General features: G+C 51.9%; 52 protein-coding genes, 1 tRNA gene and 1 pseudogene (1 of these 54 only partly in view). 32 read left to right on the plus strand and 22 right to left on the minus strand.

The window, feature by feature from the left end:
• The first annotated feature begins 149 nt into the window (after positions 1–149).
• Positions 150–764 (plus strand): TIGR04211 family SH3 domain-containing protein, encoded by a 615-nt coding sequence (locus tag AC3G3F_RS08165; protein WP_001125344.1) that lies wholly within the window; start codon positions 150–152, stop codon positions 762–764.
• A gap of 62 nt (positions 765–826) precedes the next feature.
• Positions 827–2,068, plus strand: coding sequence for a multifunctional CCA addition/repair protein (locus AC3G3F_RS08170; RefSeq protein WP_063390835.1), 1,242 nt, complete (start codon positions 827–829; stop codon positions 2,066–2,068).
• Between the two features lie 104 nt (positions 2,069–2,172).
• Here AC3G3F_RS08170 and bacA read toward each other — a convergent pair whose 3' ends face one another.
• Positions 2,173–2,994 carry an undecaprenyl-diphosphate phosphatase gene (gene bacA / locus AC3G3F_RS08175; RefSeq protein WP_001281933.1) on the minus strand — a complete coding sequence of 274 codons (822 nt, stop codon included), beginning with the start codon at positions 2,992–2,994 and terminating at the stop codon, positions 2,173–2,175.
• A 95-nt stretch (positions 2,995–3,089) separates the two neighbouring features.
• Positions 3,090–3,449 (minus strand): bifunctional dihydroneopterin aldolase/7,8-dihydroneopterin epimerase, encoded by a 360-nt coding sequence (gene folB, locus AC3G3F_RS08180; protein WP_023248585.1) that lies wholly within the window; start codon positions 3,447–3,449, stop codon positions 3,090–3,092.
• A 106-nt stretch (positions 3,450–3,555) separates the two neighbouring features.
• Here folB and plsY point away from each other — a divergent pair, with 106 nt between their 5' ends.
• Positions 3,556–4,173: a glycerol-3-phosphate 1-O-acyltransferase PlsY gene (gene plsY, locus AC3G3F_RS08185; RefSeq protein WP_001272785.1), complete on the plus strand. Its 618-nt coding sequence runs from the start codon at positions 3,556–3,558 to the stop codon at positions 4,171–4,173.
• A gap of 52 nt (positions 4,174–4,225) precedes the next feature.
• Here the strand turns inward: plsY and ttdR are convergent, their stop codons facing one another.
• Positions 4,226–5,167: an L-tartrate utilization transcriptional activator TtdR gene (ttdR, locus tag AC3G3F_RS08190; protein WP_488394779.1), complete on the minus strand. Its 942-nt coding sequence runs from the start codon at positions 5,165–5,167 to the stop codon at positions 4,226–4,228.
• A 209-nt stretch (positions 5,168–5,376) separates the two neighbouring features.
• Between ttdR and ttdA the strand changes: the two genes are divergently transcribed.
• The 3 genes from ttdA to AC3G3F_RS08205 are packed head-to-tail and all read left to right on the plus strand — an operon-like array spanning position 5,377 to position 8,402.
• Entirely contained in the window at positions 5,377–6,288 is a 912-nt protein-coding gene (ttdA, locus tag AC3G3F_RS08195; protein WP_024149712.1) for a L(+)-tartrate dehydratase subunit alpha, read from the plus strand.
• A complete protein-coding gene (ttdB, locus tag AC3G3F_RS08200; protein ID WP_023248588.1) occupies positions 6,285–6,890 on the plus strand; it encodes a L(+)-tartrate dehydratase subunit beta in 606 nt (201 codons plus the stop codon). Before ttdA ends, ttdB begins: the two co-directional genes overlap by 4 nt.
• A 48-nt stretch (positions 6,891–6,938) precedes the next feature.
• Complete coding sequence (locus AC3G3F_RS08205; RefSeq protein ID WP_070803598.1) at positions 6,939–8,402, plus strand: anion permease; 1,464 nt, start codon at positions 6,939–6,941, stop codon at positions 8,400–8,402.
• A 40-nt stretch (positions 8,403–8,442) separates the two neighbouring features.
• On the opposite strand, the gene tsaD is transcribed toward AC3G3F_RS08205, so the two are convergent.
• Positions 8,443–9,456: a tRNA (adenosine(37)-N6)-threonylcarbamoyltransferase complex transferase subunit TsaD gene (tsaD, locus tag AC3G3F_RS08210; protein WP_053508232.1), complete on the minus strand. Its 1,014-nt coding sequence runs from the start codon at positions 9,454–9,456 to the stop codon at positions 8,443–8,445.
• 227 nt (positions 9,457–9,683) lie between these two features.
• On the opposite strand from tsaD, the gene rpsU reads away from it, so the two are divergent.
• The 5 genes and pseudogenes from rpsU to AC3G3F_RS08235 all read left to right on the plus strand — a co-directional run.
• Positions 9,684–9,899 (plus strand): 30S ribosomal protein S21, encoded by a 216-nt coding sequence (gene rpsU / locus AC3G3F_RS08215; protein ID WP_001144069.1) that lies wholly within the window; start codon positions 9,684–9,686, stop codon positions 9,897–9,899.
• Between the two features lie 235 nt (positions 9,900–10,134).
• Positions 10,135–11,880, plus strand: coding sequence for a DNA primase (gene dnaG / locus AC3G3F_RS08220; RefSeq protein ID WP_079836344.1), 1,746 nt, complete (start codon positions 10,135–10,137; stop codon positions 11,878–11,880).
• 14 nt (positions 11,881–11,894) lie between these two features.
• Positions 11,895–13,877, plus strand: coding sequence for an RNA polymerase sigma factor RpoD (rpoD, locus tag AC3G3F_RS08225; RefSeq protein WP_071790791.1), 1,983 nt, complete (start codon positions 11,895–11,897; stop codon positions 13,875–13,877).
• A gap of 118 nt (positions 13,878–13,995) precedes the next feature.
• On the plus strand, positions 13,996–14,118 hold the full coding sequence (locus tag AC3G3F_RS08230) for a transposase domain-containing protein (protein WP_023248593.1): 123 nt from the start codon (positions 13,996–13,998) through the stop codon (positions 14,116–14,118).
• A gap of 19 nt (positions 14,119–14,137) precedes the next feature.
• Positions 14,138–14,280: pseudogene (locus AC3G3F_RS08235) on the plus strand (IS4 family transposase); the annotation flags it as partial.
• A 113-nt stretch (positions 14,281–14,393) separates the two neighbouring features.
• Here the strand turns inward: AC3G3F_RS08235 and mug are convergent.
• Positions 14,394–14,900, minus strand: a complete 507-nt coding sequence (gene mug / locus AC3G3F_RS08240; RefSeq protein WP_070801640.1) for a G/U mismatch-specific DNA glycosylase — start codon at positions 14,898–14,900, stop codon at positions 14,394–14,396.
• Positions 14,901–15,025: 125 nt separating this feature from the next.
• Here mug and AC3G3F_RS08245 point away from each other — a divergent pair.
• Positions 15,026–15,101, plus strand: a tRNA-Ile gene (locus AC3G3F_RS08245).
• Positions 15,102–15,431: 330 nt separating this feature from the next.
• On the opposite strand, the gene AC3G3F_RS08250 is transcribed toward AC3G3F_RS08245, so the two are convergent.
• Entirely contained in the window at positions 15,432–16,199 is a 768-nt protein-coding gene (locus tag AC3G3F_RS08250; RefSeq protein ID WP_023246582.1) for a siderophore-interacting protein, read from the minus strand.
• A 231-nt stretch (positions 16,200–16,430) separates the two neighbouring features.
• On the opposite strand from AC3G3F_RS08250, the gene AC3G3F_RS08255 reads away from it, so the two are divergent.
• Positions 16,431–17,078: a PadR family transcriptional regulator gene (locus tag AC3G3F_RS08255; RefSeq protein WP_088733696.1), complete on the plus strand. Its 648-nt coding sequence runs from the start codon at positions 16,431–16,433 to the stop codon at positions 17,076–17,078.
• Here AC3G3F_RS08255 and AC3G3F_RS08260 read toward each other — a convergent pair.
• Both AC3G3F_RS08260 and AC3G3F_RS08265 read right to left on the minus strand, forming a co-directional pair.
• Positions 17,075–18,640, minus strand: coding sequence for a methyl-accepting chemotaxis protein (locus tag AC3G3F_RS08260; RefSeq protein ID WP_023246584.1), 1,566 nt, complete (start codon positions 18,638–18,640; stop codon positions 17,075–17,077). The two genes, AC3G3F_RS08255 and AC3G3F_RS08260, sit on opposite strands and share 4 nt — an antisense overlap.
• Before the next feature lie 403 nt (positions 18,641–19,043).
• Positions 19,044–20,564: a methyl-accepting chemotaxis protein gene (locus AC3G3F_RS08265; RefSeq protein ID WP_023246585.1), complete on the minus strand. Its 1,521-nt coding sequence runs from the start codon at positions 20,562–20,564 to the stop codon at positions 19,044–19,046.
• A gap of 429 nt (positions 20,565–20,993) precedes the next feature.
• On the opposite strand from AC3G3F_RS08265, the gene ygjG reads away from it, so the two are divergent.
• On the plus strand, positions 20,994–22,373 hold the full coding sequence (gene ygjG, locus AC3G3F_RS08270; protein WP_077918405.1) for a putrescine aminotransferase: 1,380 nt from the start codon (positions 20,994–20,996) through the stop codon (positions 22,371–22,373).
• 170 nt (positions 22,374–22,543) lie between these two features.
• Positions 22,544–24,562 carry an oxidoreductase gene (locus AC3G3F_RS08275; protein WP_053508241.1) on the plus strand — a complete coding sequence of 673 codons (2,019 nt, stop codon included), beginning with the start codon at positions 22,544–22,546 and terminating at the stop codon, positions 24,560–24,562.
• 81 nt (positions 24,563–24,643) lie between these two features.
• On the opposite strand, the gene rlmG is transcribed toward AC3G3F_RS08275, so the two are convergent.
• Positions 24,644–25,780, minus strand: coding sequence for a 23S rRNA (guanine(1835)-N(2))-methyltransferase RlmG (rlmG, locus tag AC3G3F_RS08280; RefSeq protein WP_023246589.1), 1,137 nt, complete (start codon positions 25,778–25,780; stop codon positions 24,644–24,646).
• Between the two features lie 85 nt (positions 25,781–25,865).
• Here rlmG and AC3G3F_RS08285 point away from each other — a divergent pair, with 85 nt between their 5' ends.
• The 4 genes from AC3G3F_RS08285 to sstT all read left to right on the plus strand — a co-directional run bounded on the left by AC3G3F_RS08285 (position 25,866) and on the right by sstT (position 30,222).
• Entirely contained in the window at positions 25,866–26,357 is a 492-nt protein-coding gene (locus AC3G3F_RS08285) for a M48 metallopeptidase family protein (RefSeq protein ID WP_023246590.1), read from the plus strand.
• A gap of 131 nt (positions 26,358–26,488) precedes the next feature.
• The gene (locus AC3G3F_RS08290) at positions 26,489–27,487 is read left to right on the plus strand and encodes a Gfo/Idh/MocA family protein (protein ID WP_079796086.1); all 999 of its coding nucleotides are present in this window, start codon (positions 26,489–26,491) and stop codon (positions 27,485–27,487) included.
• A gap of 268 nt (positions 27,488–27,755) precedes the next feature.
• Positions 27,756–28,724, plus strand: coding sequence for a TerC family protein (locus tag AC3G3F_RS08295; protein WP_001098835.1), 969 nt, complete (start codon positions 27,756–27,758; stop codon positions 28,722–28,724).
• A 253-nt stretch (positions 28,725–28,977) separates the two neighbouring features.
• Positions 28,978–30,222 carry a serine/threonine transporter SstT gene (gene sstT / locus AC3G3F_RS08300; RefSeq protein WP_023246592.1) on the plus strand — a complete coding sequence of 415 codons (1,245 nt, stop codon included), beginning with the start codon at positions 28,978–28,980 and terminating at the stop codon, positions 30,220–30,222.
• A 98-nt stretch (positions 30,223–30,320) separates the two neighbouring features.
• On the opposite strand, the gene AC3G3F_RS08305 is transcribed toward sstT, so the two are convergent.
• Both AC3G3F_RS08305 and uxaC read right to left on the minus strand, forming a co-directional pair.
• Entirely contained in the window at positions 30,321–31,808 is a 1,488-nt protein-coding gene (locus tag AC3G3F_RS08305) for a UxaA family hydrolase (protein ID WP_023246593.1), read from the minus strand.
• A gap of 14 nt (positions 31,809–31,822) precedes the next feature.
• On the minus strand, positions 31,823–33,235 hold the full coding sequence (gene uxaC, locus AC3G3F_RS08310) for a glucuronate isomerase (RefSeq protein ID WP_488394786.1): 1,413 nt from the start codon (positions 33,233–33,235) through the stop codon (positions 31,823–31,825).
• A 474-nt stretch (positions 33,236–33,709) separates the two neighbouring features.
• Between uxaC and AC3G3F_RS08315 the strand changes: the two genes are divergently transcribed.
• From AC3G3F_RS08315 to AC3G3F_RS08365, 11 genes are all read left to right on the plus strand, one after another.
• On the plus strand, positions 33,710–35,008 hold the full coding sequence (locus AC3G3F_RS08315) for an MFS transporter (RefSeq protein WP_063390842.1): 1,299 nt from the start codon (positions 33,710–33,712) through the stop codon (positions 35,006–35,008).
• 193 nt (positions 35,009–35,201) lie between these two features.
• Entirely contained in the window at positions 35,202–35,978 is a 777-nt protein-coding gene (gene exuR / locus AC3G3F_RS08320) for a transcriptional regulator ExuR (protein ID WP_023246597.1), read from the plus strand.
• 347 nt (positions 35,979–36,325) lie between these two features.
• Positions 36,326–36,988 carry a DedA family general envelope maintenance protein YqjA gene (yqjA, locus tag AC3G3F_RS08325; RefSeq protein WP_023246598.1) on the plus strand — a complete coding sequence of 221 codons (663 nt, stop codon included), beginning with the start codon at positions 36,326–36,328 and terminating at the stop codon, positions 36,986–36,988.
• A gap of 3 nt (positions 36,989–36,991) precedes the next feature.
• The gene (gene mzrA, locus AC3G3F_RS08330) at positions 36,992–37,375 is read left to right on the plus strand and encodes an EnvZ/OmpR regulon moderator MzrA (RefSeq protein WP_023246599.1); all 384 of its coding nucleotides are present in this window, start codon (positions 36,992–36,994) and stop codon (positions 37,373–37,375) included.
• A 144-nt stretch (positions 37,376–37,519) separates the two neighbouring features.
• Entirely contained in the window at positions 37,520–37,888 is a 369-nt protein-coding gene (locus AC3G3F_RS08335; RefSeq protein WP_023246600.1) for a DUF1090 domain-containing protein, read from the plus strand.
• Between the two features lie 41 nt (positions 37,889–37,929).
• On the plus strand, positions 37,930–38,235 hold the full coding sequence (locus AC3G3F_RS08340) for an ElaB/YgaM/YqjD family protein (protein ID WP_000031219.1): 306 nt from the start codon (positions 37,930–37,932) through the stop codon (positions 38,233–38,235).
• Positions 38,236–38,237: 2 nt separating this feature from the next.
• The gene (locus tag AC3G3F_RS08345; RefSeq protein ID WP_000785626.1) at positions 38,238–38,636 is read left to right on the plus strand and encodes a phage holin family protein; all 399 of its coding nucleotides are present in this window, start codon (positions 38,238–38,240) and stop codon (positions 38,634–38,636) included.
• Positions 38,633–38,932 carry a YqjK-like family protein gene (locus AC3G3F_RS08350; protein ID WP_000095498.1) on the plus strand — a complete coding sequence of 100 codons (300 nt, stop codon included), beginning with the start codon at positions 38,633–38,635 and terminating at the stop codon, positions 38,930–38,932. The genes AC3G3F_RS08345 and AC3G3F_RS08350 overlap by 4 nt, the downstream gene beginning before the upstream one ends.
• 247 nt (positions 38,933–39,179) lie before the next feature.
• The gene (locus AC3G3F_RS08355; RefSeq protein WP_023246601.1) at positions 39,180–39,572 is read left to right on the plus strand and encodes a DoxX family protein; all 393 of its coding nucleotides are present in this window, start codon (positions 39,180–39,182) and stop codon (positions 39,570–39,572) included.
• Between the two features lie 67 nt (positions 39,573–39,639).
• Positions 39,640–40,626: a glutathione S-transferase family protein gene (locus AC3G3F_RS08360; RefSeq protein ID WP_430717513.1), complete on the plus strand. Its 987-nt coding sequence runs from the start codon at positions 39,640–39,642 to the stop codon at positions 40,624–40,626.
• Between the two features lie 123 nt (positions 40,627–40,749).
• Entirely contained in the window at positions 40,750–41,115 is a 366-nt protein-coding gene (locus AC3G3F_RS08365; RefSeq protein WP_023246603.1) for a DUF805 domain-containing protein, read from the plus strand.
• A gap of 38 nt (positions 41,116–41,153) precedes the next feature.
• Here the strand turns inward: AC3G3F_RS08365 and yhaJ are convergent, their stop codons facing one another.
• Positions 41,154–42,050: a DNA-binding transcriptional regulator YhaJ gene (gene yhaJ / locus AC3G3F_RS08370; RefSeq protein ID WP_079813170.1), complete on the minus strand. Its 897-nt coding sequence runs from the start codon at positions 42,048–42,050 to the stop codon at positions 41,154–41,156.
• 104 nt (positions 42,051–42,154) lie between these two features.
• On the opposite strand from yhaJ, the gene AC3G3F_RS08375 reads away from it, so the two are divergent.
• Complete coding sequence (locus tag AC3G3F_RS08375) at positions 42,155–42,856, plus strand: pirin family protein (RefSeq protein WP_023246605.1); 702 nt, start codon at positions 42,155–42,157, stop codon at positions 42,854–42,856.
• Positions 42,857–42,879: 23 nt separating this feature from the next.
• Positions 42,880–43,044 (plus strand): hypothetical protein, encoded by a 165-nt coding sequence (locus tag AC3G3F_RS08380; RefSeq protein ID WP_023246606.1) that lies wholly within the window; start codon positions 42,880–42,882, stop codon positions 43,042–43,044.
• Positions 43,045–43,156: 112 nt separating this feature from the next.
• Here the strand turns inward: AC3G3F_RS08380 and AC3G3F_RS08385 are convergent, their stop codons facing one another.
• The 10 genes from AC3G3F_RS08385 to AC3G3F_RS08430 all read right to left on the minus strand — a co-directional run.
• Positions 43,157–44,467, minus strand: coding sequence for an L-cysteine desulfidase family protein (locus AC3G3F_RS08385; protein WP_070801686.1), 1,311 nt, complete (start codon positions 44,465–44,467; stop codon positions 43,157–43,159).
• A gap of 25 nt (positions 44,468–44,492) precedes the next feature.
• A complete protein-coding gene (locus tag AC3G3F_RS08390) occupies positions 44,493–45,824 on the minus strand; it encodes an SLC5/6 family protein (RefSeq protein WP_023246607.1) in 1,332 nt (443 codons plus the stop codon).
• A 316-nt stretch (positions 45,825–46,140) separates the two neighbouring features.
• On the minus strand, positions 46,141–47,505 hold the full coding sequence (tdcG, locus tag AC3G3F_RS08395; protein WP_053529413.1) for an L-serine ammonia-lyase: 1,365 nt from the start codon (positions 47,503–47,505) through the stop codon (positions 46,141–46,143).
• A gap of 69 nt (positions 47,506–47,574) precedes the next feature.
• Entirely contained in the window at positions 47,575–49,869 is a 2,295-nt protein-coding gene (gene pflB, locus AC3G3F_RS08400; protein ID WP_023246609.1) for a formate C-acetyltransferase, read from the minus strand.
• 33 nt (positions 49,870–49,902) lie between these two features.
• Positions 49,903–51,111 (minus strand): propionate kinase, encoded by a 1,209-nt coding sequence (gene tdcD / locus AC3G3F_RS08405; RefSeq protein ID WP_053529415.1) that lies wholly within the window; start codon positions 51,109–51,111, stop codon positions 49,903–49,905.
• A gap of 66 nt (positions 51,112–51,177) precedes the next feature.
• Positions 51,178–52,509, minus strand: coding sequence for a threonine/serine transporter TdcC (gene tdcC / locus AC3G3F_RS08410; protein ID WP_488394790.1), 1,332 nt, complete (start codon positions 52,507–52,509; stop codon positions 51,178–51,180).
• 20 nt (positions 52,510–52,529) lie between these two features.
• Entirely contained in the window at positions 52,530–53,519 is a 990-nt protein-coding gene (gene tdcB, locus AC3G3F_RS08415) for a bifunctional threonine ammonia-lyase/L-serine ammonia-lyase TdcB (RefSeq protein WP_000548368.1), read from the minus strand.
• A 97-nt stretch (positions 53,520–53,616) separates the two neighbouring features.
• Positions 53,617–54,555: a transcriptional regulator TdcA gene (tdcA, locus tag AC3G3F_RS08420; RefSeq protein ID WP_023246612.1), complete on the minus strand. Its 939-nt coding sequence runs from the start codon at positions 54,553–54,555 to the stop codon at positions 53,617–53,619.
• A 783-nt stretch (positions 54,556–55,338) separates the two neighbouring features.
• Complete coding sequence (locus tag AC3G3F_RS08425; protein ID WP_023246613.1) at positions 55,339–56,544, minus strand: fimbrial protein; 1,206 nt, start codon at positions 56,542–56,544, stop codon at positions 55,339–55,341.
• Between the two features lie 76 nt (positions 56,545–56,620).
• A protein-coding gene (locus AC3G3F_RS08430; protein WP_232471732.1) for a fimbria/pilus outer membrane usher protein crosses the window boundary here: on the minus strand, positions 56,621–57,671 show its 3' end. It continues 1,511 nt past the right edge of the window; only the last 1,051 of its 2,562 coding nucleotides appear in the window; the start codon falls outside the window, past its right edge — the gene reads right to left on this strand; it ends in the stop codon at positions 56,621–56,623.

The raw sequence follows: 57,671 nt of genomic DNA on the forward strand, positions 1-57,671 counted from the left end.
TTGCCATGCAACGAGCAATTTGACGGGCGTAAAAGTTTGACGTAGCGGCAAAGGCGACACAGATGATTCCGATTGATGTCGACTGCTTTGCGTAGCGACACTGATGCCGTTACTATCGTTCCACTTTCTCTGACAATAACGACAGCCTGATGCCAAAATTACGCCTGATTGGACTAACTTTACTTGCGCTTAGCGCCACCGCCGTCTCTCATGCTGAAGAGACGCGTTACGTTTCTGATGAACTGAATACCTGGGTCCGCAGCGGTCCGGGAGATAATTATCGCCTCGTGGGTACCGTCAACGCCGGCGAGGAAGTCACGCTCTTACAGAGCGATGCCAACTATGGTCAAATCAAAGACAGTTCTGGTCGTACTGCCTGGATACCGTTAAAAGAACTGAATACCACGCCAAGCCTGCGTACCCGCGTGCCGGATCTGGAGAATCAGGTCAAAACGTTGACCGATAAACTCAACAATATTGATACCACGTGGAATCAGCGCACCGCCGACATGCAGCAGAAAGTGGCGCAAAGCGACAGCGTCATCAACGGGCTAAAAGAAGAGAACCAGAAGCTGAAAAACGAGCTGATTGTGGCGCAGAAAAAAGTTAGCGCCGCGAATCTGCAACTGGATGACAAACAGCGCACCATTATTATGCAGTGGTTTATGTATGGCGGCGGCGTGTTGGGCATTGGCTTGCTGTTAGGGCTGGTGCTGCCGCATATGATCCCAAGTCGTAAACGCAAAGACCGCTGGATGAACTAAATCGCCTTCTCCGCCGCACTGTCTTATCATTAGGAAATGATCGTTTTTAAAAGGAAAATGGCGTGAAGATTTATCTGGTCGGTGGTGCGGTTCGGGATGCGTTGTTAGGGCTACCGGTTAAAGATAAAGATTGGGTCGTTGTCGGCGCCACGCCGCAGGAGATGCTCGATGCGGGCTACCAGCAGGTAGGCCGTGATTTTCCCGTGTTTCTCCATCCGCAAACTCACGAAGAATACGCGCTGGCGCGTACCGAGCGTAAATCCGGCTCCGGCTACACGGGCTTCACCTGCTATGCCGCGCCGGACGTTACCCTGGAAGCCGATCTCCAGCGCCGCGATCTGACCATTAACGCTCTGGCGCGCGACGATGACGGCCAGATTATCGACCCTTACCACGGGCGCCGGGATCTGGAGACGCGTCTACTGCGCCATGTCTCTCCCGCGTTTGGCGAAGATCCCTTGCGCGTATTGCGCGTGGCGCGTTTTGCCGCCCGTTACGCCCATCTTAGTTTCCGTATCGCCGATGAAACACTGGCGTTAATGCGCGAAATGACCGCGGCAGGCGAGCTGGAACATCTGACGCCGGAACGGGTATGGAAAGAGACGGAAAATGCGCTTACCACCCGCAATCCGCAAATTTACTTCCAGGTATTACGCGACTGCGGCGCCCTGCGCGTCCTGTTTCCGGAAATCGACGCCCTGTTTGGCGTGCCCGCGCCGGCAAAGTGGCATCCGGAAATTGATACCGGAGTTCATACGTTGATGACGCTGTCGATGGCCGCCATGCTCAGTCCGCAGCTTGATGTCCGTTTCGCCACGCTTTGTCATGATCTGGGCAAAGGCTTAACGCCGAAAAATCTCTGGCCACGCCATCACGGCCACGGCCCGGCGGGCGTGAAGCTGGTCGAACAGTTATGCCAGCGTTTGCGCGTCCCCAATGACCTGCGTGATTTAGCTAAACTGGTCGCCGAGTACCACGATCTGATCCACACCTTTCCAATACTCCAGCCGAAAACAATCGTTAAGCTGTTTGACGCCATTGATGCATGGCGTAAACCGCAGCGCGTCGAGCAGATTGCGCTGACCAGCGAGGCCGACGTCCGTGGGCGTACCGGCTTTGAAGCGTCGGATTACCCGCAGGGGCGCTGGCTGCGCGAAGCCTGGCAGGTAGCGCAGGCGGTACCGACTAAAGGGGTGGTGGAGGCCGGATTTAAGGGCATCGAGATTCGCGAGGAGCTGACTAAGCGACGAATTGCAGCGGTTACCAGTTGGAAAGAGAAGCGCTGCCCGAAACCCGCCAGCTAAACGCCATCCGGCACGCTAAATTGCCTGATGGCGCTGCGCTTATCAGGCCGACAAAACAGTTAGGCCGGACAAGGCGGTACGCCGCCATCCGGCACGGTCAATCATCAGAAGAAGACGACGTAAACGGCAGCCGCCACCACAAAGCGGTAAATCGCAAACGGAATAAACGAGATACGCTTAATCAGTTGCAGGAAGGTTTTGATGGCGATCAGCGCGACCACAAACGCCGTCACAAAGCCCACCGCAAACATCGGAATATCCGCTGCGGTCAGGAATGACCAACTTTTGTAGAGATCCAGAACCGTTGCGCCCATCATCATCGGCACAGCCAGTAAGAACGAGAACTCAGAGGCGGCGTAACGGCTGACGCCCATCAGCATCCCACCGGAAATGGTCGCTCCGGAACGCGAGAAACCCGGCCACAGCGCCAGACACTGGAAACAGCCAATCATAAACGCCTGACGATACGTCATATCATCCAGCCCCGGCGCGCGCGGCTCTTTCGGCTTCAGGCACTCGGCAGCAATCAGCAACAGGCCGCCCACCACCAGCGCGTACATCACATTAATCGGGTTAAATAGCGACTTGATCGTGTCATGAAAGACTAACCCGAGCACCACCGCCGGAATCATGCCCAGCAGGATGTGAATCAACGTTAATCGGCCTTTACTTTCACCTTCACGCTGTAGCGGGCGACCAAAGTGAATACCGATTAGGCCAAACAACCGCCGCCAGAACATCACCACGACCGCCAGAATAGATCCAAGTTGAATCACCACTTCAAACGTCTTGGCCGTATCGCCTTCAAACCCCAGCAGATGACCCACAATAATCATATGGCCCGTGCTGGATACCGGCAAAAACTCCGTCAATCCTTCGACCACACCCAAAATTGCCGCAATCAGCAGCGAGTGCATATCGCTCATCAATAAACCCCTAAAATGAAAAACACTGCAAAATGGATCTCGCATTAAGACCCATATATAACCGTTTGGTTTAAAAAATATAAAATTATTTATTTTTATTTCAGATTATTGCCACGCTCAATAATTACCCCCACGTTCGCCGCACGCGCGACGGCGCCTGGCTTGCTCAGCTTAATGCGCACCCACGGGGAGTTGAATCGGCTAAGCAGTAGATCCGCCACCTCTTCCGCTACGCGCTCGACCAGCGCAAAACGCCCGCCTTCAACATGGCTAATCACCGTATCGGCAATATCCGCGTAACTGAGACAATCTGCGACATCATCGCTTTTCGCCGACTTGCGGTTATCCCATGCCATTTCGATATCGAACACCAGTTTCTGTTCGATAGTCTGTTCCCAGTCGTAAACACCGATAGTGGTGATTACCGAAAGTTGCTCTATAAATACAATATCCATCACGACCTGCCTGCTTTTTAGCTAAGCCGGATACCACTTCCGGCGAAATGTGCGTATTATCCACAGAAATAGTAAATAAAACGACACTTTCAAAACGGAACAGCTTATGAGTGCAATCGCGCCTGGAATGATCCTCTTCGCGTACCTCTGCGGCTCAATTTCCAGTGCCATTCTGGTTTGCCGCATCGCTGGGCTGCCCGATCCGCGTGAAAGCGGCTCTGGCAACCCGGGCGCGACAAACGTATTACGAATCGGTGGCAAGGGAGCGGCTGTCGCGGTACTTATTTTTGACATCCTTAAAGGCATGTTGCCCGTCTGGGGCGCGTATGCGTTAGGCGTTACCCCTTTCTGGCTTGGGCTTATCGCCATCGCCGCCTGTCTGGGACATATCTGGCCGGTCTTTTTTGGCTTTAAAGGCGGAAAAGGCGTAGCAACCGCATTTGGTGCCATTGCGCCCATCGGCTGGGATTTAACCGGCGTCATGGCAGGCACCTGGCTGCTGACGGTCCTGTTAAGCGGTTATTCATCGTTAGGGGCGATTGTCAGCGCCTTGATTGCGCCGTTTTACGTCTGGTGGTTTAAACCGCAGTTTACCTTCCCGGTGTCGATGCTGTCATGCCTCATTTTGCTGCGCCATCATGACAACATCCAGCGTCTGTGGCGTCGCCAGGAGACGAAAATCTGGACGAAGCTGAAAAAGAAACGCCAGAAAGATTCGGAGTAGTTTTTTGCGCTATGCCGTGCCTACGCATCGCCGGATGGCGATGTAAAGTGTCTTATCCGGCCTGAAAGACCTGATATCCCTCATCGGGTTTGCCGAGCCGCTGCTGGCACCATGCGGCTAAAAACTCGACGCAGACCCGGAGTTTCACGCTGCGATAAAGCGGTTCCCGGTAGACCGCCCAGATATTAGCGCTTTGCGCATAGTCAGGTAATACGCGGACTAACTCCCCACTCTGTAAAAACGGCTGCACATCCCACTCAGAACGCAGCATGATGCCTTTGCCTTCCAGCGCCCACTGCAACACAATTTCACCGCTGTTGGAAGAAAGATGCCCTGTGACCTTTACCGACCTTTTTTCCTGACCGTTACCCAATTCCCATATACCGTGGGTCATATCCCGTTCTTTCGTCACCAGGCAGTCGTGACGGCTTAATTCCCGCAACGTTTCCGGCGCGGCATATTTTTGTAAATAAGCCGGCGCAGCACAGAGTATTCTTTTATTTTTCGTTAACAAATGGGCAATATAATAGTCAGGGATATCATCATTAATACGAATATCCAAATCGATATTATCCTGCACCAGATCAATTTGCCGATCGAAAAGTTCGAAATGTACCTGTAATTCCGGATAGCTGCGCATTAATTCGGTAATCGCCGGCGCAATATGGCTGCGGCCAAAGCCGAAGCTACAGCCAATACGGATCATCCCGGCAGGGCGCGTTTTTATTTGCGTCACCTCGTCCACCAGCCGCTGATATTGCGTGAGGATCGCCATCGCATGCTCATAACAACGCTGCCCGCTTTCCGTCAGCGCTACGCCTCTTGCCGAGCGGTTCAGTAGCGTACTGGCGAGAGTCGTCTCCAGAATCTGGATACGTTTAGTCACAAATGCCGGCGTCTGCCCTAACGCGGCGGCGGCGGCGCTAAAACTTCCGGCATGAACAATTTCAACCAGTACCTGTAAATCTTTGGCTAAGGGAAATGTATTAAGCATTGTCGGATTATCCGTGGTGTTGAGCGTTATAGTGTACTTCCAGCCGGCTTTTTAATTCCTGCCCTGGCGCAATTTTCGTCTCTTTTTTAGCTGTGATTCACGAACTGTTAATTACATATACACACCGCCAATAAATATAAAACCCTGCTTTTAGTGGTAGTTTATGCCGAAACATTTATTTCCAGATAAATAAAAGTCCTGGAGTTGACATAATGAGCAATGAAAATAAGCAAAAAGCGATAAATACGCTGACAGAAATTGTCGCTCAGTTTACCGCCATGATATCCACCCGGATGCCCGATGACGTGGTAGATAAATTAAAGCAGCTACGCGACGCTGAAACGTCATCGATGGGGAAAATCATCTACCACACGATGTTCGACAACATGCAAAAAGCGATCGATCTGAATCGACCGGCGTGTCAGGACACCGGTGAAATCATGTTCTTCGTGAAGGTCGGTTCCCGTTTCCCGTTGCTGGGCGAGCTGCAAGACATTCTGAAGCAGGCGGTGGAAGATGCCACCGTCAAAGCACCGTTGCGCCATAACGCGGTAGAAATTTTCGACGAAGTAAACACCGGCAAAAATACCGGTAGCGGCGTACCGTGGGTCACCTGGGACATTATTCCGGACGGCGACGACGCGGAAATCGAAGTCTACATGGCGGGCGGCGGCTGCACATTGCCGGGGCGCTCCAAAGTGCTGATGCCCTCTGAAGGCTACGAAGGCGTGGTGAAATTCGTTTTTGAAAATATCTCTACACTGGCGGTTAACGCCTGCCCGCCGGTGCTGGTCGGCGTCGGGATCGCGACTTCCGTTGAAACTGCCGCCGTGCTGTCACGTAAAGCGATATTACGTCCGATCGGCACTCGCCATCCTAATCCGAAGGCGGCTGAGCTGGAGCTGCGTCTGGAAGAGGGACTCAACCGTCTGGGGATCGGCCCACAAGGGTTGACCGGCAATAGCTCGGTGATGGGCGTACATATCGAATCCGCTGCGCGTCACCCTTCCACCATTGGCGTGGCGGTCTCCACCGGCTGCTGGGCGCACCGTCGCGGTACGCTGCTGGTCCACTCTGACCTCTCCTTCGAAAACCTGTCCCACACCCGGAGCGCGTTATGAAAAAGATCCTGACAACCCCGATCAAAGCTGAAGATCTGGAAGATATTCATGTTGGCGATGTGATCTACCTGACCGGCACGCTGGTCACCTGCCGTGACGTCTGCCACCGCCGTCTGATCGAACTTAAGCGCCCTATTCCTTACGACCTCAACGGCAAAGCGATTTTCCACGCCGGGCCGATCGTGCGTAAGAACGGTGAAAAATGGGAAATGATCTCCGTCGGCCCAACCACCAGTATGCGTATGGAAACCTTTGAAAAAGAGTTTATTGAACAGACCGGCGTGAAGCTGGTGGTGGGAAAAGGCGGCATGGGACCGCTCACTGAAGAAGGTTGCCAAAAATTCAAAGCGTTACACGTGATCTTCCCGGCAGGCTGCGCGGTACTGGCGGCCACCCAGGTTGAGGAGATTGAAGAGGTGCACTGGACAGAACTGGGGATGCCGGAATCCCTGTGGGTCTGTCGTGTGAAAGAGTTCGGGCCGCTGATTGTCTCTATCGATACCCACGGCAATAACCTGATCGCCGAAAACAAAAAACAGTTCGCCGAACGTCGCGGCCCGATCGTCGATGAGATTTGCGAGCACGTCCACTACATCAAATAACCTTTCCGGGGAGGCGTTTCGCCTCTCCTCTTTCGCAGGGATACAATAATGGCACCTTTAACTGCCTGGTGGCGATATCTGGCGCCGCTGCTGGTCATCGCGATTATTGCGGTTCTGCCCGTTCCCACCGGTCTTGAAAGCCATACCTGGCGCTATTTCGCGGTCTTTGCCGGCGTGATTGTGGGATTAATTCTGGAACCAGTACCCGGCGCGGTGGTGGCGATGATAGGGATTTCGATCATCGCCATCCTTTCGCCGTGGCTGCTGTTCAGCCCGGAGCAACTCGCGCAGGACGGGTTTAAATTTACCGCTAAAGCGCTATCATGGGCGGTATCAGGCTTTTCAAACTCGGTTATCTGGCTGATTTTCGCGGCTTTTATGTTTGGCACGGGCTATGAGAAAACCGGTCTCGGTCGGCGTATTGCGCTAATCCTGGTAAAAAAAATGGGGCACCGCACACTGTTTCTCGGCTACGCGGTAATGCTGTCCGAACTTATTCTCGCCCCGGTGACGCCATCCAACTCCGCGCGCGGCGCAGGCATTGTCTACCCGATTATTCGCAATCTGCCGCCGCTCTATCATTCCCAGCCTAACGACGCCAGCTCCCGTTCCATCGGTTCCTATATTATGTGGATGGGGATCACCGCCGACTGCGTCACCAGCGCCGTTTTCCTGACCGCCATGGCGCCTAACCTACTGCTGATGGGACTGATGAAAAGCGCATCGCATGCGGCATTAGGCTGGGGCGACTGGTTCTTAGGGATGCTGCCGCTCAGTATCCTGCTGGTACTTCTGGTGCCGTGGCTGGCCTACGTGTTCTACCCGCCGGTGCTGAAATCGGGCGATCAGGTGCCACGCTGGGCCGAGACGGAACTGAAAACGATGGGCCCGCTTTGCTCACGCGAAAAAAGAATGCTGGCGCTGATGGTGGGTGCGCTGGCGCTGTGGATTTTTGGCGGCGACTATATTGATGCCGCGATGGTGGGTTACAGCGTGGTAGCGCTGATGCTGGTATTACGCATTATCTCCTGGGACGATATTGTCAGCAATAAAGCGGCGTGGAACGTCTTCTTTTGGCTGGCGTCGCTGATTGCCCTCGCCACCGGACTTAACAACACTGGCTTTATCGCCTGGTTTGGCAAGCTGCTGGCGAACGGCCTCAGCGGCTACTCGCCGACGATGGTGATGGTCGCGCTTATCGTAGCCTTTTATCTACTGCGCTACTTTTTTGCCAGCGCCACCGCCTATACCTCGGCGCTGGCGCCAATGATGATTGCCGCCGCGCTGGCGATGCCGGAAATCCCGTTACCGGTATTCTGCCTGATGGTCGGCGCAGCCATTGGTCTGGGCAGTATTCTTACCCCCTATGCGACCGGCCCCAGCCCGATTTACTACGGCAGCGGCTACTTACCTACGGTGGATTACTGGCGATTAGGCGCGATCTTCGGCCTGATCTTCCTGGTGCTACTGATCGTCACCGGGCTGTTGTGGATGCCCGTCGTTTTGCTGTAAACCCATTGGGACGGCGTGATGTCGCCCCCTTTTTCCGCTTTTACGCCGCTGGTAGATCCGCCAGCGGCCAGCGCGGACGTACCGTTACGCCAAGATCCGCCGTAACGCCCGCCTTAAACCGCACCATCCCGGCATAGGCGATCATCGCCCCGTTGTCGGTACAAAACTCCGGACGCGCATAGAACACGTCGCCGCGGCGTTTTTGCATCAACTCCGCCAACTTCGCGCGCAAGGTACGGTTAGCGCTGACGCCGCCCGCCATGACCAGACGCTTAAAGCCGGTGCTTTCCAGCGCGCGCTTGCACTTGATCATCAGCGTATCCACGACCGCATCTTCAAAAGCGCGCGCAATATCAGCGCGAGTTTGTTCGTCATCGCCATTACTACGAATGGTGTTAGCGGCAAAGGTTTTCAGACCGGAAAAACTAAAATCCAGCCCCGGGCGATCGGTCATTGGGCGCGGAAAGACAAAACGCCCTGCCGTCCCCTGCGACGCCATTTTCGACAGCAGCGGGCCGCCAGGATAATCCAGCCCCAACAATTTGGCGGTTTTATCAAACGCTTCACCGGCGGCATCGTCAATCGACTCCCCCAGCAGTTCGTACTGACCGATTCCGGTCACGCTAATGAGCTGCGTATGCCCGCCGGAGACCAGCAGCGCCACAAACGGGAATTCCGGGGGATTATCTTCCAGCATCGGCGCCAGCAGATGACCTTCCATATGGTGTACAGGAATGGCTGGCACATTCCAGGCAAATGCCAGCGAACGTCCAACCGTGGCACCCACCAGCAGCGCGCCGACCAGGCCCGGGCCTGCGGTATAGGCCACCGCGTCAATGTCGCTCGCCGTCAGACCGGCTTCTTTTAATGCCGCCTGAATCAGCGGCACGGTTTTACGCACATGATCGCGGGAAGCCAGCTCAGGCACTACACCGCCGTAGTCAGCATGTAATTTCACCTGACTATACAATTGGTTAGCTAACAGACCTTTTTCGTCGTCGTAAATGGCGATGCCGGTTTCATCGCAGGATGTCTCAATACCCAGTACACGCATGACTTGTTTTACCTCGCTCTAATACCGCGCAGTGTAGGTCGAATGCGGGTGGATGTATACCCTCAGTCCCGACTTCGTGTATACTCCCTCCCCTTATAAAAGTCCCTTTCAAAAAAGGCAGCGGTGCTTTACAAAGCAGCAGCAATTGCAGTAAAATTCCGCACCATTTTGAAATAAGCTGGCGTTGATGCCAGCGGCAAACCGAATTAATCAAAGGTGAGAGGCACATGCCGGTAATTAAAGTACGTGAAAACGAGCCGTTCGACGTAGCTCTGCGTCGCTTCAAGCGTTCCTGTGAAAAAGCAGGTGTTCTGGCGGAAGTTCGTCGTCGTGAGTTCTATGAAAAACCGACGACTGAACGTAAGCGCGCTAAAGCTTCTGCAGTGAAACGTCACGCGAAGAAACTGGCTCGCGAAAACGCACGCCGTACTCGTCTGTACTAATCTTTTGAGAGCGGGCTGCTCTCAATTCAGATCGAGTTGTAGTTGTAAGGCCGTGCTTCCGAAAGGAATGCGCGGCTTGTTTTCGTTTATGCATTAGCATATACACAAAATCATTCATGCTGCGTCCAGGCGGCAAGAGAGTAAATCCCCGGCGCTTACGCAAGTCAGCGACAGGGGTGAGCGAACGCAGCCAACACTGCGGCAGCCTGAAGGATGACGTGTATAAAAGGGGCATATGGCTGGACGAATCCCACGCGTATTTATTAATGACCTGCTGGCGAGAACCGACATCGTCGATCTGATCGACGTGCGCGTAAAACTCAAGAAACAGGGCAAGAACTATCACGCGTGTTGTCCATTCCATAATGAGAAAACCCCTTCTTTCACCGTAAACGGTGAAAAACAGTTTTATCACTGCTTTGGATGCGGCGCGCATGGCAATGCGATCGACTTTCTGATGAATTACGACAAGCTCGAATTTGTCGAAACCGTCGAAGAATTAGCGGCCATGCATAACCTGGAAATCCCCTATGAAGCAGGCACCGGGCTTAGCCAGATAGAGCGCCATCAACGGCAAAACCTCTATCAGTTGATGAATGGGCTGAATGACTTTTATCAGCAGTCGCTTACCCATCCTGCGGCAAAACCTGCGCGTAACTATCTGCAAAAGCGCGGTCTGAGCGCTGAAATTATTCAGCGTTTCGCCATTGGTTTCGCGCCGCCAGGTTGGGATAACGCATTAAAGCGCTTCGGTAATAACAGCGATAACAAAGCATTGTTGCTGGATGCCGGAATGCTGGTCAATAACGAGCAGGGCAGCACTTACGATCGTTTCCGTAATCGGGTCATGTTCCCTATTCGGGATAAACGCGGCAGGGTGATTGGTTTTGGCGGTCGAGTTCTGGGGAACGACACGCCGAAATACCTTAACTCTCCGGAAACCGACATTTTCCATAAAGGCCGCCAGCTATATGGCCTTTATGAGGCTCAGCAATATAGTGCTGAACCGCAACGCTTGCTTGTGGTCGAAGGTTATATGGATGTCGTCGCACTAGCGCAATATGACATTAACTATGCGGTCGCCTCGCTGGGTACCTCAACCACGGCAGACCATATGCATATGTTATTCCGGGCGACGAACAACGTGATTTGCTGTTACGACGGCGACCGGGCAGGCCGTGATGCCGCGTGGAGAGCCCTGGAAACAGCAATGCCCTATATGACCGACGGTCGGCAGGTACGCTTTATGTTTTTACCTGACGGCGAAGACCCGGATACGCTGGTGCGTAAAGAAGGCAAGGCGGCTTTCGAAGCGCGGATGGAGCAGGCGCAGCCGCTCTCTACGTTTCTGTTTAATAGCCTCCTGCCGCAGGTGGATTTAAGCTCGCCGGATGGCAGCACGCAGTTAGCCGCGCTGGCGCTGCCGCTCATTAATCAGGTGCCTGGCGACGCGCACCGTATTCAGTTGCGCCAGACGCTGGGGCTGAAGTTAGGCATTTTCGATGATAGTCAGCTTGATCGTTTAGTGCCAAAACAGGCGGAAAGCGGCGTTTCCCGCCCGGCTCCGCAGCTAAAACGCACGACCATGCGTATACTGATAGGATTACTGGTGCAGAATCCGGATCTCGCGCCGTTAGTGCCGCCCTTAGACGCGCTGGATCAGAATAAGCTGCCGGGACTTGGCTTATTTAAAGAATTGGTCAAAACTTGTTTGGCTCAGCCAGGTCTTACTACCGGACAACTTCTGGAACTCTACCGTGGCACAAATGATGCTGCGACCCTTGAAAAATTATCGATGTGGGACGATATAGCAGATAAGGCGATTGCCGAAAAGACCTTTACCGACTCACTCAACCATATGTTTGATTCGCTGCTGCAACTGCGACAAGAAGAGCTGATCGCTCGCGATCGCACTCACGGTTTAAGCAGCGAAGAACGCCGAGAGCTCTGGACGTTAAACCAGGAGCTGGCCAGAAAATGAATTTAACGGCTTAAATGCCGCATATCGATCGGGAAGCCCCCGACAGCCGCAGTGAGAGGCAGCGGCCAAAATATAAGTATGCCCTCGCTTTAAATGTCGACAGTTATACCGTCGACACCAATCAAACGAATAAGTGTGGATACCGTCTTATGGAGCAAAACCCGCAGTCACAGCTGAAACTTCTTGTCACCCGTGGTAAGGAGCAAGGCTATCTGACCTATGCCGAGGTCAATGACCATCTGCCGGAAGATATCGTCGATTCAGATCAAATTGAAGATATCATCCAAATGATCAACGACATGGGTATTCAGGTGATGGAAGAAGCGCCTGATGCCGATGATCTGCTGCTGGCTGAAAATACCACCAGCACCGATGAAGATGCGGAAGAAGCTGCTGCACAAGTTCTGTCCAGTGTTGAGTCTGAAATCGGTCGTACGACTGACCCGGTACGCATGTATATGCGTGAAATGGGCACTGTTGAACTGTTGACCCGGGAAGGCGAAATCGACATCGCTAAGCGTATCGAAGACGGGATCAACCAGGTTCAATGCTCCGTTGCCGAATACCCGGAAGCCATTACCTATCTGCTGGAACAGTACGATCGCGTTGAGGCTGAAGAGGCCCGTCTGTCCGATCTTATCACCGGCTTTGTCGATCCGAACGCGGAAGAAGATATGGCGCCGACCGCAACTCACGTCGGCTCTGAGCTCTCCCAGGAAGACCTGGATGATGACGAAGACGAAGATGAAGAAGACGGCGACGATGATGCCGCCGATGACGACAACAGCATTGACCCTGAACTGGCACGCGAAAAATTCGCAGAGCTACGCGCGCAATACGTCGTCACGCGCGACACCATCAAAGCGAAAGGCCGCAGTCATGCCGCCGCGCAGGAAGAGATTCTGAAGCTGTCTGAAGTGTTCAAACAGTTCCGTCTGGTACCGAAGCAATTCGACTACCTGGTCAACAGTATGCGCGTGATGATGGATCGCGTTCGTACGCAGGAACGTCTGATCATGAAGCTCTGCGTCGAGCAGTGCAAAATGCCGAAGAAAAACTTTATCACGTTGTTCACCGGCAACGAAACCAGCGAAACCTGGTTCAACGCCGCCATCGCGATGAACAAACCGTGGTCGGAAAAACTGCACGATGTCGCGGAAGAAGTGCAACGCTGTCTGCAAAAACTGCGGCAGATTGAAGAAGAGACCGGCCTGACCATCGAACAGGTGAAGGACATCAACCGTCGCATGTCCATCGGGGAAGCGAAAGCCCGTCGTGCGAAGAAAGAGATGGTTGAAGCGAACTTGCGTCTGGTTATCTCTATCGCCAAGAAATATACCAACCGCGGTCTGCAATTCCTCGATCTGATTCAGGAAGGCAACATCGGTCTGATGAAAGCAGTCGATAAATTTGAATACCGCCGCGGCTACAAGTTCTCCACCTACGCTACCTGGTGGATTCGTCAGGCGATCACCCGCTCTATCGCAGATCAGGCGCGCACTATCCGCATTCCGGTGCATATGATTGAGACCATCAACAAACTCAACCGTATTTCCCGGCAGATGCTGCAAGAGATGGGCCGCGAGCCAACGCCGGAAGAGCTGGCTGAACGGATGCTGATGCCGGAAGATAAAATTCGTAAGGTGCTGAAAATCGCCAAAGAGCCGATCTCCATGGAAACGCCGATCGGCGACGATGAAGATTCGCATCTGGGGGACTTCATCGAGGATACCACCCTTGAGCTGCCGCTGGACTCTGCCACCACCGAGAGCCTGCGTGCCGCCACCCACGATGTGCTGGCTGGCCTGACCGCCCGTGAAGCGAAAGTGCTGCGTATGCGTTTCGGTATTGATATGAACACCGACCATACGCTGGAAGAAGTGGGTAAACAGTTTGATGTTACTCGCGAGCGTATCCGTCAGATCGAAGCAAAAGCGCTGCGTAAGCTGCGCCATCCGAGCCGTTCTGAAGTGCTGCGCAGCTTCCTCGACGATTAATTCGCCGTACACGTATAAACACCACCGCGAGGTGTAATGCCGATCAGTTAAGGATCGGTTTACCGATCCAGTGGCTATGTAAGAATCCGGAGATGCTCACCCGTTTCCGGATTTTTTTATGCACATTGGACAGGCTTTTGATCTGGTATCACGTTACGACTCCCTGCGCAAACGTCGCCTGTCGCTGGAAATGATGGTCTGGTGCATTGTCGGTATGGCGCTTCCCCCCTTCATCAGATAGTAAATCGTCTGGACAGCCATCGTCGGGCCGCATCCCGGAACTGATGCCTGACCTGGAAAGCTGAAGTTACCGACAAGAAGGGAAAGAGCCTTCCCGAGGGTGGTAAAAGAGAGGCCCTGGAAATACCCCACAGCCCCGAAAAAGGACCAGTCAGTTGCTTAACTGGCTGGCATTACACCGCGAGCTGGCGTTTTTTATCAGGTCACGCGCAAGCGCCCTATTTGGCCTACAAAATTTTTACAAAGTGCGAGTATTCGCGTCCTCATTCAACATTGTTATAGCCCACGCATAATGAGCGCCTGATCCAGCTCACGATAAGCTTCGACCAGTTTTTCCGTTTTAATACGGTTTAAACCGCTGGGATTCGGCAATACCCACACCATCGTCGCGCCAATGGCGATATTTTGTTTACCCCAGGCGATACCGCGCTGGCTGAATCCCTGTTCAAAAGCCTGTTTACCAAGCACCGCCAGCGCCGCAGGCTGGTAATCCTCTATCTTTTCAATCAGGCTTCGCCCGCCGCTACGTAACTCATGCAACTTCACTTCTGTCGCCTGAACAGTCGGTCGGTCGACTAATTTCGTTACCCCGCAGCGAAAATCCAGTAATTTTTCCGCCTCCTCCGGTTTCAACTGTCGATCGGTATAACCAGCCAAATGAATAACCTTCCAGAAACGATTCGCAGGATGAGCAAACGGGAAGCCGGTATTCGCCGAGGAGAGCCCCGGATTGATGCCGCAAAAAACCACCCGTAGCCCTGGCGCCAGTATGTCCTTAACCATTATCACTCCTGAGCAATACAATGTTCTTTAAGTATAACGGTTTGAAAATACATTGTTTATAAAAACAGCACCCGCACGGTTATGGCTGGATTGCTGCGTAAAGTTACATTATAATCCACCGCCACGGCCCCTTAGCTCAGTGGTTAGAGCAGGCGACTCATAATCGCTTGGTCGCTGGTTCAAGTCCAGCAGGGGCCACCAAATTTTAGCTTTAAAATCATATAAAAAAGCCACTCGAAAGAGTGGCTTTTTTATTTCTCAATCTCAAAGTGACGATAAAATGGCGGTAAATACTCTATTGCCATATGATTGGCTTAGCCTTCTGACAAATAGTTCTCTCATCCCCGCATCCGCTTTTGTTGCTATTTGTCTTTTCATTCTCAGAGAGTTGCTAGACGGATGTCGAAAAGCTAAGGCCAGGAAACATGAGATTCGAGCGTTAAAGCAAATTTTCGCGCGCGAATGCCAACTTGCCTGGTTCATGCTACGTCCATCTGCGGGATGAGAGACCGGGGGTTAACGCCTCTACAGTTACTTACGATGCCAATAGGCTGCCGCACGTACCAGGTGTGGATCAAACCCAATTTCAAAGCGCTGACTTAAACGTTTCACCGTCTTGCCTTCGCCAGTAATCCAGATGAAATAGTCTGATTCTGGTATTATCAGCTGCGACAGGCGCGTTTGTATTGCCTGTTCATCGCCGCCAACAACATACTCCACAGTCATGTCCGCCAAATGGGCGAGATAATCGCGATATGCCGCATCCTGAATGCTCACCAGCGCGGTTACTGCGGGACGTGCAGGCAGACGGCTAAGCGATTCCAGACGACGACGCAGCGCGGGCATACCGGACTCATCGCAGACATAAACCTGACAGCCATAGTCTTCCGGCACCACCAGCGACCCGCGCGGCCCGCCAATCGTCAGTATATCGCCTTCACGCGCTTCCATTGCCCAACGGCTGGCTACGCCGCCATCGTGGATAAAGAAATCCAGCGCCAGCTCGCGACGTGCCTCATCATACAGCGGCGTGTAATCCCTGGAGGTTGGACGAACACCCTCCCCCCAGATAATGCCTTCCTCAGTGACTGTCGGGGGCGTAAAGTGGCTGCCTGGCTCAGGAAAAAAGACTTTCGTGTGATCGTCAAAGCCCTGGGATGTGAAACCCTCCAGCGCCTCGCCGCCAAGTACGATCCGCTGAAATCCTGCGCTAATACGTTCTACCCGCAGAACGGTCAGCTCGCGAAAACGCAGTTCATTACGAACACGCTGTGGATAGCGTACAGATGATGTCGTCATTTTTTGCCTTCGTAAAATAATACGATATATCTAAATTAAAGTTTTAAATGATAATGATTGTTAATCATGAAAAATGCAACAGTTTTTTGATAGTGTTCTTGCTGCGCTTCGTTACTTACCACTTAAAAAATAAATCGTTATAAATTAATAAATTATAATAAAAAAAATCTTAGCCTTGCTAAAAGCCAACACTTAGATATAAATTAGATATATCTAAACAAGCAGGAGGCAATGATGCAAAATCAACATGAAGGGTGCTGCAAAAACCGGGAGCATAAGCACGATGGCTGCTGTAAAGATCGGGAACATCAGCATGAAGGCTGCCATAGCGCGCATCAGCATGAGAACGCCAGTTGCGGCGGCGAACACCGTCACGGACACGGCTGCGGCCGTCATGAACGGGGCGGCGGCCGGCGTCAGAGATTTTTTGGCCACGGCGAACTTCGGCTGGTCATCCTTGATATCCTGACCCGGGACGCCAGCCACGGCTATGAACTGATTAAAGCGATAGAAAACCTGACGGGGGGCGGCTATACGCCAAGCGCCGGCGTGATCTACCCTACGCTGGATTTTTTACAGGACCAGCAATTTATCACTATTAGCGACGAAGAAGGCGGGCGGAAGAAAATCGCGATTACCGCGAAGGGCGAGCAATGGCTTGATGAAAATCGCGAACATCTGACGCATATTCAGACGCGGCTAAAAGCCCGTTGCGTCGGCATGGAGTTACGTAAAAATCCGCAGATGAAGCGGGCGCTGGATAACTTCAAGGCCGTGCTGGATCTGCGGATAAACCACAGCGATATCAACGACGCGCAAATCAAACGCATTATCGGCGTGATTGATCGCGCGGCGCTGGAGATCGCCGAACTGGATTAAGCAGGCTGCGCGTCCTCTTCCCGGACGCGGAACACGTTAACCAGCTCTTTTAAATGTAACGCCTGTTCGTTCAGCGACGCCGCGGCGGCAACAGACTCCTCCACAAGGCAGGAGTTTTGTTGCGTGGCGGCGTCAATCAGGCCAATCGCGCTGTTAATCTGCGAAATACCGTCAGTTTGCTCGCGGCTGGCCTGCCCAATCTCACGTAATATCACATCCATCTCTTCGACGTTGTCCACCATGCCATTAATCAGGGCGCTGGCTTTCTCCACCAGTTGCATACCTTCCTGGGTCTGACTGGTTGAATCTTCAATCAAATTACGGATTTCACTGGCCGACGAGGCGCTCTTTTGCGCCAACTGGCGAACCTCCCCCGCGACAACGGCAAAACCGCGCCCATGTTCGCCCGCGCGCGCCGCTTCAACCGCCGCGTTCAGTGCCAGAATATTGGTCTGAAAGGCAATGGAATCAATGATATTGATGATATCCGACATACGATTTGCCGTATCGTTAATGACGCGCATTTTCTGCGTCACTTGATTCATCATCTCACCGTTGTTTTTCACCACGCTGGCGGCGCCGGCAGAGAGTTTGGTCGCTTCACTGGTATGATCAGCCGTATTTTTAACCGTGGCGGTAATCTGTTCCATCGACGCCGCCGTTTCTTCAACTGAGCTGGCCTGCTCTTCCGTACGCGCCGCCAAATCCTGGTTACCGGCGACAATTTGCGCCGCCGCCGTGGAGATACTTTCCGAACCGTTTTGCACTTCCTGTACGATATCCAACAGACGCGTTTTCATCGCCATCAACGCTTGCAGTAGCACGCCCGTTTCATCTTTATAGTCGGTGGTGATATGGCGAGTCAGATCGCCATCGGCAATCGCCTCGGCAAAGCGTACCGCTTCATCAAGCGGTCGGGTAATGGAACGTACGATATACCATCCCATTACGCATCCGGCGGCGATGCTTATCAGCGCCAGGGTAATTAACAGCGTCCTGTTAGTTTTAAAATCTCCTTCGACCTGCACGCCCGCGTTGTGCATCTGCGCATCCTGAACGGCGATAAGCTCCTGAACTTTATCCTTATAGACCTTTTGCACCTGCACCGTTCTGGTCATCATCTCCTGAATGGCCGCCTGACGATTATGGCTTTGAATATCTTGCAAAATACGGAATCGGGACTCCAGGTATTGCTGGCGCGCTTCACGGATCTCGGTAATGATTTTCTGCGAAGCCGCATCGTGACGATTGCTGGAAAGCTCATCCAGTAGCGCCGTAATACGCTGGCTTATCTCATCCAGCTCTTTCTGCGAACTCTGGCTCCAGCGCCCCTCCTCATCCAGTAGCATGAGCTGCTGCGCGATGATGAAATCATTAAAATTATCGATTAACAGATTGGCTTTCACCGTGGTGGGATAATCATTGGTAATAATGTTCTGCATACCTGTATTAGCCCGATCAAGGCTAAACAAAGACAGAGCGGAACTCACTACCATGAGTACAATGAATAAACCAAAGGCAATAAATAATTTCGAACGTATTTTAATGTTATGCAAAAACATATTTTCTCCCTGGGATTGCATATCCTCATACAGGAAGGTTTATCGGCAAAAATGTTACTAACTTTATGATATTGATCGTTTTTTATTTCGGAACATTATTAGTAAATAAATTTTATCGATTACAGAAAAATGAGCCAATAGTGATATGAATTGACACTCATAATGAAAGAAATATGCTAAAAGGTTAACCATTTCTAATTAATTAACCAAGCTGGCACCTCTAAATAGGTAGACAGAAGAGAAAAAATAACAGTTATATTAAAATTTATTTACATGATTTTTAACGGTATATGTGACTGGTACTCTCTATGACGGCAGAAACCTTCCTCTATCAGAGCGCATCCGCCCGGTAGGCCTGTTGCTGCCGGGCGGACGTCAGTACGGCTGTCACCTGCAAATAAACTTAATGCAGCACCGTGACCGCATCCTCCAGCCGGCTGGCACGGTGTTTTACCATTGCCGACACTTGTGCGCTCTCTTCCACCAGCTCCGCATTTTTCTGGGTTATGCGGTTCAACTCATCCACTGCGCGGGTCAGGCTGGAGAGTCCATCTGTCTGTTCCAGCGTCGACTGACTGATGCGGGCAATAAGCTGGGTGACATTTTGCACCTGGGCTACAATGTCATCCATAGTACGACCTGCGGCGTGAACCTGCCCGGAGCCTGACTGCACCTTTGTTGCGCTGGCATCAATTAATTTACGAATATCGTTCGCCGCGTTAGCGCTGCGGCTGGCAAGATGGCGCACCTCGCCAGCAACCACTGCAAACCCTTTCCCCTGCTCGCCCGCTCTCGCCGCTTCTACCGCGGCATTCAGCGCCAGGATGTTCGTCTGAAAAGCGATATCGTTAATTAGCGTGGTGATCGTCCCGATACGTTGCGTACTGTTAGCGATATCATCCATCGTTTTAATGACTGTAGCCATCGCCTCGCCTCCCTGAGTCGCCGCGCTACTGGCCGCCATGGAAAGCTTATCCGCAGCGGAAGCCGTCTCGGAATTGAGCTTCACAGACTCCGCCATCTGGTTCATGGTCGTTACCGTTTCCTGAACATTCTCCACGGTCTGACGGGTGTGCTTATTCAGATCATCGTTACCCTTCGCCAGCCTTTCACTGCCGTTTCTGACGCTGGAGACCTGACTTGACACATCATTAATCAGCCAGCGGCACATCAAGCCAAGCTGCCCCACTGCCCTCAGCGTCAGCCCCAGCTCATCGCTACGATTAAGATGTTGTACGCTGTTGCGTTCACCGGTCGCCACTTTCAGCGCCTGCGTCGCCACATTTTCAATGGGACGCACAATTTGCCATTCAAACAGCGCCGTACCTGCCAGTATTGCCAACTCGCCTATCAGCAACGCCTGCCATGACGCATCCGTATAGAACATCGCCAACGCCAGCATCACTGCCATTAGCCCCATAATGCTACGTACTCGCCAGCGAACAGGCATAGCGGGCAGTTTGCCCAGCAAGCCCTGACGAACCACCAGTCCTTTATGAATACGTTTATTACACCGTCCTTCATTCAGCGCCTGATATAAAGGCTCGACGGCGGCAATCTCCTCATCCGTGGCGCGGGTACGAATCGACATATATCCCGTCATACGCCCTTCACGTATCATCGGTACCGCATTGGCCCGTACCCAATAATGGTCGCCGTTTTTACGTCGGTTTTTCACAATGCCGCTCCACGGTTCTCCCTGTTTTAGGGTGTACCACATATCTGCGAAGGCAGCTTTTGGCATATCCGGATGGCGCACCAGATTATGTGGCTGCGCCAGCAACTCGTTTAACTGATAGCCGCTCACCTGGACAAAGGTGTCATTGGCGTGAGTGATATAGCTTTCCAGGTCGGTCGTAGACATCAAAGTGGTATCATCATCCAGCGGAGTATTTCGCTGGCTGACGTAGGGATGAGAAGACATGATAGCGTCCTGTGCAGGTTATCTGTATGTTAATTTTTCTCTCAAATGTTATTTCGGCGCTAATCTATTTATCTTTAGTTGTTAAAATTGACCTGGATCGCAATTTGCAATTAATCCTTAATATTTGTACGATTTTTACGTCATCCTGCGCATTATTTTCATTATGAAATTGTTTAGCGTGGGCAATCTTTTTCTTTAAAATCTGTCCTGGCTCACCTTTTTTTAACGCCGCCGCTAACGCAACAAAGCGTAAACCGTAAAACAAGATCTGCACAAAATGCATCCAATTGTTAATTAATGATATTAAATGTTGTTGAAAAGTGATTATTCCTGGTGTTTATCCTGATTTTCACTATGGACTTTGGCGCGCGCTAATCCCTGCAATACTTAATTCAGTATCATGTGATACACGGCCCTCTGGAGCTCATTTTGAACAGGTTACCTTCCAGCGCATCGGCTTTGGCCTGTAGCGCGCACGCACTGAATCTCATTGAGAAGCGAACGCTAAACCATGAGGAAATGAAAGCACTAAATCGAGAGGTCATTGACTACTTTAAAGAGCATGTAAATCCTGGATTTCTGGAATACCGGAAATCTGTTACCGCCGGCGGGGATTACGGAGCCGTAGAGTGGCAAGCGGGCAGTTTAAATACGCTTGTCAACACCCAGGGGCAGGAGTTTATCGACTGTCTTGGGGGGTTTGGTATCTTTAACGTGGGGCACCGTAATCCTGTTGTGGTATCCGCCGTCCAGAATCAACTCGCAAAACAACCCCTCCACAGCCAGGAGTTACTTGACCCCTTGCGGGCGATGCTGGCAAAAACGCTGGCGGCGCTGACCCCGGGGAAACTCAAGTACAGCTTTTTCTGCAACAGCGGCACCGAATCCGTCGAAGCGGCGTTAAAACTGGCAAAAGCGTATCAGTCGCCGCGCGGCAGGTTTACCTTCATCGCCACCAGCGGCGCATTCCACGGCAAATCCCTGGGCGCGCTCTCCGCCACGGCCAAATCCGCCTTCCGCAGACCCTTTATGCCTTTATTGCCGGGCTTCCGCCATGTGCCGTTTGGCAATATCGACGCTATGCGCATGGCATTTAGCGAAGGCAAAAAAACAGGTGACGAGATAGCAGCCGTGATTCTGGAGCCTATTCAGGGTGAAGGCGGCGTGATCCTGCCGCCGCAGGGATACCTGACAGAAGTACGTAAACTCTGCGATGAATTCGGCGCGCTGATGATTCTGGATGAAGTACAAACCGGCATGGGGCGTACCGGCAAGATGTTTGCCTGCGAGCACGAAAATGTGCAGCCTGATATTCTGTGTCTGGCGAAAGCCCTGGGCGGCGGCGTGATGCCGATTGGTGCTACCATCGCTACTGAAGAAGTGTTTTCGGTTCTGTTTGACAACCCTTTCCTGCATACCACCACCTTTGGCGGTAATCCGCTGGCTTGTGCTGCCGCGCTGGCGACCATTAACGTCCTGCTGGAGCAAAGCCTCCCGGCCCAGGCGGAACAAAAAGGCGATACGCTCCTGGATGGTTTTCGACAACTTGCGCGTGAGTATCCCAATCTGGTGCATGATGCGCGCGGCAAAGGCATGTTGATGGCCATTGAATTTGTCGATAACGAAACGGGCTACCGTTTTGCCAGTGAGATGTTCCGTCAACGCGTGCTGGTCGCCGGTACGCTGAATAATGCGAAAACAATTCGTATCGAACCACCGCTCACGCTAACTATTGAACTGTGCGAACAGGTATTGAAATCAGCGCGTAATGCGCTGGCGGCGATGCAGGTGAGCGTTGAAGAGGTTTAAAACCGATGCCGGATAACACTGTGCTTATCCGGCCTGTTTTCCCCGGGTTGCAGCCTCTTTTTTGAATCCCATCACAATCACCACATTCCCCTTTTCCCTTTTACCTCGTGACGGCTACAGTAGTAACTCATCCGACCACATAACAATAATTTTACATACTGGATATGCTTATGAGCTACCCATCGCTGTTCGCCCCGCTCGATCTGGGCTTTACTACTCTCAGAAACCGCGTGCTGATGGGATCGATGCACACGGGTCTGGAAGAACATCCTGATGGCGCAGAGCGCCTGGCGGCATTTTATGCCGAGCGCGCGCGACACGGCGTAGCGTTAATCGTCACCGGCGGTATTGCGCCCGTCCCCTCCGGGGTAGTCATGACCGGCGGCGCGATGCTGAACGATGGCAGTCAATTAGCGCATCATCGCGTAGTGACCGATGCCGTACATGCGGAAGGTGGTAAAATCGCACTACAAATTTTACATACCGGGCGTTACAGCTATCAGCCACACCTGGTCGCGCCGTCGGCAATTCAGGCGCCAATCAACCGCTTTACGCCGCATGAACTGACGCATGATGAAATATTGCAGTTAATCGACGACTTCGCGCATTGCGCGCAACTGGCGCGGGAAGCGGGCTACGACGGCGTAGAGGTGATGGGATCAGAGGGCTATCTGATTAATGAATTTCTCACGCGGCGGACTAACCATCGCGATGACGAATGGGGCGGTGAGTATGCCAACCGTATGCGCTTCGCGGTTGAGGTAGTACGCGCGGTACGCCAGCGAGTAGGGAACGACTTTATTATTATCTATCGCCTGTCGATGCTCGATCTGGTGGAAAATGGCGGCACGTTCGACGAAACGGTACAACTGGCGCAAGCCATTGAAGCCGCAGGCGCAACCCTTATTAATACCGGCATCGGCTGGCATGAGGCGCGAATTCCGACCATCGCCACGCCAGTACCGCGCGGCGCTTTTAGCTGGGTGACGCGTAAACTCAAAGGTCATGTGTCGGTTCCGCTGATCGCGACCAATCGCATTAACGATCCGCAGGTCGCCGAGGCGATTCTGGCGCGCGGTGACGCCGATATGGTGTCGATGGCGCGTCCCTTCCTTGCCGATGCCGAATTCCTGGCTAAAGCGCAATCCGGACGCGCAGATGAGATAAACACCTGTATCGGCTGTAATCAGGCCTGTCTGGATCGGATCTTCATCGGCAAAGTGACCTCCTGTCTGGTTAACCCGCGCGCCTGTCACGAAACCCAAATGCCGATAACGCCGGTCATACGCAAAAAGAACCTGGCCGTTGTCGGCGCAGGCCCGGCGGGGCTGGCTTTCGCGATTAACGCCGCGTCGCGCGGTCATCATGTCACGCTATTTGACGCCCATAGTGAAATTGGCGGTCAGTTTACTATCGCCAGGCAGATCCCCGGTAAAGAGGAGTTTTACGAAACGCTGCGCTACTACCGTCGAATGATCGATGTTACTGGCGTTACGCTGAAACTGAACCAACGGGTGAACGCAGAAGATCTTCAGCCGTTTGACGAAGCGATCCTCGCCTGCGGAATAGTACCGCGTCGCCCGCCGATAGACGGTATCGATCATCCGAAGACATTGACCTACCTGGAGGTATTGCGCGATAAAGCGCCGGTTGGTAAGCGAGTGGCGATCATCGGCTGCGGCGGGATCGGTTTTGACACGGCCATGTATCTGAGCCAGCACGGCGAATCCACCAGCCAAAATATTGCTGAATTTTGTACTGAATGGGGAATTGATACCAGCCTGCTACAGGCCGGCGGTCTGCGCCCGGAAGGCCCGCGCCTGACACGTAGTCCACGGCAAATCGTCATGCTGCAACGCAAAGCCGGTAAACCCGGAGAAGGATTAGGCAAAACGACCGGCTGGCTCCATCGCGCGACGTTACTGGCGCGCGGCGTGAAAATGATCCCGGCGGTCAGTTACCAGAAGATCGACGACGACGGATTACATCTCTTGATCGGCGGCGAACCGCAGTTGCTGGAAGTGGATCATGTGGTGATCTGCGCCGGACAGGAACCCCGCCGCGAGCTGGCGGAACCGTTACGCGCCGCAGGTAAAACGGTACATCTTATTGGCGGATGCGATGTAGCGATGGAGCTGGATGCCCGGCGGGCGATTGCCCAGGGCACCCGACTGGCGCTGGAGATTTAACGACTTTTGCCCGATGGCGCTTACGCTTACCGGGCCTACGCCGTCATACCGGTTGTAGACCGGATAAGACGCTTGAGCGCCTTATCGACGGCGTCCCTGCTTCACCGCTTTCAGAATGACAAATTTATTGTTGGTTGCTATCGTCGCGCAATTACCGAAAATCTTCTTCAACTTGTGGAAATAGTCCAGATGGCGGTTCGCCACAATATACAGTTCGCCGTTGATTTTCAGGCAGCGGCGGGCATGATGGAACATCTCCCAGGCGATATTATCGGTCAGCGCATGTTTCTGGTGGAACGGCGGGTTACAGAAAACGGCGTTAAAACGGAACGGCTCCACGCCGGAGAGCGCGTTGTTGATCATAAATTCGCAGCGTTCGAACGCTTCCGGCAGGTTCGTTTCTACATTCAAACGGCTGGAATCTACCGCCATCGGCGATTCATCGACAAATACCACGTTCGCCTGCGGATTTTTCGCCAGTAAGCTCAGGCCAATCACCCCGTTGCCGCAGCCGAGATCGACAATCTCCCCGTCGAGGTTTTCCGGCAGATGCTGCATAAAGAAGCGTGCGCCGATATCCAATCCGGTACGAGAAAATACATTCGCGTGGTTGTGAATCGTCCAGCCAGTATCTTCCAGTTTCCAGCTTAGCGTTTGCGGCGCAGCGGCCAGTTGCGGATTGCTGAAGGTACAGTTAATCAGACGCGCTTTCTTCCACGCCAGCGTCGTTGTGGTTGGACCCAGCACTTTTTCAAACAGTTCCAGCGTAGAGGTATGAATATCACGCGCTTTCGCGCCAGCGATAATACGCGTGTGCGCCGTAACCACCTTACGCAAAGCGCGTAACTGCTGTTCCAGCAACGCCAGTGTTTTCGGTACCTTAATCAATACAACGCCTGGCGCCTGCGGGTAGTCAGCGGTACTATCGAGAAACGTTACGCTGGACTCCGCGATGCCGTTATGGCGTAAATTCTCTCGCGTACCCAGTTCGCTTAAATACGAATCGCCAATACTGTATGGCGAATGCTCCGCCAGCGCGCAGCTTAGCGCGCCAAACGTATCATTCAGGATCAGCACCGGGCCGCGAATTTCCGTCTCATCCAGTTGTTGCAGCAGATATTCATCGGCCGCCTCCCACGCCAGAAGCGGGTTAACATCATCCGTTTGCGGAAAACGTTTCAGCGTCAGTGAACGGAAACCGTCGTCTACGTGGCTCATTGGGCCTCCTGAATGGTAAAATTGCGGCGTTATCCCTGAAAAGGGTGCGTGAGTATACACTTTTTATCAGCAACATGGAGCTTTGATGACCTCACTAACTTACCTTCAGGGGTATCCGGAACATCTCCTTGCCCAGGTGCGCACCTTAATCGCCGAGCAGCGCCTGGGAGCGGTGCTGGAAAAACGTTATCCCGGCGCACATGATTACGCCACTGACAAAGCGCTATATCACTATACTCAGGAGCTGAAAAGTCAGTTTCTGCGCAACGCGCCGCCCATCAATAAAGTGATGTATGACAGCAAGATCCATGTGCTGAAAAATGCGCTGGGGCTGCATACCGCCGTCTCGCGCGTTCAGGGCGGCAAGCTCAAGGCAAAGGCGGAGATCCGCATCGCCACCGTGTTTCGCAACGCCCCGGAGCCATTCTTACGGATGATTGTGATTCACGAACTGGCGCACCTGAAAGAGAAAGAGCATAGCAAAGCGTTTTATCAGCTCTGCTGCCATATGGAACCGCAGTACCATCAACTGGAGTTTGATACTCGCCTGTGGCTGACGCATCAGGCGCTGGCGTAACTATTGGGGCCGATAGCGCACACTGGTGCCCTTCTCGCCAGTAAAATGCCAGAGTGCGTCGCAGCGCACTGGCAAGGGCGGAAAGGCGTGCTACATTGACGAAAATCCCTTTCTGGAGTCCGCTGACGTTTATGATACGTTTCGCTGTAATTGGTACTAACTGGATCACGCGTCAGTTTGTCGACGCCGCCCATGAAACCGGCAAATTCAGGCTCGCCGCCGTTTACTCCCGTAGTCTTGAACAGGCGCAGTCTTTCGCAAATGATTATCCCGTCGAGCATCTGTTTACCTCGCTGGAAGCGATGGCGCAAAGCGACGCGATAGAGGCAGTTTATATCGCCAGCCCGAATTCCCTGCATTTCTCCCAGACGCAGCGCTTTTTGCAGCATAAAAAACATGTCATGTGCGAAAAGCCGCTGGCCTCTAACCTGGCGGAGGTTGATGCCGCTATCGCCTGCGCGCGCGATAATCAGCGGGTGCTGTTTGAAGCCTTTAAAACCGCCAGCCTGCCCAATTTCCTGCTGCTGCGAGAATCGTTGCCGAAGATCGGCAGAATGCATAAAGCATTACTGAATTACTGCCAATACTCTTCACGTTATCAGCGCTTTCTGAACGGTGAAAATCCGAATACGTTTAATCCGGCCTTCGCCAATGGTTCGATTATGGATATCGGGTATTACTGTCTGGCGTCGGCGATCGCGCTATGGGGCGAGCCGCGCAGCGTTCAGGCGTCGGCGAATTTATTGGAAAGCGGGGTAGATGCGCACGGTGTCGTGGTCATGGATTACGGCGATTTTAGCGTCACGCTACAGCATTCCAAAGTCAGCGACTCGGTACTGGCCAGTGAAATTCAGGGCGAGGCGGGATCGCTGGTGATTGAAAAGCTGTCGGAATGCCAGAAAGTGTGTTTTGCGCCGCGCGGCGCGCTGATGCAGGATCTGACCCAGCCTCAGCATATTAATACTATGCTGTATGAGGCCGAGGCGTTTGCCCATCTTATTGAGAACCACGCCGTGGAACATTCGGGGTTGTCGCTAAGTCGCGCCACGGCAAAATGGCTGACAGAAATACGCCGTCAAACCGGGGTTATCTTCCCGGCGGACGGTCTGCCCCATCCCCTTCCCGCGTAAAATTAAGTAAATCCTATGTTACAGGCCATTGACTCTACGCATGGCCTGTCATACTTTGTTACGCGCAAAGGGGAGTAACTTCATTGTCGGTCGATCGTCATTACGATGTGTGCAAAACCACATCCGGTCACCGGGCAGCCATAAAGGAATGCGTCAGCGTATTCCTTTATTGTTGTAAGTGAGACCTTGCCGAATGGCAAGGTCTATGCATAAAAGCAGCGGCTAATGCTATTCGGCGTTAGCCGTTTTTTTTGCATGGGGAGAAATAATGAATACTGTCGGTACGCCATTATTATGGGGTGGATTCGCGGTTGTTGTGGTGATAATGCTATCCATCGACCTGTTATTGCAGGGGCGCCGCGGCGCACATGCTATGTCGATGAAACAAGCGGCGGGATGGTCAATCCTGTGGGTAACGCTCTCGTTACTGTTTAACGCCGCTTTCTGGTGGTATCTGGCTGAAACGCAAGGGCGCGAAGTTGCTGACCCGCAGGCATTGGCGTTCCTTACCGGCTATCTGATTGAGAAGTCGCTGGCCGTGGATAACGTCTTTGTCTGGCTGATGCTGTTTAGCTATTTCTCCGTCCCTCCGGCCCTGCAACGCCGGGTGCTAGTGTATGGGGTTCTTGGCGCGATTGTGTTGCGTACTATCATGATTTTTGCCGGTACCTGGCTTATCACCCAGTTCGAATGGCTGCTGTATGTGTTTGGCGCCTTCCTGCTGTTTACCGGCGTAAAAATGGCGCTGGCGAAAGAAGACGAATCCGGCATTGGCGAAAAACCGATGGTGCGTTGGCTGCGTGGGCATCTGCGCATGACCGATACGATCGAGAACGAGCACTTTTTCGTACGCAAAAACGGCCTGCTGTATGCTACACCGCTGCTGCTGGTGCTGATTATGGTTGAGTTCAGCGATGTAATCTTCGCCGTTGACAGTATTCCGGCGATCTTTGCGGTCACCACCGACCCGTTCATCGTGTTGACCTCTAACCTGTTTGCTATCCTGGGCCTGCGCGCGATGTACTTCCTACTATCCGGCGTGGCGGAACGTTTCTCGATGCTGAAATATGGTCTGGCGGTCATTCTGGTATTTATCGGCATTAAGATGCTGATCGTCGACTTCTATCATATTCCTATCGCAATTTCGCTGGGCGTAGTGTTTGGCATTCTGACCGTTACGCTGGTGATTAACGCCTGGGTTAACCATCAGCGCGATAAGAAACTGCGAGCGCAATAAGCTATTATCGGGGTAACCTGCCCCATCAAAAACGCCCGGCGGCGCACACCTGCCGGGCGTTTTTGTTTAACATGTCACAATACTGTTAATATAAAGTTATAAAACATGATCACAGCAAAAAATCCAGGATATTTCGCTTCCCGAACCTTCAACTTTCCTTATACTCAACCAGGCAAACACTTTGTTACATCCTGAAAGATGCGCCGTAAGAGCGTGCAGGGGATGAACAGCAACACAATACAAGGAACATGAAATGGCTACGCAACGTGCATCAGGGCTACTACAGCGTTTAGCGCAAGGCAGTCTGGTTAAACAAATTTTAGTGGGTCTGGTACTGGGAATTTTACTGGCATGGGTTTCTAAGCCTGCGGCGGAAGCGGTTGGCTTGCTTGGCACCCTGTTCGTCGGCGCCTTAAAAGCGGTCGCCCCCATTCTGGTGCTGATGCTGGTAATGGCCTCGATCGCCAACCACCAGCACGGTCAAAAAACCAATATTCGCCCTATTCTCTTTCTTTATCTGCTAGGCACCTTTTCAGCCGCGCTGGCGGCCGTCGTGTTCAGCTTCGCCTTCCCTTCAACGCTGCATCTGTCCAGCAGCGCTCAGGATATCGTGCCGCCATCCGGCATTGTAGAAGTCCTGCGTGGCCTGCTGCTGAGTATGGTGTCGAACCCCATCGACGCGTTGCTGAACGCCAACTATATTGGGATTCTGGTGTGGGCCGTCGGTCTGGGATTTGCCCTGCGTCATGGTAATGAGACCACCAAAAACCTCGTGAACGATATGTCCAACGCCGTGACCTTTATGGTGAAACTGGTGATCCGTTTCGCGCCAGTCGGTATCTTTGGCCTGGTTTCATCAACGCTTGCAACCACCGGTTTCTCCACGCTGTGGGGCTATGCGCACCTGCTGGTCGTCTTGATTGGCTGTATGCTTCTGGTCGCGTTGGTGGTCAACCCGCTGTTAGTATTCTGGAAAATTCGTCGTAACCCTTATCCGCTGGTGTTCGCATGCCTGCGTGAAAGCGGCGTTTATGCCTTCTTTACCCGCAGCTCTGCCGCCAATATTCCGGTGAACATGGCGTTGTGCGAAAAACTGAATCTGGACAGGGATACTTACTCCGTTTCCATTCCGCTGGGCGCCACCATCAATATGGCCGGCGCGGCAATTACCATTACGGTTCTGACGTTGGCGGCAGTCCATACGTTAGGCGTACCGGTGGATCTGCCCACAGCGCTGCTGTTGAGCGTAGTGGCCTCGCTGTGTGCTTGCGGCGCCTCCGGCGTGGCAGGCGGTTCATTGTTACTGATTCCGCTGGCGTGCAACATGTTTGGTATCCCGAACGATATCGCGATGCAGGTGGTTGCGGTCGGCTTTATTATCGGCGTATTGCAGGATTCGTGTGAAACGGCGCTGAACTCGTCTACCGATGTTCTGTTCACTGCGGCAGCCTGCCAGGCAGAGGACGAACGTCTGGCGAATAACGCCTTGCGCAGCTAAGTTATTATTGATGCCGGATAGCGCGTGCTATCCGGCAGATCCGCTTGTCCGGCCTACGTTCGCAGATAAGACGCGTTAGCGTCGCCATCCGGCGCTTTTTATAAGGTGACACCACTCTTAAAGATCGCCAGCTCACGGAAGTCATTACGCTCGTTGCAGGTCTGCTTGCCGTTAGCAATCTTAACGATGGTATCGACAAACTCATTTAAGAGCTGCGGCATCGCTTTGCCCTGGATGAGTTGTCCGGCGTTAAAATCAATCCAGTGTTTTTTTCTGCTCGCCAGTTCGCTGTTGGTGGCGATTTTTACCGTGGGGACAAATCCGCCGTATGGTGTTCCTCGCCCGGTACTGAATAGCACCATATGGCATCCCGCTCCTGCCAGCGCGCTGGTTGCCACGGCGTCGTTACCCGGCGCGCTTAACAGATTCAGACCCGCTTTTTTCAGACGTTCTCCGTAACGCAGCACATCCACCACCGGGCTGGAGCCCGCTTTTTGAGTGCAGCCCAACGACTTATCTTCCAGCGTGGTAATACCGCCTGCTTTGTTGCCCGGCGACGGGTTTTCATAGATTGGTTGGTTATGGGCGATGAAGTATCGCTTAAAGTCATTCACCATCGTCACCAATTTGCTAAATGTCTCTTCATCACGGCAGTGGCTCATCAGCAACCGTTCTGCGCCGAACATCTCCGGCACTTCCGTCAGTACTGTGGTGCCGCCGTTGGCAATCACATAATCGGAAAATCGTCCCAGCATGGGGTTGGCGGTGATCCCTGACAGCCCATCCGATCCGCCACACTCGAGGCCAAATTTCAGCTCGCTCAGTTTGCCAGGTACGCGTCTATCGTGGCGCATTACGCTATAAAGCTGATGAAGATGTTCAACGCCCGCCTCGACTTCATCATCCTGATGCTGGCAAACCATAAAATGCACGCGCTCAGAGTCAAACTCGCCTAACGTGTCGCGGAACACGTCGACCTGATTATTCTCACAGCCCAGGCCAATCACTAACACCGCGCCCGCATTCGGATGGCGAACCATATTTTGCAGCATGGTGCGGGTATTAATGTGGTCATCGCCCAACTGGGAGCAGCCGTAAGTGTGGCTAAAAAGAAATACGCCGTCAGTGCCTTCTGCGTTGTCACTCTCTTGTAAAAAGCGCTTCTGGATCTGGCGCGCAATACCGTTTACGCAGCCTACGGTTGGCAAAATCCACAGCTCATTACGCACGCCAACGTCACCGCTGGCGCGACGATAGATCTGAACCTCCCGATCCGCAGGCTGTGACGGAGACGTCTGGAAATCAGGTTGATAGCGGTACGCATCCACATCGCTTAGATTGGTGCGGGTATTGTGCGCATGAATATGTTCTCCCACTGCGACATCCGCCAGCGTATGGCCGATCGGCAGACCATATTTAATGACATTTTCACCCATCGCTATGTCACGTAAAGCAAATTTATGTCCACGCGCAACATCCTGGCGTAATGTCACAGTTTGGCTATCGACGCTTACTGGCGTACCTTGCGCTAAATCGACCAGCGCTACCGCGACGTTATCCAGCGAGTGGATCCTGATGTATTGCATATCAACCCCAGACCTTAGTTCAGTTCAATGGCGAAATAATCACGCGCATTGTTAAAGCAAATATTTTTCACCATCTCACCCAGTAACTGGATATCAGCCGGCGCTTCGCCCGCGGCGACCCAGCGACCAATCATCTGGCAGAGGATGCGGCGGAAATACTCATGACGGGTGTAAGACAGGAAGCTGCGGCTATCGGTCAGCATACCGACGAAGCGGCTCAGCAAGCCCAGTTGCGCCAGTTGTGTCATCTGACGCTCCATGCCATCTTTCTGATCGTTGAACCACCAGCCGGAACCAAACTGCATTTTGCCGGGCATCCCTTCGCCCTGGAAATTGCCGATCATGGTGCCGATCACTTCGTTGTCGCGCGGGTTCAGGCAGTAGAGAATAGTTTTCGGCAGCAGATTCTGTTCGTTCTGCTTGCTGAGCAATTTAGATAACGCTTCCGCTATCGGACGGTCATTAATGGAGTCAAAGCCCACGTCCGGCCCCAGCAATGTGAACTGACGCAGGTTGTTATTACGCAGCGCGCCAATGTGGTACTGCTGAACCCAGCCGCGACGCGCATATTCAGCGCCAAGGAACACCAGCACTGCCGTTTTAAACTGCGCCACGTCGTGCTCGCTAAGGGTTTCTCCCGCCAGACGACGCGCCAGAATACCGTCCAGTTCAGCCTCGCTGGCTTCAGCGAACAGCACCACGTCCAGCGCATGATCAGAGACTTTACAGCCATGCGCAGCAAAGTAATCCAGACGTTTAGTCAGCGCGGTTTGCAGATCGCTAAAGCGACAAATGTCGGTATCCGCCGCCTCGCCCAGTTTGGTCATGTAATCACTAAAGGTTGCCAGTTCAATGTTGAACGCCTTATCCGGACGCCAGCTCGGCAACACTTTAATGTCAAAAGTGTCATCTTTCGCGATCGCGGCGTGGTGTTCCAGCGAATCGACAGGATCGTCGGTCGTACCTGCCATTTTCACATTCATCTGCCGCATGATACCGCGCGCGGAGAAAGCCTCCTGCGCCAACAGCGCGTTACACTGCTCCCAGATCTCATCCGCAGTAACCGGAGACAGCAATGTACCAGTGATGCCAAACGGACGGCGTAGCTCCAGATGCGTCCAGTGGTATAACGGGTTGCCAATGGTATGCGGAACGGTAGCGGCCCAGGCGTTGAATTTCTCACGATCGGACGCATCGCCGGTACACAACCGCTCCGGCACGCCGTTGGTACGCATTGCGCGCCATTTGTAATGATCGCCTTTCAGCCAGATGTCATACAGATTCTTAAAACGGTAATTTTCGGCAACCTGTTGCGGCGGTAAGTGGCAATGGTAGTCGAAAATCGGCTGGTCTTTCGCATAATCATGGTACAGACGGCGGGCAAACTCAGTATCCAGTAAAAAATCTTCGGTCATAAACGGCGTCATGGTCATCATCCTCATCAACAAGAGCAGCAGATTGCTTATGTCTTGATGCCGTCAAAGTTATCACACCAATTTCCATATACTGAACAACTTTTCATGAGCTAGATCAATAAACATCAACAAATAAATCCCCGTAAAAGAAATAAACTTCCCGGAAAGGCGCGCCAGAACTGGCATGGCTGAAACCAAATAATGACCACACTAAGATTCACGCATTTGTGATGTCATTCACCTTTTTAAGATGTATGACAAGTTATCTTTCTGCCGGCGCGATATATAAGCCGACGGAATGCGCAGTTATCGATGGCGTCACCATCGAATTGACCGGTACGGAAACCGAATGAACACAGTGGTTTGATGGCAGAGTCGGGGCGTACCGGATTTTTTTCCGATTCCCCTTCCTGAATGAACATCCCCCGCCGCGAGCAGGAAGATGGCCGTGTTCCTTGCGGAAATGACAAAACGATGAGGTTTTAGATGCGTAAAATTAAAGGGTTACGTTGGTATATGATAGCACTGGTGACGGTGGGTACCGTGCTGGGCTACCTGACGCGAAACACGGTGGCGGCAGCAGCGCCGACGCTGATGGAAGAGTTACACATCTCCACCCAACAGTATTCTTATATCATCGCTGCTTATTCTGCTGCCTATACCGTTATGCAGCCTGTCGCAGGCTATGTATTAGATATTCTGGGGACAAAAATCGGTTACGCTTTCTTCGCTATCGCATGGGCCGTATTCTGCGGCGCCACCGCGCTGGCGGGAAGCTGGGGTGGCCTGGCGTTGGCGCGCGGGGCGGTAGGCGCGGCGGAAGCGGCGATGATCCCTGCGGGCCTGAAAGCCAGCTCCGAGTGGTTTCCGGCGAAAGAACGTTCTATCGCCGTGGGCTATTTTAACGTCGGTTCCTCTATTGGCGCGATGATTGCGCCACCGCTGGTGGTCTGGGCAATTGTCATGCACAGTTGGCAAATGGCGTTCATTATCTCCGGCGTATTGAGTTTCATCTGGGCGATGTCATGGCTGCTCTTTTATAAGCATCCTCGCAACCAGAAAAAGCTGACCGATGAAGAGCGCGATTACATTATTACTGGTCAGGAAGCGCAACATCAGACCGACAATGCGAAAAAAATGTCTGCCTTACAAATTCTGCGTAACCGCCAGTTCTGGGGCATCGCTCTGCCGCGTTTTCTGGCTGAACCGGCATGGGGAACCTTTAACGCGTGGATTCCGTTATTCATGTTTAAAGTCTATGGCTTTAACCTGAAAGAAATTGCGATGTTCGCCTGGATGCCGATGCTGTTTGCCGATCTTGGCTGCGTTATTGGCGGTTATCTGCCGCCGTTATTCCAGCGTTGGTTCGGCGTAAACCTGATTGTTTCCCGTAAGATGGTCGTCACGCTTGGCGCTCTGCTGATGATAGGCCCAGGGATGATTGGCCTGTTCACCAGTCCGTACATTGCCATTATGTTACTGTGTATCGGCGGTTTTGCGCACCAGGCGCTCTCCGGCGCGCTGATTACGCTCTCCTCTGACGTTTTCGGGCGTAATGAAGTCGCGACAGCGAACGGCCTGACCGGGATGTCCGCCTGGCTGGCAAGTACCCTGTTCGCCCTGGTCGTCGGCGCTCTGGCGGATACTATCGGCTTTAGCCCGCTGTTTGCTGTACTGGCGGTGTTCGATCTGCTCGGCGCGTTAGTTATCTGGACGGTTTTGCAAAATAAACCCGCCAGTGAAACTACCGCCAGTCAGATACATGTTCCTGCAACACAAAGCTGATTCCCGACAGCGTGATAACCTGTTGATATAGCAAGTCGGTGGGAATTATCCCACCCGGCAAAAAAGTGGCAAAGGATTCAAACAGGCATCCGATTCACCAGGTCCGATGGCTTTTTCGTATGGTTGCGAGTGGTGGCGCCTTTACGAAAGTGGTATAACAAATGGAATCTGCCGTATCATGCCTGGAGCGCATATGGAAATCACCGAACCACGACGTTTATATCAACAGCTTGCCGCCGATCTGAAGGCGCGTATTGAACAGGGTCTTTACCACCCTGGCGATAAACTGCCCGCAGAACGATTTATTGCCGAGGAAAAAAACGTCAGCCGTACCGTGGTTCGTGAAGCGATCATCATGCTGGAGGTGGAAGGATATGTCGAAGTCCGTAAAGGTTCCGGCATTCATGTTATTTCCAACCAGCCCAGACACTATATCGTTCCGGATGAAAAGCTGGAATTCGCCAATTATGGCCCTTTCGAACTGCTTCAGGCACGACAATTGATAGAGAGCAATATCGCCGAGTTCGCCGCGACGCAAGTCACGAAGCAAGACATCATGAAGCTGATGGAAATCCAGGAAAAAGCGCGTAATGAAAAATGTTTTCGCGACTCCGAATGGGATTTGCAATTCCATGTTCAGGTAGCGTTAGCCACGCAAAACTCCGCGTTGGCTGCCATTGTCGATAAGATGTGGACACAACGCGTACACAACCCTTACTGGAAAAAATTGCATGATCACATTGACTTGCGCACGGTTGACAACTGGTGCGACGATCACGACCAGATCCTGCGCGCGCTGATTCGTAAAGATCCTCACGCCGCCAAAGTGGCGATGTGGCAGCATCTGGAGAACACGAAACAGATGTTATTTAATGAAACCAGCGATGATTTCGAATTTAATGCCGATCGCTATCTGTTTGCCGAAAATCCGGTTGTACACCTTGATACCGTCTCTGGCGGCGCAAAATAACCGTTTTTACCGCAGCAGGCGTGTAGATGGCGTCTGCCGCGGCGCTTGGTCAGCGTAAAGTATAAAGTGTCAGCCTGTGTAAATCCTCTCGCCACCCTCCTTTGCGATAAGCAAAATCAAAGCTCAACGACGCGTAATTTCTTTAACGGACTTCGTTGACCTTTGTTACAATTAGATGCATTTTGAATTTTTGTGTGTTAGTGCTTGCTTACTTCACAACTTAACAAGGAATAGTTCAGGCCGCGAATTTGCCGTTTCCGCAACGCTGATAAAAACTCCAACTCTGTTGCGGTAGTGCAAAGCTTAGATCACCGGCGTGACGTTAACCGATTCTCCAGGAATACTGAATGGAACTACTGACTCAATTGCTGAATGCCCTGTGGGCTCAGGACTTTGAAACTCTGGCCAATCCTTCCATGATTGGCATGTTGTATTTTGTGTTATTTATGATTTTGTTCCTGGAAAATGGGCTGCTCCCTGCCGCCTTTTTACCTGGCGACAGCCTGTTAATCCTGGTCGGCGTGCTGATCGCCAAAGGCGCAATGGGTTTTCCACAAACCATTTTGCTGCTTACCGTCGCGGCCAGCCTGGGCTGCTGGGTCAGCTATATTCAGGGCCGCTGGCTGGGGAATACCCGCACCGTGCAAAACTGGCTCTCTCATCTCCCCGCACATTATCATCAACGTGCCCACCACCTTTTCCATAAACACGGTCTGTCGGCATTATTGATAGGCCGTTTTATCGCGTTTGTCAGAACACTGCTGCCCACTATTGCCGGCATATCCGGCCTGAATAACGCGCGCTTTCAGTTCTTCAACTGGATAAGCGGCTTGTTGTGGGTGCTTATCCTGACGTCGCTGGGCTATCTGCTGGGCAAAACGCCCGTCTTTATGAAATATGAAGATCAGTTAATGTCATGCCTGATGCTGTTGCCCGTGGTGCTGCTCTTTTTTGGCCTGGCGGGTTCGCTGGTCATGCTGTGGAAAAAGAAGTATGGGAGCCGGGGATAACTTATGCTTAAACCACGCATAACTGCCCGACAACTCATTTGGATCAGCGCTTTTCTACTGATGCTGACCGTACTCATGGTGGCGTGGTCAACGCTGCGTCAGCAAGAGTCGACGCTAGCCATTCGCGCGGTTAACCACGGCGCCAGTATGCCTGACGGCTTTTCAGTTCTGCATCATCTGGATGCGAACGGCATTCATTTTAAAAGCATTACGCCTAAAAATGACATGCTGCTCATTACCTTCGATTCCCCTGCGCAAAGCGCCGCAGCAAAAGCGGTGCTTGATCAAACGCTTCCACACGGTTATGTCGTCGCTCAGCAGGACGATGACAACGAAACGGTACAGTGGCTGTCCCGCTTACGGGAAAGCTCACACCGCTTTGGCTAATCTCCAGGAATCCGAATCATATCACTCACTTTGGTGATTTCATTGTTTAATGACTATGATTAATAAAGCGGTGTTTAACCCACTGCGTTATTATCGGGATTACCACCCCGGACAACGGGTTCGAACATAAGGGAAAGTTCAGGAATGAAATACCACATCGCTTTGGCTATCACGCTTTTTACGCTTAGCGCCGGCAGCTACGCTAATACGCTTTGTCAGGAAAAAGAGCAGGATATACAAAAGGAAATTAGCTACGCTGAAAAGCACAACAATCAGCGCCGTATTGAGGGTCTGAACAAGGCGCTCAGCGAAGTACGCGCCAATTGTACTGACAGCAAGCTACGCGCCGAGCATCAGAAAAAGATCGCTGAGCAAAAAGAGGAGATAGCCGAACGCCAACGTGATTTAGCCGAGGCAAAAGCAAAAGGCGATGTGGATAAAATAGACAAACGTGAACGTAAGCTGGCCGAGGCTCAGGATGAGCTAAAAAAACTTGAGGCCAGAGACTACTAAATTAACGCCAAATGTAAATACTCACTCACCTGGAGAAAACTATGTCGAAAGATAACACTACGGAACATCTGCGCGCTGAGTTGAAATCCCTGACTGATACGCTTGAAGAAGTGCTGAGCTCTTCGGGCGAAAAGTCGAAAGAAGAGTTGAGTAAGATTCGTAGCAAAGCCGAGCGCGCGCTGAAAGAGAGCCGTTACCGCCTGGGCGAAACGGGTGATGTGATTGCCAAACAGACTCGCGTCGCCGCCGCCCGCGCCGATGATTATGTGCGCGAAAATCCCTGGACAGGCGTAGGCATTGGCGCCGCTGTCGGTCTGGTGTTGGGCGTACTGCTGACGCGTCGTTAATTATGGCGGACTCTCGACAGGCACAAGGACCAGGCAAAAGCGTACTGGGTATCGGGCAGCGGATTGTCACCATTATCGTTGAGATGGTGGAAACCCGGCTGAGACTGGCGGTAGTAGAACTGGAAGAAGAGAAAGCGAACCTCTTTCAGCTTTTGCTGATGGTAGGTCTTACCATGCTCTTCGCTGCGTTTGGCTTAATGAGCCTGATGGTCTTGGTCATCTGGGCTATCGATCCTCAGTACCGTTTGAACGCGATGATCGCGACCACCGTTGTGCTGTTAGTGCTTGCGCTAATCGGCGGCATCTGGACGTTACGCAAAGCGCGTCAGTCCACGCTATTGCGCCATACACGGCACGAACTGGCTAACGATCGGCAAATTCTGGAGGACGATCAGTCGTGAGCAGCAAAGGCGAACGCGAAAAACGTAAAGCGCTGCTTCTCAGTCAGATCCAGCAGCAACGGTTGGATCTATCGGCCAGCCGTCGCGACTGGCTGGAGACCACCGGCGCTTACGATCGCGGCTGGAATACCGTGTTAAGCCTGCGCTCCTGGGCGCTGGTCGGTAGCAGCGTAATGGCCATCTGGACCATCCGTCATCCTAATATGTTGGTACGCTGGGCGAAACGCGGCCTGGGGATCTGGAGCGCATGGCGCCTGGTAAAAACTACCCTCCGTCAACAACAGCTCCGCAGTTAATGTCTTTTCTTTTATAGCATCGCGCCATCAGGTTATCACCCGCTTACTCCTGATGGCGCGATACTTTCAGACACCTCGTCTCTTCAGTAATCACTCAAATTTTTTGAAAAAATTTGGCAATTTTCCTTGCTAACAATTCCTGTACGCCACGTTTATGATTCTCTCCAGCGATAACAATGACGCTCTACACCGCGCCATTGCTCATGAAAATAGCAGCAGCAGCCGAATCGGCCTCCTGGAGAATAAAATGAAAAAATTAGAAGATGTTGGTGTACTGATAGCGCGTATTTTAATGCCAGTTCTGTTTATTACCGCAGGATGGGGAAAAATTAATGGCTATGCGGGCACACAACAGTATATGGAAGCGATGGGCGTACCGGGATTCCTGCTGCCGCTCACCATACTGCTTGAGTTCGGCGGTGGTCTGGCGATTCTGCTGGGGTTCCTCACCCGAACCACTGCGCTTTTTACCGCTGGTTTTACGTTGCTGACGGCATTGATCTTCCATAGCAATTTTGCAGAAGGCGTAAACTCGCTGATGTTTATGAAAAACCTGACCATTGCCGGCGGATTCTTATTACTGGCGTTAACCGGGCCTGGCACGTTCAGCCTTGACCGTCTGCTGAATAAAAAGTGGTAAGCAATCTATACTCAATTAAAAAAGCGAGGGAATAGCGCCTCGCTTTTGTCATCTGAAGGAGAGAGACATGGGACAACTGATCGATGGCGTCTGGCACGACACCTGGTATGACACCAAATCTTTCGGGGGGAAATTTCAGCGTTCAGCGTCGGCTTTCCGCAACTGGCTTACCGCTGACGGCGCGCCCGGACCTTCCGGCGAAGGCGGATTCGCCGCAGAAAAAGATCGTTACCATCTGTACGTTTCCCTTGCCTGTCCCTGGGCGCACCGCACGCTCATTTTCCGTAAACTGAAAGGCCTGGAGCCGTTTATTCCGGTTTCCGTCGTGAATCCATTGATGCTGGAAAACGGCTGGACGTTTGATGATGATTTTCCGGCGGCCACCGGCGATACACTCTATCAGCATGAATTTCTCTACCAGTTGTATCTGCACGCCGATCCGCACTACAGCGGCCGCGTCACCGTGCCGGTCTTATGGGATAAAAAGAATCATACTATCGTCAGCAACGAGTCCGCCGAAATCATTCGTATGTTTAACTCCGCCTTCGATGGGCTGGGCGCTAAAGCCGGAGATTACTATCCACCCGCGCTACAAAGCAAAATTGACGAGTTAAACGCCTGGATTTATGACAACGTTAATAACGGCGTTTATAAAGCAGGCTTCGCCACCAGCCAGCAAGCGTATGATGAAGCGGTAGAAAAGGTGTTTACTGCGCTGGCGCGCCTGGAGCAGATTCTCGGACAGCATCGCTATCTGACGGGCAACCAGTTGACCGAGGCGGATATCCGCTTATGGACGACATTGGTACGCTTTGATCCGGTTTACGTGACTCATTTCAAATGCGACAAATACCGAATCAGCGACTACCTGAATCTGTATGGTTTCCTACGCGATATCTATCAAATACCGGACATTGCTGAGACCGTTAATTTTGACCATATTCGTCACCACTATTTCCGTAGCCATAAAACGATTAACCCCACAGGTATCATTTCTATCGGACCGTGGCAGGATCTGCTCGAACCTCACGGGCGCGACGTGCGCTTTGGCTAATTTCAGGCGTCCTCCGGGACGCCTTATTAATTAATATCACAAATATTTACCAGCATTTCATTCGCGGCTATTCTTAGTTTGATTACTTTAAAAACAAGTGATTGAACGATTATTGAGGCGAAAATGGATTGGTATTTAAACGTTTTAAAAAATTATCTGGGATTTGGTGGCCGCGCGCGACGCAAAGAGTACTGGATGTTTATTCTGGTCAATATCATCTTTACCTTTGTGTTGGGCCTGTTGGACGCCATGCTCGGCTGGCAACGCGCCGGGGGTGAAGGCATTCTGACCACCATTTACGGCGTTCTGATCTTTTTACCGTGGTGGGCCGTGCAGTTCCGTCGTCTGCATGACACTGACCGCTCCGCATGGTGGCTACTGTTGCTACTTATCCCCATTATCGGCTGGCTTATCATCATCGCGTTCAACTGCCAGAATGGTACGCCGGGCGACAACCGCTTCGGCCCCGATCCGAAACGTTTTTCCTGATGGCGGCGCGGCGCCGCTTTTAAAGCGCCGCGCGCTATTTATTTTCCGGCGAATAGCTTAGGTATTTCCCGCAGACACCAGGCTTTTGCCTCGCCCATACTGTCGCGCCGCCAGGCCATAATAATATCGATTTCGCTGGTCGATTCCGGGCTGACCACGCGTAGCCGCCCTTCAGCAATATCCTGTTCCACCATCGAATACGGCATGGTCGCGACGCCAAGCCCGGCCAGCAGCGCCTGACGTTTATCTTCAATCGTGCTTACCGTCAGACGTGGCTGCTTATCCAGCAGTTGCACCGTTAATACCGGCCGCTCGCGCGCGGTATCCGCTACCGCTACGCCGCGGTATTTAACCCGCGTCACTTCCGAAAGCGGCTCCGGCTCCTGATGAATGGGGTGGTCAGGCGCGGCGACATACACATTCATTAACGTATACAACTTACGGGAGTTAATTTCCGACGACGATCGAAAATGCATATCCGGGGCAATGACGATATCCGCCCGTCCCTGCTCAAGCCGCTCCCATGCGCCAGCCAGTACTTCGGTAATCAAGGAAAGCTGCGTATTGGCTTTGGCGGCCAGCCGGTCGATCAGCGGAAAAAAAGCAGACGTCGGTACCAGAGCTTCAGTGACCAGCGTCAGATGCGTTTCCCAACCACGGGCCAACGCTTCGGCATCCGTCGTTAACTTGTCTGCCGCTTCCAGCAATACCCGCCCGCGTTCCAGCAGCATACGACCGACGTTGGTGAATTTTGTACGATGGCCGGAGCGATCAAACAGTACAACGTCCAACTCTTCTTCCAGCTTCTGCATGGTGTAACTCAGCGCGGAGGGTACCCGTCCCAGCTCATCTGCTGCTGCGGCAAAACTGCCCCGGCGGTCAATGGCGTCCATCACACGCAATGCTTCAAGCGTCAGCGCTCTCTCTTTAGCCATAGCGTTCTCATTCAGGAAATTTGAACATACCGGGCAGAATATCTGGCTAACAATACAGCGTCCAGCCCCTTAACATAAAAGGGAGTAAAGAGAGGTTAATAACGATGATTACGACCCGAACCGCCAAACAATGTGGACAGGCAGACTATGGATGGTTGCAGGCCCGCTACACCTTCTCCTTTGGACACTATTTCGACCCTACACTGCTGGGCTACGCTTCGCTGCGCGTGCTGAACCAGGAAGTACTGGCGCCGGGCGCCTCTTTTCAGCCTCGAACTTATCCAAAGGTGGATATTTTAAACCTGGTTCTGGACGGCGAAGCAGAATATCGCGACAGCGACGGCAACCATGTACAGGCTAAAGCGGGCGAAGCGTTACTGCTCGCCGCGCAGCCGGACATTAGCTACAGCGAACATAATCTCAGCAAAGTTAAGCCGTTAACCCGAATGCAACTGTGGCTTGACGCCTGTCCTGAACGGGAAAACGCGCTGGTACAAAAAATCCCACTCTCGGCGGCGCAACAACAGCTTCTTGCGTCGCCCGACGGTGAGCAAAACAGCTTACAACTGCGCCAACAGGTCTGGGTACATCATATTACGCTGGAGAAAGGCGAATCGCTTAATTTCCAGCTTCACGGGCCGCGCGCCTATTTGCAGTCGATTCACGGTACGTTCCACGCGGTGACGCCCAATGAAGAACGCGAGGCGTTAACCTGCGGAGATGGCGCATTTATTCGTGATGAACCTAACATTACGCTGGTTGCCGATACGCCGCTGCGCGCATTACTGGTAGATTTACCGGTGTAGCCAGCCAGAAAAGGAGTCGTAAGATGAGCAAAAAATCGGCGAAGAAACGTCAGCCCGTGGTAAAACCTGCCGTACAGGAGGCGATGAGCGCCACTGTGCCGCTGGGCTATGAAGAGATGCTAACCGAACTGGAAGCAATCGTGGCGGACGCCGAAGTCCGGCTGGCAGAAGAAGAGGCCGCAGCCTGAAATCATGCCGGATGGCAGCGCAAGCGCCTGATCCGGCCTACAGCGGGTAGGCCCGATAAGCGCAGCATCATCGGGCAACATAACGCCCCGACGTCATGCCGGGGCGTTATTATTAATGCGCTTTACTGGCCATAATCTCGATGATCTGCTTGTCTGTCTGCTGCATTGAGCGACACGCCAGCGAACATAAATTCGAAATAGATTGTTCGACATTGTGTGCCACAATCCCTTCGTTTCCGGTCACCGCCGTATCGTCCAATGCCATCAGCACGGCTTTCCATGCCGCCGACGCGCTGGTGGAGACTTTCATCGCGCAGCTATTCGACGCGCCATCGCAAATCATCCCGCTGACATCGCCAATCATACTGCTGATAGCCATTGCGATAGTGTCATAATGACCATCTATCAGCCACGCCATACCCGCCGCCGCGCCCATCGCCGCCGTAGTTGCCGCGCACAGCGCCGACAAACGCGGAAGCTGATGGTGAATATAGATAGCGCTCAAATGCGATAACATTAGCGCGCGCGCCAGACGCTCGTCATCGGCGCCGACATGTTCAGCAACCACCATGACCGGCACCGTGGCGGTAATCCCCTGGTTGCCGGAACCGGAGTTGCTCATCGCGGGCAACGTTGCGCCGCCCATTCTGGCGTCTGACGCCGCGCTGGTACGGATCAAAATCGCCGTGGAGAGATCTTTCGCCAGCAGACCGCGATCGCACTGTTTGGCCAGCGTCGAACCGATATGCAGCCCCCAGGAACCACGCAGTCCCTCCTGCGACAACGCGCCGTTTAGCCTGGCCGCATCCAGAATAAAGCGGATAGCGTCAAAGGGCACCGCATTCACAAACGCCAGAATCTCTTCCAGCGAAGTATGAGACAGCACTTCCAGTGGCGAGGTTTTTTCTTCTCCCTGTGCATTATCGGCCTGGGTAAACACTACACCCTTGTCGGTTTCTATCCGCACGATGTTTGTATGATCGCCAACGATCGTGACACATGCCCAGCTATCGCCGCTATAAACTTTCGCCCGTGAAAACAGGATATCATTACATGGCTCCTGCAACATCACCGCGACATGTCCGGCGGCCAGCATCGCTTTTGCATCGGCAACCGCTTTAGCGGAAGCGTCTTTTAACACCTCCAACCCGGCTTTTGCATCACCGCCCAACGCGCCAAGCGCCGCGGCGATCGGTAGCCCTACCATTCCCGTTCCTGGAACAGTAACGCCCATACCATTTTTCATCAGATTGGGCGAAACCCACGCGTCAATGCGTTCAACTGTGCCGTCAAGTTCAGCCGCCGCTGCCGCTGCCGCCAGCGCCAGTGAAATTGGCTCAGTACACCCCAGCGCCGGTTTTACTTCTTCCTGTACGGCCAGGATAAAACTTTGCCACAATGGATTTATTTTAGATTCAAACATAACAACAACCTTAATCTCAGGTATATCAAGAGAATGCCAGGAACGGAGAAACGCATAACAGCAGACCGGTAATAATAATCAGGTACAACGAGGCGCCTTTATATTTGTGCAATGCGGGAACCTTGTAGACCAACCATGCCGGAATTAAACAGCCCACCATACCGAAGATAGGGCTACAAATAGAGGTGAAGCTCAGTACCGGCGCGTTGAGCACAATGGCACTCCAGGCCAGCAAAATAGCGAAAAGCATAATGCCGCGCTGTACCAGATTTTCATTGATCTTCTCTGCGGGTATTTTGCGGCGCAGGATATTCATCACAATGCCTTGCGTCGCTTCGCGGAATCCTAAGTAAACGCCAAAGAAGGCGGTCATTACGGCAAAGATGTTCAGAATCACGCTGACCACTTTGACCCAGCCAGCACCATCGCCGCTAATAAATTGCGCGGCGATCGCCAGGGCGGAAATATTCTGCTCATAGGCTTTCACCGCTTCGTCATGCCCCATCGCCAGGGTGAAGGAAACCGCATAGAAAAAGACGGTAACGAACAGGACGCCAAACGCGATATTCATGGCGCGCAACGCTTTATGACGTGCGACCTCAATAGATTTTTCGCGTGAACGGTAAGAGATCACCATTGGGCTTAACGTCTGGATAAACAAAATCGAGGTCAGCGTAAACGGCAGGGTAATAATGGCGTTTTTAATCAGCAGGGCCATCGGCGGCAGCGCGCCAATGTTATACAGGTGCCACATACCAACCATGGATACGCCCAGCGCCGCAACAACCAGTAGTTTGGTCAGTACCATACCCGTGGAAATTTTGAACAGTAATTTTTCACCGCGTGAGGAAATCGCCACCAGGATGCAAATCAGCACCAGACCATAAAACGGGCTATCGGAAAGTAAGCCTTCCGTTACGCCGAAAGTATGCAGATAAGAGGCGCTGTCGTTAGTAATCGCCGTAGAATAGACGAACATCCAGATAACCAGCATGACGAAGTACAGCGCGCCTAATAAAATACCCCAGTTTTTGCCCAGATAGCCGCTGATCACGCTGGGGTAGTCTTTACATTCCGGGGATTCCGCCAGCGTATTAATAAACAACCGCTGGAACAAGTACATGGCCGGATAACCAATAATAGAAGAGAGTAAAAAGACCCAAAGTCCCATCAGGCCGACCTGGACAGGAAGGAAAACGATCCCTGCGCCGATCGCCATCCCGATACTCATAATGACCCAACCAGTGTCGGTACTATCAAATTTGATGGCCTCACGCCATTCGCTTTCTGTCATCCCTGCCCGACGCGCCGGGGCTGATGCGTCGAGGATTACGCTGGTATTACTTGCCGATTCCATAGAATTCTCGCTCAATGTGTAGGTAGAGGTTTTTTTATTTTTCGTGCCGCAGCAAGGCGATGTGCAGAACGTGAGGTGCAGGTACTTTCTTGTAATAAGAAAATCATACGCGCACGATAAGAGAAAAACTTACCAATCAAACACCTATATTTCTTGTGGGTTAAGAATTATTTTCTATTTACTATTCGTTTAATATTGTTATTTTCTCTATTTGAAGCGGATCACAACAAAAAAGGACGCACTAAAGTGCGCCCTTTTTTTCATGCTTCTGTCTTCTGCGTTATCCCATAGCCTGATAACTCTGCGCCTATCGGGCCTATCTACAAACGACTTTAATCGCCAGGCCACCGCGCGACGTCTCGCGATATTTGTCGTTCATGTCTTTACCGGTTTCGTACATGGTTTCGATCACTTTATCGAGCGAAACCCGCGGTTCGGAGGTACGGCGTAGCGCCATTCGCGCCGCATTTACCGCTTTAACGGCGTTAATCGCATTACGTTCAATACAAGGGATTTGCACCTGACCCGCCACCGGGTCACAGGTGAGGCCAAGGTTATGCTCCATCGCGATTTCCGCCGCAATGCAGACCTGCGCCGGGCTGCCGCCCAGTAGTTCTGTCAGCCCCGCCGCCGCCATCGAACACGCTACGCCAACCTCGCCCTGACACCCCACTTCCGCGCCGGATATCGAGGCGTTCATCTTGTACAGCGCACCAATCGCCCCCGCCGCCAGCAAATAACGGGCGATAGAGTTGGCATTTACCGGACGACGGAATTTGTCGTAATAGGCCAGCACCGCGGGAATAATCCCGCACGCGCCGTTGGTCGGCGCGGTGACAACCCGCCCCCCCACCGCGTTCTCTTCGCTCACGGCCAGGGCGAACATGTTAATCCAGTCGATGACGTTCATCGGATCGCGGGAGAGATTATCGCTGGAGACCAACAGACGCCGTAACGCTACCGCGCGGCGTGGAACGTTCAGCGGCCCCGGCAGCACGCCCTCAGTATTCATACCACGCTCAATCCCGGCCGCCATTACCTGCCAGATGCGGGCAAAGCCAGCGTCAATCTGCTCTTTGCTACGCAACGCCAGTTCATCTTGCATCATCAGGCCGGAAACCGAGAGACCCTGTCTTTCACACAGCGTCAACAGTTCGCTGGCGGAATGAAAATCATACGGCACCGATTTTTCTACGTCGTGCGACTGACCAAAGCGTTCCTCTTCGACAATAAAGCCGCCGCCGATAGAGTAATACGTTTTACGTAAAAGCAGCTTTTGTCCGTTCCAGGCGGTAATACGCATACCGTTTTCATGGCGTGCCAGGGTTTCAGCGTGAAAGAGAATACTGTCGGCAACGGGAAAATCCACCACATGCGCGCCCCCCGCAACCGATAAACGGCTGCTGCGGGCAACCTCCTGGATAAATGCCGGAATGCTATCAATATTGACATCCTGCGGCGTATTGCCCGCCAGGCCCATAATGATGGCGGTATCGGTCGCATGGCCTTTGCCAGTCAGCGACAGCGATCCGTAAAGATCAACCGTGATGCGCGTTGTTCGCGGCAGGTCGCCGCTGTCGGTCAGCCGATCGATAAAACATTTTCCTGCATTCATTGGCCCTACGGTATGGGAGCTTGAAGGTCCAATGCCGATCTTAAAAATATCAAATGCGCTAATCATATCTCCCCCTAAGATTACCGTTCAGTGAAGATCCGTCGCGGGGCGATCCACACGATCGCCCCGCTCACGTTACATCGCCTGAGTAAAGGTGCGCGAAATAACGTCCTGTTGCTGCTCACGAGTCAGCGCATTGAAACGCACGGCATAGCCAGAAACGCGGATCGTCAGGTTCGGATAGTTTTCCGGATGTTCAATCGCATCCAGCAACATGTCACGGTTCATTACATTGACGTTCAGATGCTGCCCGCCTTCCACCTGTGCTTCATGATGGAAATAGCCGTCCAGCAGGCCGACCAGATTGGTTTTCCGCACCGCATCTTCTTTCCCGAGCGCCGCAGGCACAATCGAGAAGGTGTATGAAATACCGTCTTTGGCGTAGGTAAACGGCAGTTTCGCCACCGACGTCAGCGAGGCCACCGCCCCTTTACGGTCACGACCGTGCATCGGGTTCGCCCCCGGCGCGAACGGCGTTCCGGCGCGACGTCCATCCGGCGTATTGCCGGTCTTCTGCCCGTACACGACGTTCGAGGTGATGGTCAAAATGGACTGCGTCGGCACCGCATTGCGATACGTCGGCAACACGCTAATTTTTTGCATAAAGCGTTTCACCAGGTCGCAGGCAATGCTGTCCACGCGCTCATCGTTATTACCATACTGCGGATACTCGCCTTCAATAGCGAAGTCGATGGCAAGGCCGTTTTCATCGCGAATCGGCTTCACCTGAGCATACCTGATGGCGGACAGGGAATCCGCCGCCACCGACAGTCCGGCGATGCCGCACGCCATCGTCCGATACACATCGCGGTCGTGCAGCGCCATCAGCGAGGCTTCATAGCTATACTTATCGTGCATGTAGTGAATGATGTTCAGCGCGCTGATGTACTGCACCGCCAGCCAGTCCATAAAATGGTCGAGGCTCTCCATTACCGTGTCGTAATTCAGCACCTCATCCATTAACGGCGCGGTTTTCGGCCCAACCTGGATTTTCAGTTTCTCGTCAACGCCGCCATTGATAGCGTACAGCAACGTTTTGGCAAGGTTGGCGCGCGCGCCGAAGAACTGCATCTGCTTACCGATGACCATCGGACTGACGCAACAAGCGATGGCGTAATCGTCGCTGTTAAAGTCGGTACGCATTAAATCGTCGTTTTCATACTGCAAAGATGAGGTCACGATGGAGACCTGCGCAGCATATTTTTTGAATGCCACCGGTAGCGCTTCAGACCACAGTATGGTCAGGTTCGGCTCCGGCGCTGGCCCCATCGTGTGCAGGGTATGCAGATAACGGAAGGCGTTCTTCGTCACCAGCGTGCGGCCATCAAGCCCCATCCCGCCAATAACTTCGGTGGCCCAGATCGGATCGCCGGAAAAGAGCGAGTCAAATTCCGGCGTGCGCAGGAAGCGCACCATACGGATCTTCATGATGAAATGGTCGATCAGCTCCTGCGCCTGCTGCTCTGTCAGGAGGCCCGCATTGAAATCGCGCTCAATGTAGATATCAAGGAACGACGCGGTTCGCCCCAACGACATTGCACCGCCATTTTGCGATTTTACCGCCGCCAGATAGGCAAAGTAGAGCCACTGTACCGCTTCCTGCGCGTTTCGCGCCGGACGGGAGATATCGTAGCCGTATTTCGCCGCCATCTCCTGCATTTGCAGCAACGCGCGACGGTGCTCCGCCAGCTCCTCACGCAGGCGAATCGTCGCCTCAAGATTCTGTCCCCACTCCAGATTCGACTGCAGGTCGGCGAATTGCAGCTCGCGTTCGCGCACCAGATAACGGATGCCATACAGCGCGACGCGGCGATAATCGCCAATAATGCGCCCGCGACCATAACCATCCGGCAAACCGGTTAATACACCGGATTTACGGCAGCGCAGCATATCCGGCGAGTAAACATCGAATACGCCCTGATTATGGGTTTTCCGCAGGTCGGTAAAGGTATATTCAAAATCGGCGTCCATTTCGCGGCCATAGGCATGGAATGAACTTTTGATCATATTAACGCCGCCAAACGGATGCAAAGCGCGTTTAAGCGGCTTATCCGTTTGTAAACCGACGATTTTTTCCAGCTCTTTTTCAATATATCCCGCATCGTGGGCGGTAATTGTCGTCGCGATGTTGGTATCGAAATCCACCGGTGCATGGGTCGCGTTCTCGATACGTATTCCCGCCATCACCTTTTCCCACAACGCCGTGGTCGCTGGCGTCGCATCGGCGAGAAAAGACTCATCCCCCTCATAAGGCGTATAGTTATGCTGAATAAAATCACGGACATTAATTTCTTCTTTCCAGTCCGTACCTTTAAAATCACGCCATGCTTCGGCATACAGCATATCGCTGGTATCGATATTTACCTTCATGAAAAATAATCTCTCTACAGAACAACTGTTAAGTTATGCAAATTCCACTGGTGCTTTCACGTTGCCTAAATGAATGGCATCAAGGGCAATCATTTTCTCTTCATTTGTGGGAATAACAGCGCAAATAACCTGAGAAGGGTTACCGGAAATAATACGCTCGCCGTGATAATTCGGCTGCTTATTCATTTCAACGTCTAACGTAAGCCCCAGTACGCGCAGATGTTCAATCACCAACTGGCGAATTAATACTGAATTTTCACCAATACCGCCGGTAAAAATAATGCCATCCAGCCGATGTAACGATGCCGCGTGTCCGGCAATATGACGGGCGATACGGTGGACAAACGTTTTTATCGCTAACCGGGCGCGCTCATGTCCTTCGTGCCAGGCTTTTTCCAGGATTCTAAGGTCGGATGACAAACCGGATATGCCGAGCAAACCGGACTCTTTATTCACCACTCGCTCCAGATCGCTCAACGTCTGCCCGGTTTCTTTGGCTATCCACGCCATCGCGCCGAAATCAACGTCGCCGCTGCGAGTGCCCATCATCAGCCCCTCCAGCGGCGTCATCCCCATTGAGGTATCCACGCTCTGACCATTGCGTACCGCGCAGATAGACGCCCCATTGCCCAAATGCGCGACAATCAGACCCGAGTTTTTTTCATCGAGGTCAAGTAGTTCATAGGCGCGCCGCGAAACATAGCGATGCGACGTACCGTGAAAGCCGTAGCGCCGCACGCCCAGGCTGGAAAAATATTCCCACGGTAATCCGTACAAATAGGCTTCCGGCGCCAGCGTCTGGTGGAAACTGGTATCAAATACCGCCACCTGTCGCACGCCCGGGAAAAGGTGCCGCGCCGCGTCAATACCGCTTAAATTAGCGTAATTATGCAGCGGCGCTAAAGGCGATACCCGACGAATATTATCGATAACCTCATCGGTAATAATTACGGACTGTGTAAATAGCTCTCCACCGTGCGCGATACGGTGGCCAATTAATGCCACGCTATCCGTTAAATCACGTTTTTCCAGCTCAAAGGCAATGGCTTTTAACGCGTCCTCATAATTAGGGTGCGCGAGGTTTATCGGCTTATCGCCATTAATAGATAAAAAGGCGTTTTCAGTATTAATTCCATCTGCTATTCCCGCCATTAAAACATCACAGGTAGCGACATCCAGTACAGAGAATTTAATAGAAGATGATCCGCAATTAATGACCAGAACGACCGGAAATTCATTCATGTAGTGACTCCGTCGATGTCAACCTGCGTCCACGCCCTATGGCGGAACGCAGGCTGAACGAGAGGATTAGAACAATTTGTAGACGATATTCAGGATGGTCAGCAGACCAATCAGGGTGACGAACACGTTATCCAGACGACCACGGTACTTCGCCAGCGACGGCGCTTTACGAATGGCGTACATCGGCAGCAGACATAACAGTGAGGCGATAATCGGCGCGCCCATCGCTTCAATCAGATCCAGAATGTTCGGATTTGCATAAGCCACAACCCAGGTAGACCCCATAATGAAGATCATGCTGATGGTGTTAAGCTTGCCCATGGAGACTTTGGTTTTATCGCCTTTATAACCGAACTTCAGCACCAGGCCGTTCAACCCTTCCAGCGTCCCCAAATAGTGACCGAAGAAAGATTTGAAGATAGCAACCAGCGCAATGATAGACGCGCCATACTCCAGCACCGTTGCAAAAGTGGATTTTGTCCCCGACAAAGAGGCGAAATGGTTGGCCAGGTAGGAAAGCACTGGAATGTTCTGCGCTTTCGCATCCGCCATGTTCTGCGGGGAGAGCGTAAACAGGCAGCTAAAGGCGAAGAACATCACCACGGCGACCATCAGCATACTGGCGCGAGAGATGATCTGTGAACATTTACGTTCGGTAAAGTCGCGACCAAACTCTTTCTCATACTCTTCACGCTTAGACACCACGAACGAAGAGACGATGGGCGAGAAGTTAAAGGAGAACACCATGATAGAAATTCCCAGCCACACCGTAACCAGTATGCCATCGTGCCCGGTCAACGCGATATTGCTGAGATTAACCTGATCGATAACCGCCGAGTTCCAGTAAGGAATCAGCGATAATGAGATTAGCACCAGGCTGGCGATAAACGGCCATACCAGGTAACTCATCACCTTAACCATCAGATCTTTACCAAACCAGATCACAAAAGCCATCAGCAGCAGCAAGAACAGCGCCACGAAGCCGCGGTTCAACGCTGGCATCTGCAACTGGTTTTTCCAAAACGTCATGAACGTGTTAGTAATGGTGACGCCATAAATCCACAGCAGCGGACAAATCGCAAAGAAGTAAAGGAACGTGATAACTACCCCGCCCGTTTTACCAAAGTGCTCTTCGACCGTTTCCGTAATATTGCCGGACGGATTAGACCCGGATAAACACAGACGCGCCAGCGCCCGGTGACAATAGAACGCAATGGGGTAAGCTAAAACCAGCATCAGCAGAATGGGGATAAGCCCGCCAAACCCGGCGCGGATAGGGAAAAACAGCACCCCGGCGCCAATGGCGGTACCAAATAAACCCAGTGTCCACGTAGTGTCCGATTTACGCCATGACGACTGTTTTGTCTGGCTGGATACAATGCTATCAGTAGTACTCATATCCTATCCTCACGAAAAGATTAAGCGTCAACTAAACCCGTAATTTGTGATACACGAGAAAGATCGATATTACCGCCAGAAATAATACTGACCGTTTTTCTGTTCTGAATATGGCTATCTAACTTTCCGCTTAATAATGCTGCGCAAGCCAGAGCGCCAGCGCCTTCAGTAATAACCTTATTGCGCTGAATTAAAGCGATCATACTGTTACGAATTTCATCTTCGCTAACCAGGACAATGTCATCGACTAATTCACGTACGATTTCATAGGTTAAATTACCCGGGCGGGAGACATCACAACCATCCGCCAGGGTGCCGGTCGTTCGGTGCGTGGTTATTTCGCCAGCGTAATAAGACGCCGCCATACCGTGAACATTTTCGGCCTGCACGCCGATAACTTTAATGGTGGGGTTAATCGATTTAATCGCAATGGCAATACCTGCAATTAAACCGCCACCGCCAATAGGCACGATGACATTATCGACATCGTACAGATCTTCCATAATTTCCAGACCAATAGTGCCCTGTCCGGCAATGACTTTTGGATCGTCGTAAGGCGGAATAAAAATGCGGCCTTCGGTTTCGACAATTTCACTCACCTTAGCAATGGTGTCATTGAAGTTGTCGCCGTGGAGCACCACTTCCGCCGAATAATCACAGGTGGCCGCCACTTTAGACTTTGGCGCGCCCTTCGGCATCACGACTTTGCCGTCAATACCAAGCATTGCACAAGAAAGAGAAACGCCCTGTGCATGATTACCTGCGGAACAGGCCACGACGCCTTTACGTTTTTCAGCCTCCGTTAACGAGCTAAGTTTGTTAAAAGCGCCACGAATTTTAAATGAACCCGTACGCTGCATATTTTCAAACTTGAGAAATATTTCGCCTTTGCAGCGTTCACTAAAATAGTTAGAGCGAGGCATTCCCGTTTTATATATCTTCCCCGCTAGTCTTTTTTTCGCTTCGAGGATATCTTCAATTGCAACCGGGAGATCGTATGTAATGTGCATTATAACCTCTTAACCTGGGTATTAAAAATAAGTTACTGTTGCCCACTGTTCAAAAAAGACAGGTGGCGTCAATTTCGCTAAATATGTTTATTCCATATCATTCAATTTCTATTAACTGCCTGCGCCTGTATCCATTATATGATGAATATTGCTTAGCCAATTCCACTAATACTGAAGCGGCTTTTTTTATACGATAATTTTTAGACCATACTGCCGCATAACGTGCGACGGGTAACGTGTCTTTTATTGGTATGGTGATAAATTGATTAGAGCCAAAAGGCGTGGTCATATCGCAGGGAATAACAGTTAAGAAATCAGCATTGAGAACAAGATTATATATCGTGACGACGGAATCTGTTTTAACAATGTTTTCGATGCTGATGCCATTTCGTTGTAGAGTGGTGAGTAATTCGCTGTAGTAGCCCATATTCGTTTGCGGCAACACCCACTGTTCGTCTTTTAACGATTCCAGTGTGATGGTGCCGATGCATGTTCGGGACTTGCTGGCTACCAGGACAAACTCTGACTCAAACAGCGGCTCGACATGCAGATCCTGTAGCTGCATTTCATTACTGAGCGTACCGATAGCAAAGTCCAGCCGCCCGTCGCGCAGGGCCGGCAGGAATGAAGAGAGTTGGGCTTCGTACATGGATACCTGCGCTTTTGGAAATACCTCTTTGAACTTATGAATCATATCGGACATGAAGGTAAAGCCAATCAGCGAAGGAAAGCCAAACGAGACGTCAACGACGGTATTGCACGTCATACTGTTCATCTCGTTGATCATGTTTTTCATTTCGCGGGTGATAGATTCAGACCAGGAAAGCAGCACCTGTCCCGCTTCGGTCAACGTAACGCCGGTATTTTTACGTACAATTAACTCAACGCCAAAATAGGCCTCAACGTCGCTAATGATTTTACTGACGGCGGGCTGGGTTAACCCTAACGATTTTGCGGCAGACCCGATAGAACCACTTCTAATGACTTCCTGAAAGACCACCAAATGCTGTGTTTTAGGGAGAACAAGAGTATTCATATCTACCGCTCTGAAATAACATTGTGAACGGCAGGAAGTGTAGCAAATTAAATCTTAAAGGTTATGTGCGACTACTCACAAATTAACTTACCACAATCTTTATAAGGTCTTCATAAAATAAATAAAACCTCTTATTTCAATAAGTTACAAAAATAAACCAGTAGTTTAGTCTGATTTCAATCAAAAAATATGGCCGGGATAACAATATATTATGGCGATAACCAACTAATTCCCCCCCCTATTTTCAGCATCCCATGAAGACGATATTTCAATCAATTACGGGACATTTTATAGGCAATTTCAGCGTTAAATTTAAAGCACAATTTATCAAATTTAAGTATAAATCAGGAGTAAATGCGCTTAAAAAGCGTTACGTATCACATTTTTTTACCTTAGTTGTTTTCAAATAAACATTTAATAAAAATTTAACCAAAATATTTCATACATTTAATTTTCATTTACAACAAATCATTTACACTGATTTTCTACTGTTTTTCAGCGTGTAATTTTGTGAAAGAAATCGATTGCTTTTTATTTATCTTGAAAAAATAACCAGCAGAAGTCTTTTGTGCTTCACATCACAGAACAGGAAATTGCTTTTGGTCGGTAACGAGTAAGTGCAAGAAGAAAACGAGCGTAACGTGTAACACCTGAAGCTTAAAGCGCTCGGTTTTTCACCTACAGTGGGCAAAAAACCGGCTTTAAGGAAAAAAATGAATAATGATGATCTGGAGAAAGGAGACTTCTATTTCCCCAGTCTCTATTATGTTGGGAGATGATTTATCAATAATAAGAAATAGTAAAAGTCACTTTTCCATCAGCACGTCCGGGCGTAATGATACCATCCGTCTGGATGTAACGTGCATACAAGGGAACGCTAACGTTACTTCGCCCGTCCCGGGGTAGTGTTAATATTTGCGCCACACTTAAATTAAACGGTACCGGCGCACCATCTCCCCATCCCAGTTGAATACCCACGCCGGAAGCCGATGAAGGAGCCGAGGTATCGATACTCATTATGCCATTTGCGCTATCAACGATGGCGGTATTCGGCGAAAAGTAAGCGCCAATAGTATTACTGGTCGGCGCAGGGATATGACTTGCCCCTCCCTGATCCCAGTTAAATAGCTGCGCCGTGTTCGATGCATCATAAAAGCCGTAAAAAGCAGGGCAGTTTTTTAACTCCAGATTTGTTTTTATCCATCCCGTTGTTGAACCTACGCCATCAAAATCCTGATTAGCATCATAGCTTCCCATCGGAACGATAATATCCGGCGTAGTACATGTTTGTGCTGTGATATTTATACTGCCGCTAAATTCCAGAATATTTGAAACGACAGGAAGACCGGGTATTGCTGGATAACCAGGGGCATTATCATAGTAGATCATTGCGGTCGGAAGGCTGGATGCATTTAAAGCATAGCTACCGGGATAAATCGGCCCGATCTTTATTAAAGAGAGGTATCGAGTGCTACCATAAATCATATGACTCATATACCTACTGTTCATCGTAAGCTGGCGTATCCCACCGTTCGCATAAGGTGCGCTTTGGCTAACCGCATTAGCACCATCGGAAATAATAACGCCGATACCGGGGATCGTCGTATTATAGACTTTACCATCATATTGCGCGGTGTTAGCTAATGTCATAGGCGCGGACTGAATGCCCAGATTATAAGTATAGTTAACGGTTTCCGGTGGTCTTGTACTGGTACAAAGGAGATGATACATCCCTGGATCTCCACCATACCAGGCTCCCCGATAGATAATGCTGCCGACCGGAATATCAATACCCGCCGAAATATTAATAGGCGCTAATGGTATGGTATCTCTTCTTGGTAAGGACGCATCATAAGGCGCGCAGGTCACTTGCGCCTGTACTACACCACTACCAAGAATTAATACGAAAAAGACAATCCATTGCAGACTGCTGTAAGCCTTCCATAAGGAAATACGAAATTTCCTTTTTAATTTCTCTTTAATATCCATCGCCATTTTCTGCTTAAATAGTGACATTCGCATAATATGTGGTTCCGACCTGCCTACCACACCAGTTTCTGCCGAACTACTCACACAACCTGTTGAATTGTTGAAGTAAGGGGGCAGTTCGCCCTGCCGCAACTGGCATTAATTGGTAACTTACCTGGCACTGAATGGGCTGCGTCTCTGTCCATTTCACCTGTAGCCGATCGTGGTCGCGGGTAACACGGGTATATATCTGTCCGCCTTGTCCCGTACTGCCAACCCTATTTCCCTGGCTATCCAATACCTCGGCGCCGAAGGGAACCGGTTCGCCTTTCCAGGTGACGTTAATAAGTACAGCAGTACCTTGCCGGGTGTCGTATTTCATTTTTACTACCGCACCTGAATAGGGAGCGCTTTTCTGATTAGTGCTCTCCAGTTCTGTCTGTGCCGGGATCCCTTTTGGATCGATACTGATATCATTCATCTGGTAAGGGTTAAGATAAGGTACTACCGCATAACCGTGAGAATCGATTCGTACTCCCGGATAAGAAGAAACTTTCGCGCCTTCCGCGCCTTTTGCCTCTACCAGCGCAAATGTGTCTGAGGTATAAGGCGTGAATGTTAACCCGCCGGAATGACCCACGACCGTACCGCTCATCCCGGCAGAGGCGCTCCGGTAGCTTTTGCCGGTGCTGGCTGACGCCATCAGCGAACTACTTACACTACGGTAGTTGCCGCTGAGCGTGCCGCTCGTTCCAACATTCTGATTAACATGCATTGCGGTTACGCCGTAGCTGAACTGGCTCTCCTCGCCACTCACCCCGGAAAGGGTGACCTGCTGGCCTGTTCTACCACTGGTATCATGCGTCAAATCGGCTCTCAATCGCGGCGTAGCCACTCGGTCATCACGTCCTAACGGCAGGCTGAAGCTCACCAGGTAATTGGTCTGCTGCGCTCCCAGGCTTGAGAAACTTCTCGCCGCGCTGATCCCCCATGTCAGTTGTTTGTATTGATTGTTGTAACCTAACTGAAATTGTTCATCCGTTCCCGCTTTGTTCCAGTAGTTCTGAACAGAACCGTTCAGATACAATTGCCCCCACCGTTCGGGTAAGCCCTGCCCGTACGTCAATGTCATTCGGTTTTTGGCACGC

This window comes from Salmonella sp. FC25216 (genome assembly GCF_057751355.1).

What these genes read in the sequence shown, in the direction of transcription:
- rpsU (WP_001144069.1), top strand. Translation starts at nt 9,684, where the DNA reads ATGCCGGTAATTAAAGTACGTGAAAACGAGCCGTTCGACGTAGCTCTG.
- AC3G3F_RS08335 (WP_023246600.1), top strand. Translation starts at nt 37,520, where the DNA reads ATGAAATACCACATCGCTTTGGCTATCACGCTTTTTACGCTTAGCGCC.
- sstT (WP_023246592.1), top strand. Translation starts at nt 28,978, where the DNA reads ATGGCTACGCAACGTGCATCAGGGCTACTACAGCGTTTAGCGCAAGGC.
- AC3G3F_RS08295 (WP_001098835.1), top strand. Translation starts at nt 27,756, where the DNA reads ATGAATACTGTCGGTACGCCATTATTATGGGGTGGATTCGCGGTTGTT.
- tsaD (WP_053508232.1), bottom strand. Translation starts at nt 9,456, where the DNA reads ATGCGTGTACTGGGTATTGAGACATCCTGCGATGAAACCGGCATCGCC.
- AC3G3F_RS08205 (WP_070803598.1), top strand. Translation starts at nt 6,939, where the DNA reads ATGGCACCTTTAACTGCCTGGTGGCGATATCTGGCGCCGCTGCTGGTC.
- mzrA (WP_023246599.1), top strand. Translation starts at nt 36,992, where the DNA reads ATGCTTAAACCACGCATAACTGCCCGACAACTCATTTGGATCAGCGCT.
- mug (WP_070801640.1), bottom strand. Translation starts at nt 14,900, where the DNA reads ATGGTTAAGGACATACTGGCGCCAGGGCTACGGGTGGTTTTTTGCGGC.
- AC3G3F_RS08290 (WP_079796086.1), top strand. Translation starts at nt 26,489, where the DNA reads ATGATACGTTTCGCTGTAATTGGTACTAACTGGATCACGCGTCAGTTT.
- uxaC (WP_488394786.1), bottom strand. Translation starts at nt 33,235, where the DNA reads ATGACGCCGTTTATGACCGAAGATTTTTTACTGGATACTGAGTTTGCC.
- AC3G3F_RS08250 (WP_023246582.1), bottom strand. Translation starts at nt 16,199, where the DNA reads ATGACGACATCATCTGTACGCTATCCACAGCGTGTTCGTAATGAACTG.
- AC3G3F_RS08385 (WP_070801686.1), bottom strand. Translation starts at nt 44,467, where the DNA reads ATGTTTGAATCTAAAATAAATCCATTGTGGCAAAGTTTTATCCTGGCC.
- tdcD (WP_053529415.1), bottom strand. Translation starts at nt 51,111, where the DNA reads ATGAATGAATTTCCGGTCGTTCTGGTCATTAATTGCGGATCATCTTCT.
- yhaJ (WP_079813170.1), bottom strand. Translation starts at nt 42,050, where the DNA reads ATGGCTAAAGAGAGAGCGCTGACGCTTGAAGCATTGCGTGTGATGGAC.
- AC3G3F_RS08425 (WP_023246613.1), bottom strand. Translation starts at nt 56,544, where the DNA reads ATGGATATTAAAGAGAAATTAAAAAGGAAATTTCGTATTTCCTTATGG.
- pflB (WP_023246609.1), bottom strand. Translation starts at nt 49,869, where the DNA reads ATGAAGGTAAATATCGATACCAGCGATATGCTGTATGCCGAAGCATGG.
- AC3G3F_RS08340 (WP_000031219.1), top strand. Translation starts at nt 37,930, where the DNA reads ATGTCGAAAGATAACACTACGGAACATCTGCGCGCTGAGTTGAAATCC.
- rpoD (WP_071790791.1), top strand. Translation starts at nt 11,895, where the DNA reads ATGCCGCATATCGATCGGGAAGCCCCCGACAGCCGCAGTGAGAGGCAG.
- AC3G3F_RS08345 (WP_000785626.1), top strand. Translation starts at nt 38,238, where the DNA reads ATGGCGGACTCTCGACAGGCACAAGGACCAGGCAAAAGCGTACTGGGT.
- AC3G3F_RS08365 (WP_023246603.1), top strand. Translation starts at nt 40,750, where the DNA reads ATGGATTGGTATTTAAACGTTTTAAAAAATTATCTGGGATTTGGTGGC.
- dnaG (WP_079836344.1), top strand. Translation starts at nt 10,135, where the DNA reads ATGGCTGGACGAATCCCACGCGTATTTATTAATGACCTGCTGGCGAGA.
- AC3G3F_RS08355 (WP_023246601.1), top strand. Translation starts at nt 39,180, where the DNA reads ATGAAAAAATTAGAAGATGTTGGTGTACTGATAGCGCGTATTTTAATG.
- AC3G3F_RS08305 (WP_023246593.1), bottom strand. Translation starts at nt 31,808, where the DNA reads ATGCAATACATCAGGATCCACTCGCTGGATAACGTCGCGGTAGCGCTG.
- ttdB (WP_023248588.1), top strand. Translation starts at nt 6,285, where the DNA reads ATGAAAAAGATCCTGACAACCCCGATCAAAGCTGAAGATCTGGAAGAT.
- exuR (WP_023246597.1), top strand. Translation starts at nt 35,202, where the DNA reads ATGGAAATCACCGAACCACGACGTTTATATCAACAGCTTGCCGCCGAT.
- plsY (WP_001272785.1), top strand. Translation starts at nt 3,556, where the DNA reads ATGAGTGCAATCGCGCCTGGAATGATCCTCTTCGCGTACCTCTGCGGC.
- AC3G3F_RS08260 (WP_023246584.1), bottom strand. Translation starts at nt 18,640, where the DNA reads ATGTTTTTGCATAACATTAAAATACGTTCGAAATTATTTATTGCCTTT.
- folB (WP_023248585.1), bottom strand. Translation starts at nt 3,449, where the DNA reads ATGGATATTGTATTTATAGAGCAACTTTCGGTAATCACCACTATCGGT.
- tdcC (WP_488394790.1), bottom strand. Translation starts at nt 52,509, where the DNA reads ATGAGTACTACTGATAGCATTGTATCCAGCCAGACAAAACAGTCGTCA.
- ttdR (WP_488394779.1), bottom strand. Translation starts at nt 5,167, where the DNA reads ATGCTTAATACATTTCCCTTAGCCAAAGATTTACAGGTACTGGTTGAA.
- AC3G3F_RS08360 (WP_430717513.1), top strand. Translation starts at nt 39,640, where the DNA reads ATGGGACAACTGATCGATGGCGTCTGGCACGACACCTGGTATGACACC.
- AC3G3F_RS08165 (WP_001125344.1), top strand. Translation starts at nt 150, where the DNA reads ATGCCAAAATTACGCCTGATTGGACTAACTTTACTTGCGCTTAGCGCC.
- yqjA (WP_023246598.1), top strand. Translation starts at nt 36,326, where the DNA reads ATGGAACTACTGACTCAATTGCTGAATGCCCTGTGGGCTCAGGACTTT.
- tdcB (WP_000548368.1), bottom strand. Translation starts at nt 53,519, where the DNA reads ATGCACATTACATACGATCTCCCGGTTGCAATTGAAGATATCCTCGAA.
- AC3G3F_RS08285 (WP_023246590.1), top strand. Translation starts at nt 25,866, where the DNA reads ATGACCTCACTAACTTACCTTCAGGGGTATCCGGAACATCTCCTTGCC.
- AC3G3F_RS08255 (WP_088733696.1), top strand. Translation starts at nt 16,431, where the DNA reads ATGATGCAAAATCAACATGAAGGGTGCTGCAAAAACCGGGAGCATAAG.
- AC3G3F_RS08275 (WP_053508241.1), top strand. Translation starts at nt 22,544, where the DNA reads ATGAGCTACCCATCGCTGTTCGCCCCGCTCGATCTGGGCTTTACTACT.
- tdcG (WP_053529413.1), bottom strand. Translation starts at nt 47,505, where the DNA reads ATGATTAGCGCATTTGATATTTTTAAGATCGGCATTGGACCTTCAAGC.
- rlmG (WP_023246589.1), bottom strand. Translation starts at nt 25,780, where the DNA reads ATGAGCCACGTAGACGACGGTTTCCGTTCACTGACGCTGAAACGTTTT.
- AC3G3F_RS08230 (WP_023248593.1), top strand. Translation starts at nt 13,996, where the DNA reads ATGCACATTGGACAGGCTTTTGATCTGGTATCACGTTACGACTCCCTG.
- bacA (WP_001281933.1), bottom strand. Translation starts at nt 2,994, where the DNA reads ATGAGCGATATGCACTCGCTGCTGATTGCGGCAATTTTGGGTGTGGTC.
- AC3G3F_RS08265 (WP_023246585.1), bottom strand. Translation starts at nt 20,564, where the DNA reads ATGTCTTCTCATCCCTACGTCAGCCAGCGAAATACTCCGCTGGATGAT.
- AC3G3F_RS08375 (WP_023246605.1), top strand. Translation starts at nt 42,155, where the DNA reads ATGATTACGACCCGAACCGCCAAACAATGTGGACAGGCAGACTATGGA.
- AC3G3F_RS08380 (WP_023246606.1), top strand. Translation starts at nt 42,880, where the DNA reads ATGAGCAAAAAATCGGCGAAGAAACGTCAGCCCGTGGTAAAACCTGCC.
- tdcA (WP_023246612.1), bottom strand. Translation starts at nt 54,555, where the DNA reads ATGAATACTCTTGTTCTCCCTAAAACACAGCATTTGGTGGTCTTTCAG.
- AC3G3F_RS08315 (WP_063390842.1), top strand. Translation starts at nt 33,710, where the DNA reads ATGCGTAAAATTAAAGGGTTACGTTGGTATATGATAGCACTGGTGACG.
- AC3G3F_RS08390 (WP_023246607.1), bottom strand. Translation starts at nt 45,824, where the DNA reads ATGGAATCGGCAAGTAATACCAGCGTAATCCTCGACGCATCAGCCCCG.